At 62.1% G+C, this 56494-nt stretch carries 52 protein-coding genes (2 of these 52 running past the window's edge); 18 read left to right on the top strand and 34 right to left on the bottom strand.

What is annotated here, in order from left to right; all coding sequences use genetic code 11:
* Positions 1–1212, bottom strand: the 5' portion of a protein-coding gene (locus tag AMC99_RS10135; RefSeq protein WP_061926222.1) for an AMP-binding protein. It extends 414 nt beyond the left edge of the window; 1212 of the gene's 1626 nt are visible here — the first part of the coding sequence; its start codon is at positions 1210–1212; the stop codon falls past the left edge of the window.
* 8 nt (positions 1213–1220) lie between these two features.
* Positions 1221–2399, bottom strand: coding sequence for an iron-containing alcohol dehydrogenase (locus tag AMC99_RS10130; protein ID WP_061926220.1), 1179 nt, complete (start codon positions 2397–2399; stop codon positions 1221–1223).
* Positions 2400–2520: 121 nt separating this feature from the next.
* Here AMC99_RS10130 and AMC99_RS10125 point away from each other — a divergent pair, with 121 nt between their 5' ends.
* Positions 2521–3657 (top strand): CaiB/BaiF CoA transferase family protein, encoded by a 1137-nt coding sequence (locus AMC99_RS10125; protein ID WP_061926218.1) that lies wholly within the window; start codon positions 2521–2523, stop codon positions 3655–3657.
* A gap of 111 nt (positions 3658–3768) precedes the next feature.
* Here AMC99_RS10125 and AMC99_RS10120 read toward each other — a convergent pair whose 3' ends face one another.
* Positions 3769–4089, bottom strand: coding sequence for a UrcA family protein (locus AMC99_RS10120; protein WP_061926216.1), 321 nt, complete (start codon positions 4087–4089; stop codon positions 3769–3771).
* Positions 4090–4331: 242 nt separating this feature from the next.
* Between AMC99_RS10120 and AMC99_RS10115 the strand changes: the two genes are divergently transcribed.
* Positions 4332–5222, top strand: coding sequence for a LysR family transcriptional regulator (locus AMC99_RS10115; RefSeq protein ID WP_061926214.1), 891 nt, complete (start codon positions 4332–4334; stop codon positions 5220–5222).
* Between the two features lie 147 nt (positions 5223–5369).
* Here the strand turns inward: AMC99_RS10115 and AMC99_RS10110 are convergent, their stop codons facing one another.
* From AMC99_RS10110 to AMC99_RS10075, 8 genes are all read right to left on the bottom strand, one after another.
* Complete coding sequence (locus AMC99_RS10110; protein WP_061926212.1) at positions 5370–7250, bottom strand: methyl-accepting chemotaxis protein; 1881 nt, start codon at positions 7248–7250, stop codon at positions 5370–5372.
* Positions 7247–8755 carry a putative bifunctional diguanylate cyclase/phosphodiesterase gene (locus AMC99_RS10105; protein ID WP_232301377.1) on the bottom strand — a complete coding sequence of 503 codons (1509 nt, stop codon included), beginning with the start codon at positions 8753–8755 and terminating at the stop codon, positions 7247–7249. The genes AMC99_RS10110 and AMC99_RS10105 overlap by 4 nt, the downstream gene beginning before the upstream one ends.
* Before the next feature lie 159 nt (positions 8756–8914).
* A complete protein-coding gene (locus AMC99_RS10100) occupies positions 8915–9760 on the bottom strand; it encodes a CheR family methyltransferase (RefSeq protein ID WP_061926210.1) in 846 nt (281 codons plus the stop codon).
* Positions 9751–10815: a chemotaxis-specific protein-glutamate methyltransferase CheB gene (gene cheB / locus AMC99_RS10095; protein ID WP_232301375.1), complete on the bottom strand. Its 1065-nt coding sequence runs from the start codon at positions 10813–10815 to the stop codon at positions 9751–9753. The genes AMC99_RS10100 and cheB overlap by 10 nt, the downstream gene beginning before the upstream one ends.
* Before the next feature lie 58 nt (positions 10816–10873).
* Entirely contained in the window at positions 10874–11239 is a 366-nt protein-coding gene (locus tag AMC99_RS10090; protein WP_061926208.1) for a response regulator, read from the bottom strand.
* 53 nt (positions 11240–11292) lie between these two features.
* On the bottom strand, positions 11293–11742 hold the full coding sequence (locus tag AMC99_RS10085; protein ID WP_061926205.1) for a chemotaxis protein CheW: 450 nt from the start codon (positions 11740–11742) through the stop codon (positions 11293–11295).
* Entirely contained in the window at positions 11739–14102 is a 2364-nt protein-coding gene (locus AMC99_RS10080; protein ID WP_061926204.1) for a chemotaxis protein CheA, read from the bottom strand. Before AMC99_RS10080 ends, AMC99_RS10085 begins: the two co-directional genes overlap by 4 nt.
* 84 nt (positions 14103–14186) lie before the next feature.
* Positions 14187–15542 carry an MATE family efflux transporter gene (locus AMC99_RS10075; protein WP_061926202.1) on the bottom strand — a complete coding sequence of 452 codons (1356 nt, stop codon included), beginning with the start codon at positions 15540–15542 and terminating at the stop codon, positions 14187–14189.
* A 168-nt stretch (positions 15543–15710) separates the two neighbouring features.
* Between AMC99_RS10075 and AMC99_RS10070 the strand changes: the two genes are divergently transcribed.
* Together AMC99_RS10070 and AMC99_RS10065 are read left to right on the top strand one after the other, a co-directional pair.
* On the top strand, positions 15711–16475 hold the full coding sequence (locus tag AMC99_RS10070; protein ID WP_061926200.1) for a class II aldolase/adducin family protein: 765 nt from the start codon (positions 15711–15713) through the stop codon (positions 16473–16475).
* A 38-nt stretch (positions 16476–16513) separates the two neighbouring features.
* Positions 16514–17086: a (2Fe-2S)-binding protein gene (locus AMC99_RS10065; RefSeq protein ID WP_061926197.1), complete on the top strand. Its 573-nt coding sequence runs from the start codon at positions 16514–16516 to the stop codon at positions 17084–17086.
* 5 nt (positions 17087–17091) lie between these two features.
* Here AMC99_RS10065 and AMC99_RS10060 read toward each other — a convergent pair whose 3' ends face one another.
* Positions 17092–19176 (bottom strand): TonB-dependent receptor, encoded by a 2085-nt coding sequence (locus AMC99_RS10060; protein ID WP_061926195.1) that lies wholly within the window; start codon positions 19174–19176, stop codon positions 17092–17094.
* Positions 19177–19338: 162 nt separating this feature from the next.
* Between AMC99_RS10060 and AMC99_RS10055 the strand changes: the two genes are divergently transcribed.
* Positions 19339–19683, top strand: a complete 345-nt coding sequence (locus AMC99_RS10055) for an arsenate reductase family protein (protein WP_061926194.1) — start codon at positions 19339–19341, stop codon at positions 19681–19683.
* A 22-nt stretch (positions 19684–19705) separates the two neighbouring features.
* On the opposite strand, the gene AMC99_RS10050 is transcribed toward AMC99_RS10055, so the two are convergent.
* The gene (locus tag AMC99_RS10050; protein ID WP_232301373.1) at positions 19706–21022 is read right to left on the bottom strand and encodes an MFS transporter; all 1317 of its coding nucleotides are present in this window, start codon (positions 21020–21022) and stop codon (positions 19706–19708) included.
* A 172-nt stretch (positions 21023–21194) separates the two neighbouring features.
* Here AMC99_RS10050 and AMC99_RS10045 point away from each other — a divergent pair, with 172 nt between their 5' ends.
* The gene (locus AMC99_RS10045; RefSeq protein WP_157058299.1) at positions 21195–21821 is read left to right on the top strand and encodes a class I SAM-dependent methyltransferase; all 627 of its coding nucleotides are present in this window, start codon (positions 21195–21197) and stop codon (positions 21819–21821) included.
* 3 nt (positions 21822–21824) lie between these two features.
* On the opposite strand, the gene AMC99_RS10040 is transcribed toward AMC99_RS10045, so the two are convergent.
* Positions 21825–22643, bottom strand: coding sequence for a DUF7847 domain-containing protein (locus AMC99_RS10040; protein ID WP_157058298.1), 819 nt, complete (start codon positions 22641–22643; stop codon positions 21825–21827).
* Between the two features lie 74 nt (positions 22644–22717).
* Here AMC99_RS10040 and lipB point away from each other — a divergent pair, with 74 nt between their 5' ends.
* Together lipB and AMC99_RS10030 are read left to right on the top strand one after the other, a co-directional pair.
* Positions 22718–23389 carry a lipoyl(octanoyl) transferase LipB gene (gene lipB / locus AMC99_RS10035; RefSeq protein WP_061926187.1) on the top strand — a complete coding sequence of 224 codons (672 nt, stop codon included), beginning with the start codon at positions 22718–22720 and terminating at the stop codon, positions 23387–23389.
* Positions 23386–23682 carry a hypothetical protein gene (locus AMC99_RS10030; RefSeq protein ID WP_061926184.1) on the top strand — a complete coding sequence of 99 codons (297 nt, stop codon included), beginning with the start codon at positions 23386–23388 and terminating at the stop codon, positions 23680–23682. Before lipB ends, AMC99_RS10030 begins: the two co-directional genes overlap by 4 nt.
* Positions 23683–23703: 21 nt before the next feature.
* Here AMC99_RS10030 and AMC99_RS10025 read toward each other — a convergent pair whose 3' ends face one another.
* Positions 23704–24795, bottom strand: a complete 1092-nt coding sequence (locus tag AMC99_RS10025) for an alkene reductase (RefSeq protein WP_061926182.1) — start codon at positions 24793–24795, stop codon at positions 23704–23706.
* A gap of 69 nt (positions 24796–24864) precedes the next feature.
* On the opposite strand from AMC99_RS10025, the gene AMC99_RS10020 reads away from it, so the two are divergent.
* Both AMC99_RS10020 and AMC99_RS10015 read left to right on the top strand, forming a co-directional pair.
* On the top strand, positions 24865–25824 hold the full coding sequence (locus tag AMC99_RS10020) for a DMT family transporter (RefSeq protein ID WP_061926180.1): 960 nt from the start codon (positions 24865–24867) through the stop codon (positions 25822–25824).
* Positions 25821–27617 carry a DUF885 domain-containing protein gene (locus tag AMC99_RS10015; protein ID WP_061926177.1) on the top strand — a complete coding sequence of 599 codons (1797 nt, stop codon included), beginning with the start codon at positions 25821–25823 and terminating at the stop codon, positions 27615–27617. The genes AMC99_RS10020 and AMC99_RS10015 overlap by 4 nt, the downstream gene beginning before the upstream one ends.
* Here the strand turns inward: AMC99_RS10015 and AMC99_RS10010 are convergent, their stop codons facing one another.
* The 6 genes from AMC99_RS10010 to AMC99_RS09990 all read right to left on the bottom strand — a co-directional run bounded on the left by AMC99_RS10010 (position 27618) and on the right by AMC99_RS09990 (position 32728).
* Positions 27618–28937, bottom strand: a complete 1320-nt coding sequence (locus tag AMC99_RS10010; protein WP_061926175.1) for a DUF2254 domain-containing protein — start codon at positions 28935–28937, stop codon at positions 27618–27620. It abuts the gene before it with no gap.
* Positions 28938–28966: 29 nt separating this feature from the next.
* Positions 28967–29128, bottom strand: coding sequence for a hypothetical protein (locus AMC99_RS14005; RefSeq protein WP_157058297.1), 162 nt, complete (start codon positions 29126–29128; stop codon positions 28967–28969).
* A 104-nt stretch (positions 29129–29232) separates the two neighbouring features.
* On the bottom strand, positions 29233–30234 hold the full coding sequence (nadA, locus tag AMC99_RS10005) for a quinolinate synthase NadA (RefSeq protein WP_061926172.1): 1002 nt from the start codon (positions 30232–30234) through the stop codon (positions 29233–29235).
* A 95-nt stretch (positions 30235–30329) separates the two neighbouring features.
* A complete protein-coding gene (locus AMC99_RS10000) occupies positions 30330–31097 on the bottom strand; it encodes a hypothetical protein (RefSeq protein WP_061926169.1) in 768 nt (255 codons plus the stop codon).
* A 78-nt stretch (positions 31098–31175) separates the two neighbouring features.
* A complete protein-coding gene (locus AMC99_RS09995; protein WP_061926166.1) occupies positions 31176–31874 on the bottom strand; it encodes a DUF4230 domain-containing protein in 699 nt (232 codons plus the stop codon).
* Positions 31859–32728 carry an MBL fold metallo-hydrolase gene (locus AMC99_RS09990; RefSeq protein WP_061926162.1) on the bottom strand — a complete coding sequence of 290 codons (870 nt, stop codon included), beginning with the start codon at positions 32726–32728 and terminating at the stop codon, positions 31859–31861. The genes AMC99_RS09995 and AMC99_RS09990 overlap by 16 nt, the downstream gene beginning before the upstream one ends.
* Positions 32729–32789: 61 nt before the next feature.
* On the opposite strand from AMC99_RS09990, the gene glpK reads away from it, so the two are divergent.
* Positions 32790–34259 (top strand): glycerol kinase GlpK, encoded by a 1470-nt coding sequence (gene glpK, locus AMC99_RS09985; RefSeq protein WP_061926159.1) that lies wholly within the window; start codon positions 32790–32792, stop codon positions 34257–34259.
* 13 nt (positions 34260–34272) lie between these two features.
* On the opposite strand, the gene AMC99_RS09980 is transcribed toward glpK, so the two are convergent.
* Both AMC99_RS09980 and AMC99_RS09975 read right to left on the bottom strand, forming a co-directional pair.
* On the bottom strand, positions 34273–34761 hold the full coding sequence (locus tag AMC99_RS09980) for a DUF1465 family protein (RefSeq protein WP_061926156.1): 489 nt from the start codon (positions 34759–34761) through the stop codon (positions 34273–34275).
* 120 nt (positions 34762–34881) lie between these two features.
* Positions 34882–35079 (bottom strand): YdcH family protein, encoded by a 198-nt coding sequence (locus AMC99_RS09975; RefSeq protein ID WP_061927916.1) that lies wholly within the window; start codon positions 35077–35079, stop codon positions 34882–34884.
* A 175-nt stretch (positions 35080–35254) separates the two neighbouring features.
* Here AMC99_RS09975 and AMC99_RS13890 point away from each other — a divergent pair, with 175 nt between their 5' ends.
* The 5 genes from AMC99_RS13890 to tilS all read left to right on the top strand — a co-directional run bounded on the left by AMC99_RS13890 (position 35255) and on the right by tilS (position 40837).
* Complete coding sequence (locus AMC99_RS13890) at positions 35255–35413, top strand: YdcH family protein (RefSeq protein ID WP_083440140.1); 159 nt, start codon at positions 35255–35257, stop codon at positions 35411–35413.
* 114 nt (positions 35414–35527) lie between these two features.
* Complete coding sequence (gene ptsP, locus AMC99_RS09970) at positions 35528–37798, top strand: phosphoenolpyruvate--protein phosphotransferase (RefSeq protein ID WP_061926153.1); 2271 nt, start codon at positions 35528–35530, stop codon at positions 37796–37798.
* Between the two features lie 161 nt (positions 37799–37959).
* Positions 37960–38790, top strand: a complete 831-nt coding sequence (locus AMC99_RS09965) for a helix-turn-helix domain-containing protein (protein ID WP_061926151.1) — start codon at positions 37960–37962, stop codon at positions 38788–38790.
* 153 nt (positions 38791–38943) lie between these two features.
* Positions 38944–39891: a hypothetical protein gene (locus AMC99_RS09960; protein WP_061926148.1), complete on the top strand. Its 948-nt coding sequence runs from the start codon at positions 38944–38946 to the stop codon at positions 39889–39891.
* A gap of 115 nt (positions 39892–40006) precedes the next feature.
* Complete coding sequence (tilS, locus tag AMC99_RS09955; protein WP_061926145.1) at positions 40007–40837, top strand: tRNA lysidine(34) synthetase TilS; 831 nt, start codon at positions 40007–40009, stop codon at positions 40835–40837.
* A gap of 37 nt (positions 40838–40874) precedes the next feature.
* On the opposite strand, the gene AMC99_RS09950 is transcribed toward tilS, so the two are convergent.
* From AMC99_RS09950 to AMC99_RS09920, 7 genes are all read right to left on the bottom strand, one after another.
* On the bottom strand, positions 40875–41609 hold the full coding sequence (locus tag AMC99_RS09950; RefSeq protein WP_232301371.1) for a L,D-transpeptidase family protein: 735 nt from the start codon (positions 41607–41609) through the stop codon (positions 40875–40877).
* Between the two features lie 111 nt (positions 41610–41720).
* The gene (locus AMC99_RS09945; protein ID WP_061926142.1) at positions 41721–44498 is read right to left on the bottom strand and encodes a phosphoenolpyruvate carboxylase; all 2778 of its coding nucleotides are present in this window, start codon (positions 44496–44498) and stop codon (positions 41721–41723) included.
* Positions 44495–45109, bottom strand: a complete 615-nt coding sequence (gene eda / locus AMC99_RS09940; RefSeq protein WP_061926139.1) for a bifunctional 4-hydroxy-2-oxoglutarate aldolase/2-dehydro-3-deoxy-phosphogluconate aldolase — start codon at positions 45107–45109, stop codon at positions 44495–44497. Before eda ends, AMC99_RS09945 begins: the two co-directional genes overlap by 4 nt.
* On the bottom strand, positions 45110–46102 hold the full coding sequence (gene glk / locus AMC99_RS09935; RefSeq protein ID WP_061926136.1) for a glucokinase: 993 nt from the start codon (positions 46100–46102) through the stop codon (positions 45110–45112). It abuts the gene before it with no gap.
* A complete protein-coding gene (gene edd / locus AMC99_RS09930) occupies positions 46099–47910 on the bottom strand; it encodes a phosphogluconate dehydratase (RefSeq protein WP_061926134.1) in 1812 nt (603 codons plus the stop codon). The genes glk and edd overlap by 4 nt, the downstream gene beginning before the upstream one ends.
* Positions 47903–49345, bottom strand: a complete 1443-nt coding sequence (zwf, locus tag AMC99_RS09925) for a glucose-6-phosphate dehydrogenase (RefSeq protein WP_061926131.1) — start codon at positions 49343–49345, stop codon at positions 47903–47905. The genes edd and zwf overlap by 8 nt, the downstream gene beginning before the upstream one ends.
* 135 nt (positions 49346–49480) lie before the next feature.
* Entirely contained in the window at positions 49481–50284 is an 804-nt protein-coding gene (locus AMC99_RS09920; RefSeq protein ID WP_061926128.1) for a transglutaminase-like domain-containing protein, read from the bottom strand.
* A 176-nt stretch (positions 50285–50460) separates the two neighbouring features.
* Between AMC99_RS09920 and AMC99_RS09915 the strand changes: the two genes are divergently transcribed.
* The gene (locus AMC99_RS09915; RefSeq protein WP_232301369.1) at positions 50461–52500 is read left to right on the top strand and encodes a S46 family peptidase; all 2040 of its coding nucleotides are present in this window, start codon (positions 50461–50463) and stop codon (positions 52498–52500) included.
* A 42-nt stretch (positions 52501–52542) separates the two neighbouring features.
* Here the strand turns inward: AMC99_RS09915 and AMC99_RS09910 are convergent, their stop codons facing one another.
* Complete coding sequence (locus AMC99_RS09910; RefSeq protein WP_061927912.1) at positions 52543–52959, bottom strand: secondary thiamine-phosphate synthase enzyme YjbQ; 417 nt, start codon at positions 52957–52959, stop codon at positions 52543–52545.
* Between the two features lie 17 nt (positions 52960–52976).
* Positions 52977–54362, bottom strand: a complete 1386-nt coding sequence (rimO, locus tag AMC99_RS09905; RefSeq protein WP_061926122.1) for a 30S ribosomal protein S12 methylthiotransferase RimO — start codon at positions 54360–54362, stop codon at positions 52977–52979.
* Between the two features lie 108 nt (positions 54363–54470).
* Here rimO and AMC99_RS09900 point away from each other — a divergent pair, with 108 nt between their 5' ends.
* Positions 54471–54887 (top strand): DUF1761 domain-containing protein, encoded by a 417-nt coding sequence (locus AMC99_RS09900; protein WP_061926120.1) that lies wholly within the window; start codon positions 54471–54473, stop codon positions 54885–54887.
* A gap of 6 nt (positions 54888–54893) precedes the next feature.
* On the opposite strand, the gene AMC99_RS09895 is transcribed toward AMC99_RS09900, so the two are convergent.
* Both AMC99_RS09895 and surE read right to left on the bottom strand, forming a co-directional pair.
* Positions 54894–55943 (bottom strand): potassium channel family protein, encoded by a 1050-nt coding sequence (locus AMC99_RS09895; protein ID WP_061927910.1) that lies wholly within the window; start codon positions 55941–55943, stop codon positions 54894–54896.
* Between the two features lie 34 nt (positions 55944–55977).
* Positions 55978–56494, bottom strand: partial view of a 5'/3'-nucleotidase SurE gene (gene surE, locus AMC99_RS09890; RefSeq protein ID WP_061926117.1) — the 3' portion only. Its footprint extends 248 nt past the window's final position; the window shows 517 of its 765 coding nt (coding positions 249–765); the start codon falls outside the window, past its right edge — the gene reads right to left on this strand; its stop codon occupies positions 55978–55980.

Below are 56494 nucleotides of genomic sequence, written 5' to 3'. Positions count from 1 at the left end.
CGCATCGCCGGTATGGAACCAGCCGTTGCGCCATGCCTCGGCCGTCGCTTCGGGATTGGCGTTGTAGCCGCTGTTCATCGCCCAGGGGCGATCGGTCCGGACGAGCATTTCCCCGATTTCGCCGATCGCGACTTCGCAATCGTTCCTGTCGACCAGCCGCACTTCGACCCCGTCGCGAACCTTGCCGCAGGTGCCGATCTTGGTCGGGTTGGCCTCCGAAACGACCGGGGACGAGATCTCGGTCATGTTGAAGATCGTATAGATATCGACGCCGAAGCGTTCGGTGAAAGCCGGCGCATCGCCCGTCAAGGGCACCATGAAGGCTTTCTTCACGGTGTGGTCGCGATCCCCCGGGCCGGGCTCTGCCTTCAGCAGGAAGGTCGCCATGACACCGAGCAGGAAGACCATCGTCGACTTCGTCGCCTTGGCCACGGACCAGAACTCGTCAGTCGAGAAATTGTCGATCATCGCGACAGAGGCGCCGCGCGCCAGCATCACGAAAGGCGGTCCCATGCCGCCGATATGGAAGATCGGTGCCACGCACATGTAGCGATCATCCTCTCCCACCATGGGCCAGGATTCCGGCCCGGCGTTCGAGAACATATGGAGGTAGGAGGACAGCACGCCCTTTGAAGGGCCGGTGGTGCCCGAAGTATAGATGATCGACTGGATGTCCCACGGTTCGATCGGGTGATCGAGCGGCAGGTAATCGTCTTCAGCGCCCGAAACGCTTTCGAACGGCGTCATGGGAAGCGGGGCCGATGCGGGCTGGGTGCCCGACGTCACGACCAGCCTTTCGAGCGCGGCAAGGTCGACTTCCGAAAGCCGAGGAATGAGGTCCGGGTGCACGAGGAGGAAACGTGCACCCGAATTCGCGATGACATGCTCGAGCAAGTTACCGCGATAAGCTGTGTTGAACGGCACGAAGACTGCGCCGATGTAATTGATTGCGTAGAATGCGATCAGCGCCTCGCGCCCGTTGGGCAGCCAGACGGCGACATGCTCGCCCTGTTTGATGCCCAGTTCACGCAGGCCTGCCGCCTTGGCGCGCACCATCTTCTGCAGTTCACCGAAGGTCCATTCCTCGCCATCGGCAAAAACGATGTGGGCCTTGTCCGTGCGTTCGTCCGCCCACCTGTCGAGGAGGTAGCGAAGGACGCATTCATCGCGATTGGGGATCCGTGGATCGGCGAAATCTCGTTCTCTGGTCATGCGGTGTCTCAGGCTGCCAGTCGCAGGATCTGCATGACGTCTGCGGCCGTGCTGATCGGCCGCGGGTTCGTCCTGCCCCAGATATCGAGCAGGGTGTATTCGGAAACCTGCTGGAAGCGGGATTCGTCGACCCCCACCTCGCTCAAGGTGCGGGGCATTCCAAGGCCGCGGATGAAGGCGTCGAGAGCTTCTGCAGCGGTAGGATGCGTGTTGCCCAGAACGGCCAGCGTGCGCTTCTGTCGGCTGTCGTCATACTCCGCGTTCCATTGGAGGACGTATGGGGCCATGACGCATGAGCAATAGCCGTGGGGGACGTCGCATGTCCCGCCCAGGATGTGGCCGATGGCATGGCTTGCGCCCATGGGGACGCCCCCGATTATGCTGATCATCGATTGCCATGCTCCGACCTGGCATTTCAGCCGCCCTTCGAGGTCGTTGGGATCCGCCTTTACGCGGGGCAGGCCCTCGACAAGCAGTTTCAGCGCGCTCTCGGCGAGGCCGTCAGCGAAATCGTTCGATTTGTCGGAAGATAGCGTTTCGACCGCGTGGTCGACCGAACGAACGCCGGTCGAAAGCCAGAGCCATTCGGGCGTGTGCACCGTGATCGCGGGATCGAGCACAACCATCACCGGCGCCATGTTGCGATGCTCGTAACCCTGCTTGTGCTGGGTTACCTCGTCGGTCGATCCCGAAAGTGCATTGAATTCGCCACCCGATAGTGTGGTCGGCACGCAGATCACCGGGATATCGGGTCCGACCGTGATCGGGTTTATGACCTGGCCATCGTCGGTGACATAGGTCCGCAGCGGCTCGAAATCCTCGACCGTGCGGACGTCGTGCTTGATCAGGAGGCTGATGATCTTGGCCGCATCGGTGGCCGAGCCACCGCCGACCGAGACAATGAGGTCAGCCCCGGCGTCGCGGGCAGCATTGGCAGCTTCGAGCACATCGGCGCGCGGTGCATGGGGGGCAATGCCGCTGTGGGTGCCGGCATGGCGCGAACCCAGCGCTTTTTCGATCTTGGCGATTTCGTCGGTCTTCTCGCGAAGCGTCGTCGACGTGAGCAGGAACACCTTCTTGCAGCCCATCGCCTGTGCCTGGTCCAGCAGGGCGTCGGCGGCGGGCATGCCCATCGTGACGCGCTCGGTTCGCGTAAAACGTAATTCGCTGGCGGGGGCGCTGGCCATTCTCGGTACCTCTCTCATCGCAAATCGTCCGCGTTTTCGCGGATCGTGAATTCGATAGTGACAGGCAAAGCGGCTACTGGCTAGTATATTTTTGAACCAATCAGAATATGGGGCGAGGGATATGGATGAAACGCGAGGCAATTCGGACGAGGATTCCGGAGGTGGCACGATGCCCTTGGCGGGTATCAAGGTGCTCGAATTTTCGGGACTCGGCCCCACGCCGTTTGGCGCAATGATGCTTTGCGATCTCGGGGCCGACGGGCTGCGGATCGAACGAAAGGGCGCGATCAACCCGCTCGGCGGTGACCCGCGATTCGATTTTCTCTTTCGCGGGCGACCGTCGATTGCGATCGACATGAAGTCGCCCGAAGGACTGGAAAAAGTGCTCACCCTCACGGCAAAGGCAGATGTGGTGATCGAGGGATACCGGCCCGGAACGATGGAACGCCTGGGGCTTGGTCCAGACCGTCTTTGCGCCCTAAATGACAGACTGGTCTATGCGCGGATGAGCGGCTGGGGCCAGGATGGGCCGCTGAGCCAGAAGGCCGGCCACGACATCAATTACCTTGCGCTGAGCGGCGGGCTTTATCCCATCGGGCCGTTCGATGGTCCCCCGACGCCCCCGGTCAACTTCGTCGGCAATTTCGGCGGAGGCGGCATGTTCCTCGCAACCGGCGTCCTCGCCGCCTTGCGGGAGCGCGACCGGTCCGGGAAAGGGCAGGTCCTCGACGTTGCCATGATCGACGGGATCAGCGTGCTGATGACACAGCTCGCCGGCTGGATGCAGATGGGCCAGTGGAACGCAGGGCGGGGCGGAAATCTGCTCGACGGAAGCGCCTATTTCTACAGGTGTTACGAGACATCGGATGGCCGGCACATTGCCGTCGGGGCGCTCGAAAAGCCCCTCCACGATGCTTTTGTCACCGGCCTGGGTTTCGAAATTGAAGAATTTCCCGACTACCTCAACCCGGTCCATTGGGCTGCGCGATCAGAGCGCGTAGCTGCGATCGTCAGGCGGCGCACCATGAAGGAATGGACCGAGTTGTTCTCTCCTCTGGATGCCTGCGTTACGCCGGTGCTGTCGCTGGAAGAGGCAGCGCGGGACGAGGGCGGGACTGGGCGCGGATCGATCATCGCGACCGAAACCTCGTTCCAGCCGCGGCCAGCGCCGCGGTTCAGCAAATCAGCGGTGAGGATGCCTGCCGAAACTCTCGATCCAACAGCGCATTCAGGCATCCCGAAGGAATGGATCGATTAAGCCGGAGCGAGACACCGGTTCCGAATAGGTCAATCGCCTCGATCGAACGAGCAAGGGCACGAATGGCGCTTGCTGGTCGAGCGAGGCGATCGAATGGAAAGCAGGATTGGCTTACTTGCGAGCGGTCCTGACGAAGACTTCGCTTTCCTGCTCGGCCAGTATTTGCAGTTCGGGATCACCGATCGCGTCGACGAGCTGGGACTTCAGATCGGACGTGCAATCCTTAACCGCGGAAAGGGGCGCGAACGGCGAACCGCGCTTGCACGCCTTCTTGGAATAGAGCTCGATCCGCTCGAGCAGGGCAGCCTGCGAAGCCGGGGTCGAGAGTTCGCTGGCCTTGTAGCCGAACTCGACAATCTCGGCAGCGTGGCTGACCGAGGGGACGACTGCGACTGCAGCGGCGAGGGCGAGGATGGAAGAAAGCTTTTTCATGATGCACTCCTTATGCTGCATTGCAGTATGAACAGGAGCGGTTCGAGGACCATCGCAAAGACGGTAAATTCGCGTTGCAATATTGGAAACACGAGAAAAACGTAGTAATAACAGTTGAATATAATGGATTTGACCGCTCAAATCGGTACGTCGCAAGGCCATTGTGCATTGCGGCACAATCCGTCATAGCGCTCACCTTTGCGAAGGAATGCGAGATCCGCCGTTTACCCCCAACCGGATCTTTGGAAGCGTTCGTCGCTGCAGCCCGTGCCGGTTCGCTGCGGAAAGCTTCCGAAGAGCTTAGTCTGTCCGTTTCGGCCTTGAGCCGGCGTGTGCTCAAGCTGGAGCAGCACGTCGGGCGGCCGCTGTTCACGCGCGGCGCAAACGAATACCGCTTGAACGAAGACGGGATGCGGCTCTTCGAAGAGCTGAAGCTGCCGATGGACCAGCTGACCGCAGTTTTCGAACGGCGCGCAGCGCCCAGCAGGAAGCAGCTGGTCGTCGGAGTGCCGACGTCATTCGCCACCGCCTGGCTCATCCCGCGGCTCGACCGGTTCCGTCAGAGCAACCCCGATATCGACCTGCGGATCGAAACATCGGGTTCTCCGATCGAAAAGCTCGGAAGCACCTTGGACATGATCATTTTCTTTGCCGAGGAAGGTAAGGGGAAGATCGAATTCCAGCCCTTGAGGCCGCAGGGCGCATATGTCGTTGCCCGCGAAGGGCTGGTCGATCCGCTCGACGGCTTGCGCGCCGCACTGCGGAGCACGCCCTTGCTGGTGCACCGCCACCTGCCGCAGATGCTGGACACCTGGAAAGCCGAAGTCGGGCTGCCGGCGGATTTCCCCCTTAATGTCGACACCTATGACGACGGGCCGCTCCTGATAGCAGCCGCGCAAAGCGGGCTCGGCCTCGCCCTGGTGTTGGAAGACATGGAAAACTTCTACGGATCGTCGACGGGCCTTGTTCGGCCTTTTGGTGAATATGCCCGTACTTCGTTCAGCTATGCCATCGCGACGAAGCCCGCATCGGGCAGCGTTCACGCGATCGAGCGCTTCCGCCAGTGGGTGATCCAGACAACCGATGCCGAAACGCAATCGCGGGTGCCAAGAAAAAAGCTGGAGACGGTTTAACGCCTCCAGCTTGAAGTATGGGAGAGGTTCGGAGGGAATGGTGCCCCCCGGACGGATCCAGATTGCAGAGCCTGCGATTCCGCGCCATCGCTTTGCAGGAAACGGTGCGTTGCCAAACTTGCAACGCGGTGCCGGTTGCTTGCCGGATCAGCTCTTGCGGATCGAACTGAGGAAGTTCTGGACCTGAGAGCGAAGTGTCGATGCCTGACCTTCCAGCTCCGTCGAAGATGACAGGACCTGGGCTGCAGCAGCGCCGGTTGCCAGCGAAAGTTCGCGAACATCCTCGATATGGCTCGACACGCGGTCGGTGCTGCGTGCGGCAAGATCGATGCTGCGGGCAAGATCCTGACCCGCGACCGACTGCTGGTCCACCGCCGAAGCGATGGAAACGGCTGTCGTTTCGAGCTGCTGGACCTGCTCCGCGATCGTACGCAGCGCGCTGACGCTGGCACCGGTCGAATCCTGCATGGCACGGATCTGCTCGGCAACCTGCTCGGTCGCGCGGCTGGTCTGCATGGCCAGTTCCTTGACCTCGCTTGCGACCACGGCGAACCCGCGTCCCGCTTCACCGCCGCGAGCAGCCTCGATCGAGGCATTGAGGGCGAGAAGGTTGGTTCGCTGGGCAATAGTCTGGATCAGTTCCACGATCTCGCCGACCTGTTCGGCCGAAACGGAGAGGGCGGAAATGGTCTCGTCCGCTTCATTGGCAGACAGGGTCGCCGTGCGAGCGAGTTCTGCCGATGATGCAGCCTGGCGGCTGATTTCGCCGATCGACATCGCAAATTCGTCGGATGCGGCAGCTGCTGCAGTTGCGCCGGCATTCGCTTCGTCCATCGAACGTACGACTTCGTTGGTCTGTCGCGTCGATTCCTCGGCAGAGGAAGCCATGCTCGATGCCGTGAGCTGGAGCTGGCTCGAAGCCGCTGCCACGCCGCCGACGACATCGCCGACCGAACGTTCGAATTCATTGGCAAGTTCGATCATCATCTGGACGCGTTCGGCTTCTACTGCCTCGCGTTCCTTTTCGCGTTCGGCCTGTAGCGCCTTTTCCTTGTCGGCACGCAGGGCGCGTTCCTTCGCCCATTTTTCCAGACGGACGTTCGCTTTCTTGAAGGTTTCCATCGCGACCAGCATCGATCCGATTTCGTCGCGGCGTCCAAGCCCTTCGATCTCGAAGTGGCGGTCGCCCTTGGCGAGGCGGTTCATGCCGTCGGTAATTTCGACGATCTTCGAAGAGAAATTCGTCGTGAGATAGCGCAGGCCACCGGCGATCACGAATGCGGCGAACAGCATGAATACGATCGTCACGCTGACCGTGTTGAAGAAATACTGGAGGCCGTTGACGCGATACTGCGTGATCCAGCCGAGCAGGCTCTTTTCGAGCGCCGCGGTCCGGTCGACGAGCGTATCGCCAAGTGCGGAAAGTTCGTAGGCGAGGGCCGTCGAGCGAGGGCCCTGGCCTTCTCTGGCGAGGCTCGCACGGAGTTCGTCGAACTTGGTGTTATACTGCGCCAGCAGATCGCGCATCTCGACCACTTCGGGCGTAATCTCCGGCGAATGCTGGCGGACTGCTGCCTCGATTGTGTCGAGCTGGGTCACGGCAAGCTGGTGCGCCTCGTTCATGCGGACGACGGTCGCTTCTTCGTTGCCGAAGATATAGCGCACCGCGTTGTAGCGCATGTCACCTGTGGTGCTGTGCAGATTGGCCGAAAGCTGCGCGGTATCGCGCATGTCGTCGGATACCAGGAAGCGGTCGTAAAGCTCCGAGAAGCTGTAGCCCAGCACGATCGCGATCGCCGCAATGGCGCCAAGGAAAGTGCCGAAGATCACGCGGATCTTGCGGCCCAGCTGGAGATCGTCGAACCAGTCGATGACGCGGCCCATCCCCTTGCGCGGCGCTGCCGGGGCGACTTCGATCTGTTCGAGGTCCCCGTCACCGCGCATTTCGGCGAGGATTTTCTCGCGAACGTCAGCCTCGACCTCGTGGCCGGCTGCGGTCATTTCATTGGTATCGATCTGGGCACTCATGCCGCGTTCCCCTGGCTCGCCTGCTTGGAGGCGATATTGTCTTGCTGCTGGGCATCGATAAGGCCCTGCACTTCGGTGAAGGGCATGGCCTTGTAATAGAGCCATCCCTGGATCTGGTCGCAGCCCGCCGTCCGCACGAGCGTGGCTTGCTCTTCGGTTTCGACGCCTTCTGCGGTCACGCCCATTTTGAGCGCACGTGCCATCGCGATGCTCGACAGCATCATGGCGCGCGAACCGTCATCTTCGCCTGCTTTCACGACTAGCGAACGGTCGAGCTTGAGCTTTTCGAAGCGGAACTGGCGCAGGAAGCCGATCGAGGCATAACCGGTGCCGAAGTCGTCGAGCGAGACGTTTACGCCGAATTCGCGAATTACGTTGAGGCTGCGCTCTGCGACGACCGGATCGAGGACGAGGCAGGTTTCCGTGACTTCGAGGTCGAGGCGCTCTGCCGGGAACCCGGTTTCTTCGAGAATATAGCCGAGCTGGATCGGGAATTCCGGATTGCGCAGCTGCGCGGCCGAAATATTCACGGACAGGGTGATGTTGCCGAAGGCCAGCGCATCCGTGCAGGCACGGCGCAGGACCCACAGCCCGATCGCGTTGATCAGGCCCGATTCCTCAGCCACCGGGATGAAGATGTTCGGACCGATCTGCTGTCCGTCCGGGCGTTCCCAGCGAAGCAGCGATTCCACCGCCACGATCTTGTGCGAATCCGCGTCGACCAGCGGCTGGTAGAACAGCCGGAATTCTTCGTTGGCCAGCGCCTCGCGGAGTTCGTTGTCTAATTCGCGAACGGCCTCGCGATTGCGATCGAAGTCCGTGCTGAACCAGGTGCAGCGCATCTTGCCGCCGCGTTTCGAGGCATACATGGCCACGTCGCTGCGGCGCAGCAGTTCGGAGGACGTGAGACCGTCCATGCCCGTGCTGCGCGAAATTCCGATGCTGACCCCGACTGCGATCGCGCGGTCTTCCATCTGGATCGGCTTCGCCAGTTCCTCGATGATCTTGCGGCAGATGCTTTCGACGATCGTGCCGGCTACCGGACCCCGCTTCATGACGGCGAATTCGTCACCGCCGAGGCGATAGCAACGCGCTTCGTTGCCGCACAGGCGGGTGAGGATCTCGGATGCCCGCGCGATCAGCTGGTCGCCAAAGATATGGCCGAAATGGTCGTTGACCTGCTTGAACCCGTCGAGATCGAGCAGTGCCAGCGCTACTTCCTCGCCCTGGTTCGTCTCTCCGGCGAAATCGTTGTGCAGTGCACGGCGGTTCGGGAGGCCGGTGAGAATGTCGACGATGCTCGGAGGTACGACGTCAGCGCCGTCGCGGCGGGTGTAAGTGCCAAGCGCGAAGATGGTCGTCGCGTAAAGGAGGACGCCCGAAATGATCAGTGATTGGGGGGAGACGAAGGCATAGTCCTCGCTGAACCAGACGGCGAGCACGATTGTACCGAAAACGATGCTGAGCACCGCGAGCGGGGCAAGTACCAGTAACGGTGTGGTCAATCTAAAAGGTGCGTTGGCCGACTGCACGATATCCCCTGTCATGCGCGCAAATTTCCATTCGAAGGGTTGGGATAACCGCCATTCGCTAAGGAAGCGTAAATACAATCTTTACCTTGATCTTCGGCCTCTTGGCCCGAGCGGCTCCGGCGCGCCGCAATCTCAACCTGCCAGCGCATGCGCAGCGGTGCGGAACGGCGCTGGCTCATAGATGCTGGCGTATGATGTCGGCTCGAAAGTCTTGGTCTGCCCCACGACGGTCTCGCCTGCACCGAGCATCAGGAAGCCGTCTGGGGCCAAAGCCTGATGCAGGCGGTCGAAGGCGCGGTCGCGCGTCGGGCCGTCGAAATAGAGCAGGACATTGCGGCACAGGATCAGGTCGAACGGCTGCCTGCCCGGCGAGACATCGAGGATGTTGTGCTGCTGGAAACGGACGATCGATCGGGTACCCGAATGGATCTGCCACCCCGATGCCGTCTCGTCGAAATGATTGAGCATCTGCGAAACGCTGAGGCCACGCTGGACCTCGAACTGGCTGTAGTGGCCGCTGCGCGCCGCGTTGATCGCCTTGGTCGAGACATCGGTGCCGAGAATGTCGATCGACCAGCCCTGCCAGCGGGCGTGCTGTTCGGCGAACTGGATGGCGAGCGAATGCGCCTCCTGCCCGGTCGAACAGCCTGCACACCAGATCTGCAGGCGGCGTTTTTCCCGCCTGCGTTCCGACAGCAATGGGAAAATCTCGTCCGGCAGCTGATCGAACGTCGGCTTGTCGCGGAAGAAATAGGTTTCGTTGTTGAGCAGCGCTTCGACCACGTCCTGCGCCAGCTGCGCTTCGCCCGGCATGGAAAGCAGGCAAACGAGCTGGTCGACATTGCTGATGCCGCGTTCGCGGAAGATGCTGGCGAGCGAGGTCCCGATGCGCCAGCGGCGCCCCTCGGTCAGCTGCTGTCCGGTTCGCGCGGACAGCAATTCCGCGATGATCTGATAGGATGCTTCGGTTATTTCCACGCGGCGACCCCCGCTTCATTTAATATAGTTTCGACCATCCGGTCGGGCGGCAGGATGGCGCTCGCCAATCCGGCCTTGGCGACTGCGCCGGGCATGCCCCAGACAGCCGAGCTTTCCTGGTCTTGCGCCAGGATCTTGCCTCCGCGTTCCACCATCGCCTTGGCGCCGATCGCCCCGTCACGACCCATTCCCGATAGGATCGCGACGAGCGCATGGCCGTCGAGGCTTTCCGCCAGGCTTTCGATCATCGGATCGACCGACGGGCGGCAGCCGCTGGGGGCGGGCTTTTTAGAAATGCGCGTGACGAGCCTGTCGCCGTCACGTTCGACGATCATGTGGCCTTCGCCGCTCGCCAGCATGATTTCGCCGCGACGAATTTCGCTGCCGTTTTCGGCCACCACCGTCTTGCGTGCCGATGCAAGTTCGAGCTGGCGCGCGAATACCGGCATGAAGGCGGCAGGCAGGTGCTGCGTTACCAGGATCGGCAGCTGGAAGCTGGGGGGCAGGGCGCGCAGCAGGATGTTGAGCGCATGGATGCCGCCGGTCGAAGCACCGATGGCGAGCACCTCGGGGCGCTTGTGCCGTGTTTCGAGCGACCTTGCCGGGCTGGCCTTTGCTTCCTGAGGGGCATTGGCCTTGCGCGCTTCGGGATCACGGCCACCGAGGGCACGGATCTTGTCGAGCAGCGCATTGCGATAGGCGTCGTCGAAGCCGCCCGGTCGCGGCTTAGGCATGGTGTCGGCCGCGCCCATCGACAGCGCCGCCATCGTGTGTTCGGCGCCATCTTCCGTCAGCGAGGATACGACCAGTACCTGCGCGTTGCTGGCAGTCGAAAGTATCTTGGGAAGCGCCTCGAGACCACCCATTCCGGGCATTTCGAGGTCGAGCAGGATGACGTCTGTCGGAAGGTCGGGCAGCTTGGCGAGCGCCCGTTCGGCATTGCTGAGCGAAGCGGCGAGCACCATGTCGGGCTCGGCATCGATCATGCGCGAAAAGACTGCGCGTACCGTAATCGAATCGTCGATAATCATAACGCGGATCGGGCCGTCGGCCATCGATCGCGTCTGGGATCGCCTTATAGTTGAGCCCGGGCGGGGTTCCATCGGACCGCCCTCAGGCGAAGCCGACGAGCTGGAGCTTGATCTGCAGGGTCTCGTGGTCGAACGGTTTCATGACATATTCGTCCGCACCTGCATCGATGGCCTCGCGAATGTGCGCGACATCGTTTTCGGTGGTGCAGAACACGACCTTGGGCTTGTCGCCACCGGGACGCTTGCGAAGCTGGGTGATGAATTCGATCCCGGTCATGACCGGCATGTTCCAGTCCAGCAGGACGACATCGGGCATGGCCTCTTCACAGCGGTCGAGACCGTCCTGGCCGTTCTCTGCTTCGGCGACGGCGAAACCGAGGGTTTCGAGGATATGCCTCGACACCTTTCGGATTACCCGCGAATCATCAACTATCAGGCACGTATTCATATTGACCCCTGTTTTTCACGCATGAGACTTAACGCTGATGCGTAACCAAGCGATTAAGCCGCCTTCGCGCGCGACTGCGAAGGACCTTCCACGATTGTATTTGTCTTGAGCAGCAGGACCGGACCCGAACCGGTTTCCACCATTCCGTGCGCGACCCGCGACCATGCTTTCCCGAAACCGCCGGGAATTGCCTGCGGCTCGCTGGAAGCTTCGGTGACGTCTTCGACCTGGTCGACCAGCAAGGCATAGGAATGCCCGTCGACCGAAACCACGGCGGCCCGCAGGTCGGGTTCGACCCCGTCCTGCGCATCCTTGCAGCCGATCGCCTTGCGGCAATCGATCACGGTCAGCGCCTGGCTCCGCAATGCGGATAGACCTGCGACATGCGAAGGTGCCAGCGGCACCGGCGTGATCGTAGTGGTCTCGATAACCGACTGGACGTCTTCGGCGCGAAAGGCGCAGCGACGACCGGCGACCTTGGCGAGCAATAGCAACTGGCTCATGCAGCCTCTCCCTTGCGAAGACGGCTCAGGGCGCGAAGCACGCCCTCGCGGTCGTAGCGATAAACGGCAACCTCGCGCTCGGTTTCGCCGACCTCTTGGTCGGGCTGGCTGCGCAGGCGCAGGATTTTCGATGCCTTTGCAGTCCCTGCGACCGGCTGGTCGTCGAGAGCGATGGCGATGTCTGCATCTTCTGCTTCCCCGCGGACGACTTCATAGCCGGCCTGGCGCAGCAGCGGCGCAAGGATCGTATCGCTCCATTCGCCTTGCGGCACATGGCAGCGCAGGCTGTGTGACGATTTCGTCGTGCCGTAACGGGCGAACAGCGCGTGCCCGTCGACCAGCTTGACCTGTTTGCCATCGACAAGCGTCACGGCTTCGATCAGCGGCTCCTCGCTCGGGATCAGCTCGTGTTCGAGCGCCACAGTATCGTCGATCTGGGCGACGGCATAGAGCACTTCGCACGATCCGTCCGAAAGTCGCAGCAGGCGTACCTTCTCGTCCTCGATCTCGCCTTGGGGCAGGCCGAAGACAGGCAGCAGCGTGCCGTCGATAACCGCACGGTCGCGATCTTCGCCGCGTTCGATATCGTCGGCCGAAACCGTGTCGATGCGCTGGACGAGTTCGAGCCGGACTGCCTGTCGGCGTCCGTCGTGCCCGATGACCATCATCGCACGCGCTGCTTCTGCCACTGCCTTTTCGGCAGCGTCATCGGCAATCGCGACGCGCTTCCGGGTGGGCGAGGCGAGATTGCGCGCCATCGCCATCTGCGGAATGTCGAGCAACAGGATCGGCGTCCCGTCGTCGAGCAGTGTCGTGCCGCCATAGACGCCGACACCCGTCAGCGCCGGCGGCAGGGGTTTGACCACGATGTCGCCGATGCTCTTGATCCGGTCCACGGCGAGCGCGAACAAGTCGCCCGTGTTGAGGCGGAGCATCACGAGCGATCGGTTCGCTTGAGCCATCTCGTGCTCGAGGCCGAGTTCGTCGGCCAGCGAGATGCACGGAATGCGCTGGTTGCGGAAAGTGATGAGGCTGGTGTCGCCGATCTGCGCGTAATCGACGCTGGTCGATCCGGCGCGGACGATTTCCTCGACATAGGATTGCGGGATCGCATAGCGCTGGCCTGCGGTCTCCACCGTGAGGCCCGAAATGATGCTGAGCGTCAGGGGCAGCTGCAGGAGGAACATCGTTCCTTCGCCGGGGCGCGAATCCACCTCGATCTTGCCGCCGACACGTTCCAGATTGTCGCGCACCACGTCGAGGCCGACGCCGCGACCGGAAACCGCGCTCACCGACTCTGCCGTCGAGAAGCCGGGTTCGAACACGAATTGCAGGATCTGCTCGCGGTCCAGATTGTCACGATCGGATTCGTGCATCAGCCCGCTCGAAATCGCCTTGGCCGCGATCTTGTCGGTATCGAGGCCGCGGCCGTCGTCGCTGACCATGATCGTGATGCGGTTGCCGGACTGGCGCGCAGCGATCGACAGAATACCCATCTCGCGCTTGCCGGACCTGAGGCGGTCTGCCGGGCGCTCGATCCCGTGGTCGATCGCATTGCGGATGATGTGCGTCATCGGATCGCGGATCATCTCGATCATTTCGCGGTCCATTTCGACATCGCCGCCTTCGAGATCGATCAGGACCTGCTTGCCGAGTTCTGCCGAAAGGTCGCGCACCAGCCTGGGCAGGGCGCCGTAAAGGTGTTCGATGCGCTGCATGCGCATCCGCGTGACCGCGTCGCGCACGTCGGTCAGGATTGAGCTCAGACGCTCGAACGGACCGTCGATGCTCGGCTGGGCACCTGCCTGGCTCAGCCGATGGCCGAGGTCGTTGCGGGCTAGAACCATGTCGGAAACACCGCTCATCACGCGGTCGAGCAATTCCACCGGCAGGCGAATCGTGCGCTGGGCTCCTGCCGAACGCTGGCGTGCGCCGCCTTCATCGGCACTGCTGCCGTCTTCTGTCTCGTGAGCGACGAGGGCGATTTCATCGGCACCTTCGGCCAGTGCCTCGATCAGGCGGTCGTCGCCGCCTTCGGGAAAGTCTTCACCGGCTTCGATGGCATCCACCATGGCTGCGATACGGTCGATGATCGCGAGCACTGCACTGACAAGCTGGCTGTCGGGCACGCGGCGATCCGCGCGTACGTCGGACAGCGCGTCTTCGGCAGCGTGGCTGAGCGCCTCGAGGCGCGGGAAATCGAAGAAGCCGCAATTGCCCTTCACGGTGTGCACGAAGCGGAAGATGGCATCGAGGCGTGCGCGGTCGGCAGGATTCGCCTCCCAGGCGATAATCTCACCCTCGCTCGCTTCGAGCATCTCGCGTGTTTCTGCGACGAAATCCGTCAGCAGGTCATCCATCGATCAAAGGCCCCCATGGTTAGGAGAGCCCTTTTGAAGCAAGATGGTTAACGAATGGTCAGCACTCGCTGCAGGATTGGCGATTTACGCCGGAGGCGTTGGCTCGGGCCTTTTCCGCAGCAATCGCCAGACGAGAAAGGCTGAGACGAGACCGCCTGCCAGGTTGGCGGCGAGCTCGGCAGCGAAGATGGCACTCGCGCCCCAGTCCGGTCGCAGGAACCAGGCAATTGGCAGCATGACGAGGAAGACACGGGCGGCAGACTGACCGAGGGCGAAGCTCGCGCGGTCGATGGCATTGAGTGCGCCATTGCCGACGATCAGCAAGCCGAACCCGGCATAGCCCCAAGCGGCAATGCGCAGATAGTCGGTGAAATAGCGCTGGACCTGCGGGTCCTCGCTGAAGAAACCGGCGAACCAGTCACCCTGGAAATAAAGCAGGACTGCGATGGCAAGCCCCCATCCGATGCAGAACAGCCCTGCTTCCAGCATCGCAAGTCTCGACCGGTCGGGGCGTCCGGCACCCCAGTTCTGGCCGACGATCGCGCCGATCGCTCCGGATAGGCCCAGCAATGGAACGACGGCGAAGCTTTGCAAGCGTCCGGCAGCCCCGAACCCGGCGACGGCATCGGCACCTTGCGATGCGATGAGCGCGGTCAGGACCGAGAGGCCGATGGGGTTGATCGCGTTGGAAAAGGCGGCGGGTCCGGCGACCCGCAGGATGGCGAGCAGCGGGTCCTTGACGTGGCAGTTGCGCACAAGCGCCAGGTCGATGCTGATGACGGTGTGTTTCAGCAGGCGGATCGCGACCGCAACGCCGATCGCCCAGCCGATGATCGTGGCATAGGCTGCACCAACCATGCCCAGGCCCTCGTAACCGAAAGCGCCGGTGATCAGCAGCGGGTCGAGCACCCAGTTGGCTGCGGCGTATGAGATCGAGACGATCGATGTCCGCCGCGCTTCGCCCTGGCCGCGAAGCACACCGTTCATTCCCATGATCGTCAGCATCAGCGGGAAACCGAGCGCGTATGGCCGCATGTATGTCTCGATCAGCGGCATCAGATCGTCTGGCGCCTGCATAAGCCGGAACAGCGGATCGAGGAGGAGGTACAGCAGCGCGCCGATGACCAGGCCCGTCGCAATCGCGACCAGGATCCCGAAATTGGCCCTGCGCGCCGCCTTCTCGTCGTCCCCTTCGCCCAAGGCGCGGGCGACGACCGAATTGATGCCGACCATGATGCCGACGCCAAGGCTGGTGATCGCAACCGACACCGGGAAGATGAAGGATATGGCTGCGAGCGCATCCTTCCCCAACTGTCCGATGAAATAGGCGTCGACGAGGCCGATCGACATGATCGCTGCGACGCCGATGATCATGGGCAGGGTTTGCGATACGAGATGCCCGCGGATCGGTCCGCGTATCAGTTTGGCGTTCTCGCTCATCGCTGCGCGCCTAGCCGCGATGGCGAGGTGGAAAAAGTGAAATCTTCTGACGGTGGCGCCGCGATTGACCGGCGGGTCGCCTCCCGGTCGCGTTGTGTCACCTTGTGCACCCCCTAGGTGTCATGCGATAAGGGCGGTCAAATCAAGCGACCTGAGAGGAGAGCGCCCGTGGCGACCCAGCTGAAACAGAATGTCGATTGCAGCCCCGAAGAATGGCAGGCACGTCTCGACCTTGCGGCATGTTACCGTATTTTCGACCACCTCGGTTGGGGTGAATCGATTTACAATCACATCTCGGTAAAGGTGCCGGGAGAGGAAGATACCTTCCTCATCAATCCGTTCGGCCTGCTATACGACGAAGTGACCGCTTCGAACCTCGTCAAGATCGATGTCGAGGGCAACAACGTCGGGCCGTCGCAGTACATGGTCAACAAGGCCGGCTTCACCCAGCACGGCTATTTTCACAAGCACCTCGGCGACCGTGCGGCAGCGATCTGCCATGTTCACACCACGGCGACCATGGCGGTGTGCAGCCACAAGGGTGGCCTGTTGCCGACCAATTTCTATGCCTGCAACTTCCAGAACCAGATCGGCTATCACGATTTCGAAGGCGTCACGGTGCGCGAGGAAGAAGGCCAGCGGCTGGTCGAAAATCTCGGCAAAAATTCGATCCTAATGCTCCGCAATCATGGCCCGGTTGTCATGGACAGGTCGATCCAGGGCATGTTCGTGAAGATGTGGTCGCTCCAGCGCGCCTGTGAAATCCAGGTCGCAACGCTGGGCATGGGCGATCCGATCACGGTTCCGCAGGAAGTCGTCGATGTCCACCAGCGCGACCTGCATATCGTGGGCGACCAGGGCGGAGCAGGCGTGTTCGATTTCGAAGCGTGGAAGCGCCGGATCGACCGTATCGATACGAGCTGGCGCGACTAAACACGCGCCGATCGCACTGACAGGAGAACCGTGCGCCCATGTCGCGCATGACCATCAACGAGCGTCCGGTCCAGTTCGACATGGATCCCGACACGCCGCTGCTGTTTGCGCTGCGTGACGCAGCCAACCTGACCGGCACCAAATACGGTTGCGGCAACGGTGATTGCGGTGCCTGCACCGTGATCGTCGATGGCGCTGCCTTGCGATCGTGCCTGATAACCATCGCCGAGGCTGAGGGGCGCTTCATCACCACGATCGAGGGGCTGTCGGATGACCGCTCGCACCCCGTGCAGCAGGCCATGGTTGCCGAGCAGGCGGTGCAGTGCGGTTTCTGCACCCCCGGGATCGTCATGGCCGCGGCGGCCTTGCTACAAAACAATCCCTCGCCAACCGAAGCCGACATAAAGGCTGCCGTTCCGAACCTTTGCCGCTGCGGTGTTTATCCCCGGCTGGTGCGCGCAATCGAGCGGGCAGGGCGGGTTTCGCGCCGCAGGGAGACGATCAGTGCCGCGCCTGCCCCGGGCATCAGCGCCGAAGACGCTGCCAAGGCTGTGCCGGCGATGCGCCCGCTCCCCCGAAACGAGGAAGCGGGCACTTCGGAAGGTAACTGAACGATTTAGAGTTTGAGTTTCACGCCGACGGTCGCGCTCAGCGGGTTGCCGGGCTGGATGTTGTTGTTGCCGTGCGCGCTGGGATAGTAATTTTCGTCGAGCAGGTTCTCGATGTTTACCTGCATCGAAATGCGGTCGTTTACATCCCAATAGCCAGCGAGGTCGAAGCGCACATAGTCCGGCAGGACGACGTCTCCTGAAATGCTGGCGAACTGTTCGTCCTGGTAAATTGCGCCCAAGCCGATGCCAAAGCTTTCGGTCAGGTCGACCCTGTTCCAAAGGGCGATCTGGTGCTTGGGCAACTGGTGCAGGCGGGTTCCCGCCACTGCACTCTCTGTATCGCTGATGATTTCACCGTCGAGATAGGTGTAGCCGAGGTTCGCCTGCCAGCTGGGCAGGATTTCGCCGGCGATGCTTGCTTCGAAACCGCGAACGCGGCTCTTGCCTGTAAGGACGATGAAGCCGGGGTTGAGCGGATCTTCTGCGGTGGTGTTCGAGCGTTCGAGCTGGAAGACTGCAGCGGTTGCAAACAATTGGGGACGCGGCGCCCACTTGATGCCAGCCTCGATGTTCTCGAACTTTTCGGGCTCGAGCGTTGCATCGAGATCACTCAGGCTCGAAAACTGGTCGCCCGACTGCGGCAGGAAACTGGTCGAGTAGCTGGCGTAGATCGACAGGTTCTGCGCCGGTTTCAGAACTGCCCCGAAACGCGGGCTCCACTTCTCGTCGACCCTGTTGTTCCTGGTCGCGCTGAGAAGGTCTGTCAGGTCGAACCGGTCGTAGCGGATGCCGCCGATGAGTTCGACGAGGCCGAAATCGAGCTGTTCCTGGACATAGGCCGAGAACGTGTCGAGCGTGGAGTTGGAAGCGCGGGTCAACGCTCCGACCGACACGTTCGGTACGTCGAGAACGCGCTGGAGGGTCACCGTCGAGCTACCGTCGAACTCGATGCCGTTGCGCGAGGCCACGGTATCCTGTGTCGAAACCTCCACGCCTGCCAGCGTCGTACTTCCCACGCCGCCAAATTGCGTATCCCACACCAGATTGGCCTGGCCGATCCAGTTCTGGCGGTCGGTATTGCTGGTGTAGCCGCCCAGAGTGACATTGGTCCCGTCGGTACCGGTCGGAACGACATTGCCGTAGTACTTGTCGTAGTCGGCATATTGGCCGGAGACATTGAGCGTCAGTTCGTCGGTGAATTCGTGATCGAGCCGAAGCTTGGCGATGTGGGCGACATTAGTAGCGAGGTTGAAGTCGGCGCTGCCGAAGAAGGTTTTGTCGTACCCTGCCAGAGGTGCCTGGTCGAGCGAGGGAATGCCGCGATCGGTGACGCGGCGATCGTTGTCATAGGTGTAATGGGCGGTCAGCTGGGTCCGATCGCCAAGGCGGAATGTCAGGGTCGGTGAAATACCGAAAAAGCGACCGTCATAGAAATCGCGCGCATTGTCGAATTCCTCGTAAGCGACGTTGATACGGCCCGCGATATTGTCGTTGAGCGGGGTGTTCGCGTCGATCGAAAGATCGAAGGCGCCGAAGCTATCGACCGATGCGCCGAGACCGACGTCGGCATTATCGAATTCCGCCTTCTTGCTGACTCGGTTGATGACGCCGCCGCCACCGCCACGGCCGAAAATCAGCGCATTTGCGCCTTTCAGGATTTCGATGCGCTCGACGTTGTAGAGCGGGCGATAATACTGCGCATCGTCACGCAGGCCGTCGAGATAGAAGTCGGCAGTGCTGGCCTGGCCGCGAATATAGACTTGGTCGCGGTGCCCTTCGCCCGTATCGAGCGAGATACCCGGGACATAGCGCAGGGCATCGGCGAGCTGCGTAATCGCCTGGTCGTCCAGCTGGTCATCGGTGATGAAGGTGATCGTCTGCGGTACTTCGATCAGCGGCGTCGGCGTCTTCGTCCCGGTGGAACCGTCATCCTCGACATAGCCTTCGATTTCACCTGTCACGACGATCGTTGTCGGCAGGTAATCGCGATCTTCCGGGGCAACTGCGACGGTGGCGAGAGCCGGCGAATGCGCGAACACGGTGAGCGCTGCCGAAGTCAGGAAGGTCGAGCGGGAGGAAAGGAATTTCATGTAAAACTTTCTTGCGAATGATTCTCGTTAAACGCCCGCTATTGCGAATAAGTCGCAATTGCAATCATGATCTGGCTATTGCGGAAAAATCAATGATTGTTATCGGGACGAGCGGATCAATCGATCACACTCTGAAGAACCGGATATCGAGAGGCGGCACAGATGCAGGCGACAATTTGGCACAACCCCAAATGCGGGACCTCTCGCAAGACGCTCGCAATCCTCGAAAACCTCTCGTCGGTCGATGTGATCGTCGTGGAATATCTGAAAGAGCCACCGTCCGCCGAGAAGCTCGCGCAACTTTATCGCGATGCCGGGATCACTCCTCAGCAGGGTCTTCGCATCCGGGGAACCGATGCCGAAGAGCGGGGCTTGCCGACGGCGGACGACGCGACTGTCCTGGCTGCAATGGCTGCAGACCCGATCCTGATCGAACGCCCGATCGTAGAGACCGAAAAGGGCACACGACTTTGCCGTCCTCAGGACAAGGTTCTCGAGATCCTCTGAACCGGGTCCCGCCGATACGGCGCTATCTCTTTGGCTCTGTCAGCACTTCGTCGTGATCGAGCTGTTTCCACCCGAGGACGAAGACGGCGAGGCAAAGCAGGCAGATCGTCGCGAAGCCGATGATTTCGTGATGGCCGTATAGCCACACGCCGATGGCTGGCGCGACGACATAGGCTGCGCCGTTGACCGAAGCGACGATGCCGCCCACCTGGCCCTGTTCGATGCGCCGCACGGCCAGCGAAGCACCTGCGGTGAAACCCGGGCGGTAAAGGCCGAAGCCAAGCGATGCGATCGCAAAACCGACGGCAATCGCGTGAAGGTCGTGCGCCACCGCGAAGAAAACCGTACCGATTGCAGCCAGCGCCACACCCCACATCGTCGAAGAGCGCGGACCAAGCTTCAGCATCGGGATAAGGCCCCATTGCGCCAGGAGGGTCGCGATCGCTCCGCACATCAGGACAAGCCCGATGGGGCCGGTACCGGCATCGGGATTTTCGCGCAGTCCGAGCCGGTCGAGAATGAAAAACCCGATGATGCCCATCATCGCGGCCTGGGCATGGCCACCGAGCAGGCCTGCGACAAGCCATGGGCGCAAGCGCTGGTCGCGCCAGCTGAGGTCGGGGATTTCCTGCGTCAGCGAGGCTTCGCTGCTCTGGTCATGTTCCCCGATCTCATCATCATCGTCGTCGTTGCTATCGCGCAGGTTGGAGTTCGAGCTGGCACTGAAAGGCGCAGCGACAACTGCGCCCCGGGCGGCAAAAGTCGGGTCGTCGTTGGGAAGCCTCAGGCGCAGCGCCAGGAGAACGACCGCAGCGATCAGCGCGAAGGCGAAGAACGGGCCGACAAGACCTGTCTCTGGAAATACGAGCAGCGGAGCGAGCGCCGGACCGATGACCGTACCCAGGCCAAAACTTGATGCAATCAGGGCGAGGGCCTGTGTCCGTTCGCTGCGCGGCGTACGGCTGGCAACATAGGCCTGCACGGCGGGCGGAGCGGCAGAGCCGAAACCGCCGTAGAGACTGCGCGCGGCAGCGAAGAACAGCAGCGTCATTACTGCCGACAGGAAGCCATGCAGACCGAACCACAGCACGAGGCCGCACAGCGCCATCGAGGATATGAAGCCGACAAGCCCCATCGCCATCATTGCCTTGCGGCCCCTGCGATCGGACCGACGGGCCCAGATCGGGGCACAGATGACCCACAAAAGCGCTGACCAGGTGTAGGCAAGGCTGATCCATACGTCGGAAACGCCAAGGGCCGTACCGATGGACGGCATGACCGATTGCATCGCCGTGTTTCCGGCTGCAGTCACGAGCATCACGAGGAACAGAAGGATCATCCGCTCGCGCGAAATCGGTCGATGGGCGGGGGGTGCTACCGCCTGGGTACCTTGAGGTTCTCTCGGATCGGCTTCTGACATGACCGGACCGGCGCTAGACCTCCTTTGACGTGCTTGCAATGGATCGACGCATCTGCGAGGCCCGTGGCTTTGGCATCGGGGACAATACCGAATGAATTCAGACGGTCTGGCAATCGGCGAAAGAGGCGGCTGGCGAGATCGTTTCGCACTTTATGCCGCGCAATGTTCGGTGTTCTTCCGGGGGTTCATGGAACACCCACGCATGGTCGGCTCGATCATCCCGTCCTCGCGCTTTACTGTCCGCCGCATGTTGGAGCCGGTCGACTGGCGTAGCTGCAATCTGTTCGTCGAATACGGCCCGGGCATCGGCACGTTCTGTCGCCCCGTCCTCGACCGGCTAAGCGGCGATGCGACCCTGATCGTGATCGACACCAACCCGCTCTATATCGAGTACTTGCAGAAAACGATCCGCGACAAACGTTTCCGCGCGGTGCTCGGCTCGGCAGAAAATGTCGAGCAGATCGTCCGCGATAATGGCTTCGACCATGCGGACTACGTGCTTTCAGGCTTGCCGTTCTCGACCCTTCCGGCAGGCGTCGCTCCCGCCATCGGGGCGGCAACACACCGCGTGATCCGCCCCGGCGGGGCATTTCTGGTGTATCAGTTCACTGCTGCCTGCCTGTCGGTGATGCGCCCCCATTTCGAGCGCATCGATGAAGGCTTCGAATGGCTGAATATCCTGCCGTGCAAACTGTTCTGGGCATGGAAGTCCGAGTAGCCGTTACTCGAAGGTTTCGCTCACTTCCGAAGTCGTCGGCCCGCCAAGCTGGCGATGCACTGCAGTGAGTGCAGCGTAGAAGATCAGCAGGAAGACGGCGTTCACCAGGCTGGAAACCACGCCGTTGCCGATCAGCTCCACTTGTCCGCCGATTGCTGCGAACAGAACACCGAGCACCATGGTCACGACTGCGGTGACGACCATGATCGCGATGAACAGCAGGAGGAAGAAGCCGAAGATGCGCAGGCTGTTGCCCTTGGTCAGCGCCCATGAACGGCGAAGGATAGCGACCGGGTTCATCAATCCTTCGGCAGCGACGACAGGGGCCGCGAGCGAAAACTTCACCATCACATAGACGCCGATCACCGCCGCTATCAGGGCGAGAAGAGCAACGATTGCAGGAGCGCCGGCTGCACTCGCAATCCCGATCGGAATGCCCAGCACGACCATCAGGCCGAAAATTGCCAGCATTTGCGACAGGAAGTAAGGGAGGAACCCCTTGGCACCGCGCGATAGTGCCTCTCCCACGGTCGGGCGAGAGCGGTCCGACATCAGGACGAGGATCGCCAGCATGCCGATGATCTGGGCGACACTGACCAGCAGGAAAGCCCACCAGTATGTCGAATACATGGCAGTGAGCGCCGCCAAGATCTGTTCGGGATCGTCACCCGGCTGCGCTGCCGCCATGGTTTGCGGCAGAAGCAGGCTGAGCGCGAGGTAGGGGAGAAAGAAGAACACGCCTGCCACGACGGCGATCATGCTCTTGTTGGCGGCAAGCATGGCCGTTGCCGAATTCCACGCACGACCCATGTCCAGTTTCATCGATATTCCCCTCGTTTCGCGCATGGCTGATTTGCCTCTTGATAAGCGCGATCAATATCCCCACGCAATCCGGCATGTCCGAATGCACCACAGATGTGATCGAATGGCGCCGCGAAACCGCGCAGGTGCCCTATCGCGTCTCGCTGGAAGAGATGGAGAGGCGCAACGCCGCGATTGCCGCAGGCGAGGAGCGCGAACTCGTCTGGCTGCTGGAGCATCCGCCCGTCTACACGGCCGGGACGAGCGCGGATGTAGCCGAATTGCTCGACCCGAGATTCGAGGTCGTAGAGGCAGGGCGCGGAGGCCGTTATACCTATCACGGTCCCGGACAGCGGGTCGGATATGTCCTTCTCGACCTCACCAAACGGGGCAAGGACGTGCGCTGTTTCGTCCATTCGATCGAGCAATGGGTCATAGCGACGCTGGCCGATTTCGGGGTCGAGAGCTGGGCGGTCGATGGCCGCGTGGGCATCTGGACCCGGGACATCGATGGGCGTGAGGCAAAGATCGGCGCGATTGGCGTCAGGGTCCGCCGCTGGGTCACGATGCACGGCTTTTCGGTTAATATCGACCCCGACCTGTCGCACTTCGGCGGAATCGTGCCATGCGGCATCGAAGAATTCGGGGTCACCAGCCTGGCGCGGCTGGGGATCGACATTTCGCCGCAACAATGGGACGAAGCATTGATCGCGCGTGCGCCGGGCTTTCTGGCCGCACTCGCCAAGGACAAGGGAAGCTGTTCATGAAAAACTTCGCGGCATTCGCCATGCCGGTATTGCTGCTGGTGTCAGCCTGCAATGACGAGTCCGAGATCGCCCGCGAAACCGGCGATGCCAAGGAGGCAGAGGGCGAGGTTCTGGGTGGTTCGATCAGCGACGACATGTTGCCGCTGGGCGAATTGAAGTCGCAGTCCCCGCCGCTCAAGGAAGCCGCGAAACCGGCCGACACTGCGGCGACTGGCAACGCTGATGCGTCGCAATCGGAAGACGAAGCCGCTCCCGAAACGGAAGAGACCGCTGCCGAACCGGAAGAAGGTTGAGCAGCGGCCCCTGACCGCGTCTTATTCGTCCATCGTCGGGTAATCGGTGTATCCGGCAGGGCCGGGGAAATACCAGCTCTTGGGCACGTCCTTGTTGGGCGCCCACTCCGCACCCGCCTTGATCCTTTCGGCGAGGTCAGGGTTGGAAATGTAGGGCCGGCCGAAGCTGATCGCATCGCATTTGCCGGCCTCGACATCGGCGACCGCCTGCGCAGCGTCGTAATCGCTGTTGAGGACGAGCGGCCCTGAATAAAGCGAGCGGATGAGCGGGCTTTGCTTCGGCACATCGGTTGCCCCGAACGTGCCGTCGGGGCCCGGTTCACGCAGTTCGAGGAAGGCCAGGCCCAATTCCTCGATCACCTTGGTCGCAGCGCCAAAGGTTGCAGCCGGATCGCTGTCGTCGCAGCCCTGCGTCTCGCCATTAGGAGACAGGCGGATGCCGACCCGATCGGCTCCCCAGACATCGACCAGTCCTTCGAGGACTTCGCGCATGAAGCGGGTGCGGTTTTCCGGGCTGCCTCCATATTCGTCTTCGCGCAGGTTGGTGCCATCGCGAAGGAACTGGTCGACCAGATAGCCATTCGCGCCGTGCAGCTGGACACCATCGAAGCCAGCCTTCTTCGCGTTTTCGGCTGCCTTGCGATAGTCTTCGACGACGCGCGGGATCTCGTCCTTGTCGAGAGCGCGGGCCTGTTCGTAGGGCTTGCGTCCTTCAGGAGTATGCGCGTGATCGGGCGCAGTGGTGGCGCTGGCCGACACCGGAGGCTTGCCGCCCAGGAAATAGGGATGGACGATGCGGCCCATATGCCAGAGCTGCATCACGATCTTGCCGCCAGCTTCATGGACAGCCTGCGTCACCGGCTTCCAGGCTTCGGTTTGTTCGTCGCTCCAGATGCCGGGGGCCGATGGCCAGCCCAGCCCTTCGCGGCTGATGCCGGTCGCTTCGCTGATGATCAGTCCGGCGCCGGAACGCTGGCGATAGTAGAGAGCCATGAGGTCATTGGGAACGAACGGCGGTTCAGCTGCACGGCCACGCGTCAGCGGTGCCATGAAAATTCGGTTCTTGGCTTCGATCGCCCCCAGGGTGATCGGCTGGAAAAGTGCTTCGTTCAATGAACTGTCCTCTCGCTGTGTCGATGTTTTCGGCTTCGCACTTGGGCATTGCAGGGCTAGGGCGCAACAATGAAAAACTCCGGGGGTGAAAAACCAGCGTTGGCGTCGCCGCGCGCGTGGCTGCTGCTCGCCGCGCTGCTGGCTGGCAATATCGCGCTTGCTCTCGGCCCGCTTTTCGTCCGTCTCGCAGACACAGGTCCCGTTTCCGCTGCATTCTGGAGGCTGTCGCTGGCGCTCCCCTTCCTCGTCCTGTTTGCACGAATCGGCGGCCAACCCTTGCGCGGGATCCCTCGCCGCACATTGATGCTGGTCGCGCTGGGCGCAGTCACCTTCGGGCTCGACCTTGCGAGCTGGCATGTCGGTATCGAGCGCACCCGGGTCGGGAATGCGACGCTGTTCGGAAACGCCGGCAGCATTGTCCTGCTGGTCTGGGGCTTCATCATTGCGCGCAGCCTGCCGCGAAGGCTTGAAATACTCGCGATCGTGAGCGCGCTTGGCGGTGCGGCCATCCTGATGGGGCGCAGCCTCGAAATCTCCGTGACGACACTCATCGGGGATCTGTTCTGCCTGACCGCGGGGTTGCTCTATGCAGTTTACCTGCTGACGCTGCAGAACGCGCGCGGCACGATCGGGGGATGGAGCCTGCTGGTCTGGGTCAGCATTTTCGCAAGCCCACTGCTGCTTGCAATCTCGCTGGCGAATGGCGAGCCGTTCTGGCCGACCGACTGGCGCCCCATCGTGGCGCTCTTCATCAGCAGCCAGCTGATCGGGCAGGGCTTGCTGGTTTTTTCCTTGCGCCATTTTCCGCCGCTGATCATTGGCCTGGCGCTGCTGACGCAGCCGGCCGTCGCCGCGCTGTATGGCTATCTGATCTTCGGCGAAGCGCTCGCCTTCATCGATATTGCCGGGATGGTCATGCTCGGCTCGGCGCTCGTCCTGGCACGCGTTGCCCGGCGTGATGACGCGCCATCGACCGCCGCGACACTGGATGCTACTCCGCCAACTCCCCTAGGAGAGGAAAGACCATGAAACTAGCCGCCCTTGCCCTCGCATCGACCAACCTCGCGCTTGCCGGATGCGCCAGCTATCCGGTTACCGAAGAATTGCGGGCAGAGGCGCAGGGCGAAGTCGCCGATGTGGCATTTGAAGCGCTCGGCAAACGCTACATCGACGGGATGATCGCGCTCAATCCGGTCGCTGCAACGCAGCTTGGCGATCATTCGCGCGATAGCGACCTGCCCGATGTTTCAGCGACAGGCCGGGCGGCGCAAAAGCGCATGTCGCAGGCAATGCTCGAGGCGCTTAAGACGATCGACAAGAGCGCGCTCAGCCGGGAGAACCAGGTCGATTACATGCTTCTCAAGAACGCGCTCGAATACGAGCTTTGGAGCATGGATACAGAGCAGCAATGGGCATGGAATCCCCAGTATTACAACGATCTTGCATCCTATTCGCTCTATGGCCTCGTTGCGCGCGACTATGCACCGTTTCCCGATCGCTTCGATCACATCGTCGACCGGATGGAGAAGCTTCCGGCGATGCTTGCCAGCGCGCGGCGTCAGATCGACGTTGCTCGGGTCCCCAAGATCCACGCCGAAACCGTGTCGAAACAGAATGCCGGCATTCTCGCCATCGTCGAGGGCCTGATCGAACCGCAGATCGAGGCCAATGGTCTCGACCGGACGCGGTATGATGCTGCCAAGGAGGGCCTGGTAAAGGCTATCGGAGAACATCAGGAATGGCTCGACGAGGTGGTCGTCCCGGGAGCCAAGGGCGATTTCCGGCTCGGTTCGGAAAAATACGCCGCCAAGATGGCCTATGCCTTGCAGAGCTCGATGTCGGTTTCACAGCTGAAGGCACGGGCAGAGCAGGCTTATACGGAAACCCGTGCTCACATGCTTTCGGTTGCTTCCAAGATCGGCGATTGCGGATCGATAGAAGCGCGCAATGCGGCGGCGCGGCAGCAGGCCGTGATCGAATGCGGCCTCGAAAAAAGTTACGAAAACCGCGCCCCGCGTGACGGGCTGGAAGAGGCCGCTCGCGCCACGCTGGCCCAAGCGATTGCCTTCACCAACGAAAAAGGCTTCATCGACCCGATGGACGGCGAGGTCGAGATCATCACCATGCCGGAATTCTGGCAGGGCAATGCCGTTGCCTATCTCGATGCGCCGCCACCGCTCCAGCGCGATCTGGCCGCCTATTACGCAGTCTCGCCGATCCCCGACGACTGGAGCGAGGAGCAGGCGACCAGCTTCCTGAAGGAATACAACATTTCGATGTTGCACCTCCTCTCCATCCACGAGGGCGTTCCGGGCCACGCGTTGCAACTCGATCATTCGAACAAGTACGACAACCTGCTGCGTTCGGTCCTGGGCAGCGGCCCCTTCGTCGAAGGCTGGGCTGTCTATTCGGAAAAAGTGATGGCCGATGAAGGTTATCTCGGCGGTATCGAGACCGAGCAGGGCCGCTATTTCCTGCTCAACGGCCTGAAATTCCGTCTGCGCGCGATCATCAACACATTGCTCGACATCGGCATCCACACGGAAGGGATGGACCGGGAAGCAGCGATGACATTGATGATGGAAGGCGGCTTCCAGCAAGAGCGTGAGGCTGCTGGCAAGTGGACCCGCGCCAACCTCGGTTCGACCCAGCTGCTCAGCTACTTCACCGGCTATTCCGAACATGTTGCCTTGCGCGAAGAGGCAGAGAAACGCTTCGGATCACAGTTCGACCAGCGCGCCTATCATAACGAAATCCTCGCCCATGGTTCGCCGCCGGTGAAATACGCCCGCGCCCTGCTGTTCGACCTTCCTATCGAATAGCTACCTTCCAAATCGTGCGTCGAAATCGGCTGCATGACGTTCGAAGCGTTTGAGATCCGCACCGACCAGTACCAGCCGCGCCTGTTCCGCGAGCAGGTGCTTCTGGTCGCGCAGGATTTCGCGTCGCCTTGAATCCTTCATCGGGATCGCTGCGTTGGCGAGCGTATCGAGCATCACTTCGGAGGCGATCGGCGAGCTGGCCACTGCGCTTCGGATGGCACCGAACCCCCGATCGACATAGTGCTGGAAACCGTCGGGAAGCGGGATGACGGGGCAGTTCTCGGCATCTTCGCCGCAGATGTCCTTGCGCAGGTCGCGTCGACCGATTTCCGATGTCGCCGCGCCGAGCCAGTGCAATGACGTGATCGCGGTGAAAGGGTCGTTGATACCGGGAGAAAGGGCTCGCAGGCCGATCTCCACCAGTTCATCGATCAGGAACTGCGGGTCCTGTTCGGGCGTGCGCGAGGGGCCAAGCGTGAAGCAAGCGCGAACGCGGCTTTCGATCTTTTCCGGAGTACAGCCCTTGATCTCCATCAGCGGGAGGTCACGATGGACGAAGTCGCCCGTCCTGACCTTTAGCGAGAATGTGCAGCCACAGTCGCGGGCGATCCGTTCGAGGTCCTCGAAATCGATAAGCTGGACGTAGCCCGTTTCCCACGCGGTCAGCGGTTCTCCGCCGGGTTGCTCGACCGCATCGGAGAAGGTGTCTTCAACCGGGTAGGTCTCACGGATAGCATCCAGCAGGCGCGAGCCGATTCCTTCCAGCACCTTGTTGATGCGGATCGAAGAGGGGATGTGGTTGAGGAAATAGACCAGCACAGCGACGCAGATCGCCATCAACGCATAGGCGACGAGCAGCGATAGCTGGGGCGTGAAACCGGGCAGGGCGGTCGCCGCGGCGTCTGCCCCAGTCGCGGGCGTTTCGTCTTCTGCCCGGACGGCGCGTAACACGACGAGCGCATAAACGAAGCTGCTGATGAAGGTCGCTAGGCTCAGCTGGTTGCCGCGATCTTCCATGAAGTTGGTGAGTAGGCGCGGGCCGTAATTGCCGCTGGCATAGGCAACCGCTGCAATCGTGATGGAAAAGACGGTCGAGGCAACGCCGATCATGCTGCCTGCCATAACGGTCAGCATGTCAGCCGCGCCCTTGGGCCGCGAGGGCACGAGCCAGTTCACTTCGTTCAGGAATTCGGCAAACCCGTTCCGGTCGAGCCAGATCATCACCAGCGCGAGGATCGCAGCCGAAAGCGAAAACAGCGCCGGGTAAAACCAGTAATTGGCGTTGAGGCGCGCCCAGAAGAAACGGATGTCAGCGGTCATCGGTAATGCAAACGCACCACTGCGCGAGTTTATCCGACCCGCTCGAAAACGACGAAGACGCCGTTCGATACTTCTGCGAAGGCAAAACTGTGCCTCTCGCCCCGATGGATGCCGGACCTGACCGAAAACTCGCGGCGATACCCATAGATCGGATCGCGCAGGGTGACCGAGCCCTCGCTATCGCCGCACACAGTCCAGTAATTGCACGGTCAATGCGGCAGCGCTTCTCCCTGATCGGGCGTTCCCGAAAAACGCCATCCCTTGAGGCCGTTGAGAACCCGCGCCGTCAGGCTCATCAATCGGCCTTGAACGGCACCTCGCCCAGGTCTCCCTTGCCGATGGTGCCGCTTGTCATTTCCAGCATGCGATCGAGGCTCTGCTTGGCCTTCAACCGCAGCCCTTCCTCGATCTCGATCCGCGGTTCCAGATCGCGGAGCGCGACATAGAGCTTTTCCATCGTGTTGAGCGCCATGTAGGGGCAGATGTTGCAGCTGCAATTGCCGTCGGCACCCGGCGCGCCGATGAAGGTCTTTTCCGGCAGCGCCTTTTCCATCTGGTGCATGATGTGCGGCTCGGTCGCGACAATCAGCGTGTCACCTTCGAAGGTCTGCGCGAACTGCAGGATGCCGCTGGTCGAACCGACGTAATCGGCGTGATCGATGATTGACGGCGGACATTCGGGATGTGCTGCGATCGGCGCGCCCGGATATTGTTCCTTCAGCTTGAGCAGTTCGGTTTCGCTGAAAGCTTCGTGCACGATGCATACGCCCGGCCACAGCAGCATTTCGCGGTTGAACTTGCGGCTCAGGTACCCGCCGAGGTGGCGGTCCGGTCCGAAGATGATTTTCTGGTCTTCGGGGATCTGCGCGAGGATGGTTTCCGCGCTGGAGCTGGTGACGATGACGTCCGAGAGCGCTTTCACTTCGGTCGAGCAGTTGATGTAGGTCAGCGCGATGTGATCGGGATGCGCCTCGCGGAAAGCCTTGAATTTTTCGGGCGGACAGCTGTCTTCAAGGCTGCAGCCTGCGTCCATGTCGGGAAGGACGACGATTTTTTCAGGGCTCAGGATCTTGGCCGTATCGGCCATGAACTTGACCCCGCAGAAAGCGATAACGTCCGCATCGGTTTCGGCCGCCTTGCGGCTCAATTCAAGGCTGTCACCGACGAAGTCTGCAATGTCCTGAATATCGCTGGTCTGGTAATAGTGCGCCAGGATGACTGCGTTGCGCTCTTTGCGCAGGCGGTCGATCTCCGCGAGAAGGTCCTCGCCGGCAGGCACTTTCGTCTCGATACTCATTCGCTTTTCCCGTCTGCTTCAGGGGGTTTCGTCCCCTCTATAGAGGCAACACACGGCAAGGCGAGTGCGTTCCTTCGAATGTCGGGTGCGCCTGGTTACATACCGGGCGGCAGGAACGCTTCTGCCGGGCGCTCGTCGCCGGGCGTGCCTGCGACATGACCTGCAACCCATGTCCGGGCATAACTGGTCGCGCCGATAACTTCGCCAATTCCCATGGCTGCGAGCGGGACGAGCAGCGCCCACCACCAGGCCTTGTGGACTTTGCCGTGCACGCGCCGGTCCATCATCATCCCTGCAAGGATGAACAGCGACATGACACCGAACAGTACGGGAAAGACCCAGGGGATCACGAAGGGCAGGGGAAGCAATCGCGCAATTCCGGGGGCGCTGACGGTCACCATCGCCCCGAACATCAATCGCTTGTGCCAGTCGCTCTGCTTGCGCATCCGCAGGGCAGCAAAGGCGAGCCCGCCGAAAGCCGCAAGGTGGAACAGGTTCACGACCAGAAATTCGCTTTGGTCGAAGAAAGGCGGTCCGCCCAGAACCTGCAACGTCTTGAACGTGAGCCATGCGCCAGCGGCCAGCATCAGCGGTATCCAGATTACCGAAACCTGGCCCAGCCGCATGTGCAAGGCCTTATTCCCGCGCGCGGCGAGCGTCGCCTGCGTGATGTAGAGCGCCACGAAACCAACGAAAAAGAATGCATGGATGTGATAGACTGCGGGGACATCGAAGCTGGATCGGCCCATCGCTGCGTTGATGGCAAAACCGCCAACGGTCATCACGCCGAGCAGCCAGCTCGCGATCATGAAGAACTTGTGTTCGCCGGCCATACCGGTCGGCTCATGTGCGATTGTTGCCATCGGCTTGTTTCCTCCCCCCGGAAAATTCAAGCGACCACCTGTTTTATCGGGCGAATTTGCCGACCGTATGGGTCGGGGTCAAGTTCCCGACTTTGGATCTTCCCCCTCGAACATCACCGTGACGCTGGCATTTTCATAGCCTGACACCTGCAAGGGGATGGCGAGGTTCTGCCTCACCGCTTCCTTTGCCGCCGTACGGGCGAGGGCGAGCACCTGCGGGTTCTTGGCAAAAACGGATGCGCGCTTTTCCGCCTGCGCCGAATTATTGCGCGACAGGTCGCTGCTGGCGTCGCGCGTGACATAGGCGCCCTCAGTGAAGATCCGCGCCTGCGCCTCGTCGAGGTTGGGCCGCGAAATCCGCAGCGGCGGGAGCGTTACTGAAAGGGTTTCGCTTTCGGCGTCCCAGGCAAACCGGTCTCGGTCCATCTGCGCCAGGTCGAGCCGATATTCGACGGTGGCCGGGATGATTGCCGCCTGCCGCGACTTGAGGAGGTCGAAGCCGGCTATCCCTCGCGTGTCGATGCTTTCCGCGACGACCTCGAAGCGGGAGGAGAAAACGGTCAGCGAATTCTGTTTCTGGAAGGCCAGCATGGCGCTTGCCACTGGGTCGCCTTCTTCCTTTTCGAAGAAAGCTTTCCAACCGAGCCATGCGGTCGCCGCAAGCAGGAGGATCACGATCAGCCATGGAACGGCCTGCACCTGCGCCAGCGGCTTGTCCCGCATCAATGGCAGCGCCACCTGCGGTTCGAGACCGCTCGATTTCAGATCGTCTGCCATATGTCCTCCGAACGGGCGACCATTCCGCGGCGTTCCAGGTCGAGAAGATGCGCTTCGACACTCATCTCGGCCGCCTTGTGGAGTCGCGGGTCCAGCCCCTTGTACATGTCGGGAATGAAGGCCGGGATCGGGCGAGCCTGTTCGCCCAGCAGGCGCAAGATCTGGTTTTCGCGCTGGCGGCGGTGGCCGATCATGCCGCGGACAAGTTGCCTCGGCTTGGTAATCGGTTCGCCGTGCGCGGAGTAATAGATCGTGTCCTCGCGCTCCTGCAGCTTCTCGAGGCTCTTCATGTAGAGGCCCATGTCCCCGTCGGGCGGGATCACGACGCTGGTCGACCAGCCCATCACGTGATCTCCGGTAAAGAGCGCACCGCTCTCCTCGAGCGCGAAACACAGGTGGTTTGACGTATGCCCGGGCGTATGGATCGCGCGCAGCGTCCAGCCCGGTCCGGACATCGCCTCTCCATCTTCCAGAACACGGTCTGGCTCATAGGTCGGGTCGAATGCCTCGTCCGCGCGCGGCCTGTCGGTATCGAGCACAAGCGGAGCGCATCCGACCACCGGAGCGCCCGTCATTGCCGCGATCGGGGCGGCGGCAGGCGAATGGTCGCGGTGCGTGTGGGTGCACATCAGCGCGGCAATCTCGGCATCGCCGACCGCAGCCATGATCGCATCGATATGCGCCTGGTCCGCAGGTCCGGGATCGATCACCGCCACGCGGTCACCGGCGCCGACGATATATGTCTGTGTGCCGGTATAGGTATACGGCGAGGGATTGGGCGCAAGCACGCGGCGAACCAGCGGCTCGAGCTGTTCCGCGACACCGGTCGGCCAGGGTTCTGGTGGAAGGGCCATGGCTTGCATATGGCGACGAAGCTGGCAGAAGTCACGCAACCGCTGCGGTATGGGAGCTCAAATGTCCGAATTCATTCTCGTTCTCGATGAAGGGACAACCTCGACGAGAGCGATGCTGTTCGGCCTGGACGGCAGTTTCCACGGAAGCGCACAGCAGGATATAACGCAGCACTATCCGCGCGCGGGCTGGGTCGAACACGACGCAGACGAGATCTGGTTCCGCACCCTCGACTGCGCTCGGCAGGCGATAGAGAAGGCAGGCGGCGCAGATCGCATTGCCTGCATCGGCATCACCAACCAGCGGGAAACGGTTGTCGCCTGGGACAAGCAAAGCGGCAATCCGCTTTGTCGCGCCATCGTCTGGCAGGATCGCCGGACAGCCGATTTCTGCGAGAGCCTGAGATCAGCAGGGCATGAGGCCGAGGTGCAACGCCAGACCGGCCTGCTGCTCGATCCCTATTTCTCGGGCACCAAGATGCGCTGGATGCTCGACAATTTTGAAGCGGTTCGGGCAGCAAGGGACGCCGGAAGTCTGGCATTCGGCACGATCGAGAGCTGGCTGATGTTCAAGCTGACCGGCGGCGCACATCTGACCGATGCAAGCAATGCGAGCCGCACCTTGTTGATGGGGCTCGGCGACGAGGGTTTCGAGCCCAGGCTGTGCGAACTTTTCGGTGTGCCGACCGCGGCGCTGGGCGAGGTCGTCGATAACGCCGGACCGTTCGGCGAGACCGATGCAGCATTGTTCGGCCAGGCGATTCCGATCACGGGCCTCGCCGGGGACCAGCAATCGGCGACCATCGGGCAGGCCTGCCTCGAACCGGGCGAAACCAAGGCGACATATGGCACGGGAGCATTCGTGCTTACGAACATGGGCGGCGACATTCCGGTCTCTGACCATCGCCTGCTGGGGACTGTCCTGTACCAGTTTGGCGGAAAGCGGACATATGCACTCGAAGGGTCGGTCTTCGTTGCGGGCAGCCTAGTGCAATGGCTGAGGGATTCCCTCGGCATCGTCGATGTTGCCGCGCAGACGGAGGAGCTTGCCCGCTCCATCGAGGACACTGGCGGCGTCACCATAGTCCCGGCCCTTGCCGGGCTGGGTGCTCCGCACTGGCGTGCCGAGGCTCGAGGGGTCATCACCGGTTTGAGTTTTCACAGCGGCAAGGCCGAAGTGGCGCGCGCCGCGCTGGAAGCCATGGCGCATCAGACATTCGACCTGGCAGAAGCCTTTGCCGCCGACGGCGCGTCTTGGGGCAAGCTCAAGATCGACGGCGGGATGAGCGCCAACGACTGGATGGCTCAGGACCTTGCAGATTTTCTCGACCTGACTGTCGAGCGCCCCGAATTCGTCGAGACGACCGCGCTCGGCGCAGCGATGCTCGCTGCAGTCGGTGCGGGTCTCTACGAGGACCTGCCGACGGCGGCCAAGCAGATGCGCGGGACGCTGAGCCGGTTCTCTCCGCATATGGAAGACGGTGTTCGCGCCGAACGACTTGCCCGATGGAGGAAAGCGCTGGCCGCAGCCTGAACGCGCGCCGGCGTCAGCCGTGGCGTTCGTTGCCGGCCTGGATTTCGCGTTTCAGCAGCGCCTGACCCAATCGTTCGTGCAGGCGGCGCACGGTCGGCTGGACTTCGAAATCATCGCGCCAGGCGCTGTCGAGGCGGGCGATCCGGTTGTGCAGCCGCATCGTGTCTTCGATCAGTTCACGGGTCGGCTCTTCCAGCAGGTCCATGTCTTCGTCGCGGGACGGTCGGTCTTCGGGAAGCTTGCTGTGCTTGCGAAGCTGGCTTTCGGTCAGTTCGCCGGAAAAATAGGCTCGCTGGTTCAGCAGCCAGGCCAGCACGTGCATCATGCGGGTGGTCGCCTTCAGCCCCTCGCTCGACAAGGCAAGCCGCAGGTGATCGTTGGTATCGGCGGGAAGGTCGTTCATGCCCAGTGCGAAGACCGCACGTACTTCGTCGGCCAGCAGCAAGGCTTCGCTGTAAAGCGCCTCGATGATCGGACGGGAAAGGTTGCTAGTCTGGGCCATTGATCGGACGGAATCTATTCACCGCGAGACTCGCGCGCCAGTGAATCAACCATAATATCCCTAGGCTTCTCGAAAGCTGTCCCGCCGTGGCACACATTTGGCCCGGCGAAACGACGCAAATCAGGCGATTATGTCGGGAAGCAGGCTGTCCTCGATCAAGGAAATCTGGTCCTTCAGACGCAATTTGCGTTTCTTCAGGCGCGCAATCTGCAACTGGTCCGTCGACCCCGCGTCGGTAAGCGCTGAGATAGCCGCATCGAGATCGCGGTGTTCGGTGCGCAGCAATTCCAGCCGCTTGCGCATCTCTTCGTCGGTCACTCGCAGCACCCTTCGTTTGATCCGGTTTCTGGCACGCTTGTCCGGATGCGCCGGTTTACTATCGGCAAAGTCCTTTACCTCAATAGGCATCATGTGTTTTGATGACAATTCGCGGTTCGTCCGCGCTTGGACGAGTCGCTTCGAAGGGGGTCGCAACCTCTTAAGGAGAACCTAGATGGCATCATCGTCCCACGTCACCGCGCTACAGTCCAAGCACGCCGGTCTCGAGGCCCGGCTGCGCGAGGAAATGAACCGGCCCGCGCCAGACGATGTGATGATCCAGCAACTCAAGAAGCGCAAACTGCAGATCAAGCAGGAAATCGCGCAAGCCTGACGCGGAGATCTTTCCGCCAAATAGCACCTCGCCCGCTTTGAAAGCGCGGGCGAGTGTGCCGAAACATTTGTTGCATTTCGCTTTTACCAACGGGTGCTATAGTCGCATTCCGACATGTCAGCTGTATTCGCCGCCCGCCAGATTCTTACCCGACTTCACGAGGTCATGGCCTCGCGCATGCATGCGCAGGGGAAGCTCGACCGCGTGGTCGAGATCATCGGCGAAAGCCTCGATAGCGAGGTCTGCTCGATCTACCTTCTTCGCGAGGGGATGCTCGAACTCTATGCAACGCAGGGCCTGAACAAGAGCGCTGTCCACGTCACCCGCATGGCCATCGGCGAAGGTCTCACCGGCACGCTGGTGCAGAATGTCGAGACGCTGAACCTCGCAGAGGCGAAGGCTCATCCCGACTTCCAGTACCGGCCGGAAACGGGCGAAGACAAGTTTCACTCCTTCGCCGGCGTTCCGATCGTCTATCGCGAACGCGCAGTCGGCGCGCTGAACGTCCAGCATGTAGAGCCGCGTCGCTATGAAGACGTCGAAATCGAAGCGCTTCAGACGACCGCAATGGTCTTGTCCGAACTGATCGCCAATGCCGGGCTGATCGACGAAGAGGAAACCGGCGGCCTGTCAGAAAGCCTCACCGGTATGCAGACGGTGGCCGGCCTGGCGCTGGTCAAGGGTTTGGGAAGCGGCCATGCGGTGTTTCACCAGCCTCGTATCACCATCGACCAGGTAATGGCCGAAGACATCGAAGCCGAGCGCCAGCGCGTTTACCGAGCGTTCGACAAGATGCGCGAGCAGATCGACAACATGGCGAGCCAGGCCGAATTTGGGGTCGGCGGGGAACATGAAGAGGTCCTCAAGACCTACAAGATGTTCGCCTATGACGAGGGCTGGTCGCGGCGCATCAACGAAGCGATCGACAGCGGACTGACCGCAGAAGCGGCCATCGAACGCGTCCAGCAGCGCACCCGTATGCGCATGCGCGAAATCGACGATCCATTGCTGATGGATCGGATGCACGACCTCGAGGATCTGGCGAACCGCTTGCTGCGCATCGTGTCGGGGCAACTGGGCACGGCTGCGAGCCAGGGTCTTCGACGCGACACGATCCTGCTTGCCAAGAACCTCGGGCCTGCCGAACTGCTCGAATACGACAAGCGGCGGCTGAAGGGTGTCATCCTCGAAGAAGGTTCGCTGACGGCGCACGTCGTGATCGTCGCCCGCGCTATGGGCGTGCCCGTGCTCGGCCGTGCGCGCGGTATCCGCGGGCTGGTGCGCGAGGGTGACGAGATCCTGCTCGATGCCGATCACGCCACCGCGACAATCCGCCCCACGGCGCAGGTCGGCGTTGCATTCGACGACCGTTTCGCCCGTTCGCGCGAGAAGCAGGCCGCCTATGCCAGCCTGCGCGATGTCGAACCTTTCACTCGTTGCGGAACGCGCATCCAGGTAATGCTGAACGCCGGCCTCCGCGACGACATGAGCGCGCTCGCCATGACTGGCGCCGACGGTGTCGGACTGTTCCGCACCGAATTCCAGTTCCTCGTTTCCGCCACCTTGCCCCAGCGCGACCGCCAGACACGACTCTATCGCGATGTGCTGGATGCAGCGGGTGAAAAGCCGGTGATCTTCCGCACCGTCGATATCGGCGGCGACAAGGCGGTGCCCTACCTGCGCGATGAAGTGGCCGAGTTCGATGAAAACCCGGCGATGGGCTGGCGGGCTCTGCGGCTCGCTCTCGAACGCGAGGGCCTGCTCAAGGTACAGGCGCGGGCGTTGCTGGAGGCTTCGGCCGGACGGCAGCTTTACGTGATGTTCCCGATGGTTTCCGAGCCTTGGGAATTCGATGCGGCCAAGCAGGTTTTCGAAGACCAGCTGAGTTACCTGAAAACGCGTAAGAAGATCCTGCCGGAATCAATCCGCTACGGCGCCATGCTCGAAGTGCCCGCGCTGGCAGAGGTGTTGGACGACCTGCTGCCAAGGCTCAGCTTCCTTTCCATCGGTACCAACGACCTGACGCAATTCCTGCTCGCAGCGGACCGCGCCAATCCGAAACTCGCCGAGCGCTACGACTGGCTCAGCCACTCGATCCTGCGCTTCCTGCGGCGGATCCAGCTCGCGACAGTCGGTTACGATGTCGATCTCGGCGTCTGCGGCGAGATGGGCGGGCGCAGGCTCGATGCGCTGGCTTTGCTCGGTATCGGCTACCGACGCCTCTCTATCACGCCTGCCGCGATCGGCCCGATCAAGGAGCTGGTCCGCAAGGTCGATCTGAAAGAGATTAGCGAAGCGATGAACACATGGCTCGCCGATCCTTCCCTCAACCTCAGGGCCGAGCTGGAATCCTGGGCGAGAGAGCGAGACATCGACATCGATTGATTCGCCTGAAACCGGCAGGATTGCGGCATTTTCGCCGCATCTGCCGCGCAATTCGCGCATCTCGTCCGATTGCGGAGACGAACGCACGACGTGCTGCTTGACACTGCGATGCAGCACATCTTTTCTGCGCCGCAATAAAAAATTCGCTATAGGGTCGTGTCATGGACGGGGACAACACTCTGGCAGCCGAAACGCCATCACGCGACGGTGCCGGGACAATTCTACGTAAAACTCGCGAGGCCAAGGGCCTCACTCTGGATCAGGTCGCGTCTGAGACCCGCATCCCGGTTCGCCATCTCGAAGTGATGGAAGAAGGCGATTTTGCCAACCTTCCGGCTCGCACATATGCGACCGGATTCGCCCGCACCTATGCCAAGATGCTGGGCCTCGATGCCGAGGAAATCGTCGCCAAGGTGCGCGAGGAACTGGCTGTCGAGGGTGACGGCTATCGCGAACGGGGCTCCACTTTCGAACCGGGCGATCCGGCAAAGATCCCTTCGGCAGGACTTGCATGGGCTGGCGGTATCGCGGCGATCCTGCTGGTGGCGGGTGCGATCGCGTTCTACTCGACCTATTACGGCGCCGGAACCGGTCCCGATCCATTGCAGGTCGAAGCCCCTGCAGTGACGGAACAGGTGGCCGCAGCGCCAGCCGATGCTGCCCAATCTGACAAGGCTGCCATTCCTTCGAACGGGCAGGTTGTTTTCACCGCCCTGGAAGATGGCATCTGGGTACGCTTCTATGACGAAGGTGGCGACAAGCTGCTCGAAAAGCTGATGGATTCGGGTGAGCGCTACGAAGTGCCGGCCGCAGCGAAACAGCCGCGCATCAATACCGGACGGCCCGATGCACTGGCGATTACCATCGGCGGGCAACAGGTGCCGAAGCTGGCGGAGGAGCCGGTGGTAATCGGTGATGCCCCCGTTTCCGCAGCTGCCTTGCTTGCCCGGGCAGAGGTCCCGGCTGGTGAGGCGACACCTGCACTCAACTGACGATTTCCCACGGATAAGGCGGCGCGCGTTCTCGACTTGGGGCGCGCGCTTCGCCACATATTCCGGGCGCGTTCATCCCGCGCCTTTATCGCTGTCGTTCGGAAAACGCGCCGAATGCGGCCGCAATTGTAAAGTTCTGAGGAGCCAAGAGCGATGTCGAAACGCTTCACTCAATTTTTCGGTCCTGTTCTGGCCGCTGCAGCCATGGCAACCATGGCTGTCCCAGCCGGGGCGCAGGACAAGGAAGAGGAAGCTCGCCTGCGCAAGATCGAGGCCGAAATTCGCGCGATCCAGCGTCAGGTGTTCCCGGGCGGTGACGGGCGCTTCTTCCAGCCCGAAATCACGGCCGGGACGCCAACCAGCAATGTCGCTGCTTCGAATTCGACCACAGCGGTAACGGATATTCTCTCGCGCCTCGACGCGATCGAGGGGCAGTTGCAGCGCCTGACCGCGCGCAGCGAAGAGAATGCGAACTCGATCGCCCAGTTGAACACGCGGCTTGCAGCCCTGGAAGTTACCACCGGCGCCGCGACGACCGAGGCGGCAGGCCCGACGGCACCTTCAGCCAATCTCAGTGCCATGACCGGTGGTGCGTCGCAGCCGGCAGTGTCGAAGCCGGCGACCAAGCCTGCTCCGAAGCCTGCCGAACCGAGCGGTCCCAGCCCGGAACGACTCGCTGCGGTGCAGGCAATCACCAAGCCGCAGACAGACGATCCGGGCGACGATGAATATTCCTATGGCTTCCGTCTCTGGGATGCAGGCTTTTTTCCAGAAGCGCGCCAGCAGCTGACGCTGTTCCTCGAAAAATATCCGAGCCATGCCATGGCGACCTATGGCCGTAACCTGCTCGGCCGCGCCTATCTGGACGACGGGATGCCGCGCGAGGCTGCGCCGTGGTTCCTCAAGAACTACCAGAGCGACAAGGGCGGGCGCCGCGCAGGCGACAGCCTGCTCTATCTTTCGGAAACGATGATCGCTCTCGGCGACACCAACCGCGCCTGCATCGCCTTGGCTGAATTCGGCGAAACCTATCCGGCGCTGGCGACCGGCCGTCTCAAGGACCAGTACGAGGCGAACCGGCGGATAGTGACCTGCAATTGATAGGTCGCTCGCACCCGAACTGATCGAGAGGTTTCGCGCCGATCTGGATGCTGTCTGGAACGGTGAGGGAAGGCTCGGGCTCGCCGTGTCGGGCGGTCCGGACAGTCTTGCGCTGATGCTGCTTATGCATGCGGCGTATCCGGGCGAATTCGAAGTTGCGAGCGTTGACCACGGCCTGAGGGCAGAAAGCGCGGCGGAATGCCGTTTCGTCGCTGGCGTCTGTGATGACCTGGGCATTGCCCACACCACACTCGCCGTCAAAGTCCGCGCAGGAAATATCCAGAGCCAGGCACGCGCGGCACGTTATCGAGCCTTGGCCAGCTGGATGGACGAAAACGGTTTGTCGGTTCTGGCGACGGCTCACCATGCTGACGATCAGGCGGAAACCATTCTGATGCGGCTCAACCGGGGGAGCGGCCTGTCCGGCCTCGCCGGGGTTCGACCGGTGGGTAAAGTTCCCGGATCAGGCCACCGCCTGATCCGTCCGCTGCTCGGTTGGAGAAAAGCCGACCTTGCGCAATTGGTAGCGGATTTCGGGATCGAACCGGTTGCCGATCCGTCCAACAGCGATGACCGTTTCGACCGCGTCCGGATTCGCAAGGCACTGGCGGAAAGCGACTGGATCGACGCAGCGTCATTGGCGCAAAGCGCGAGCAATCTGGCCGATGCGAAAGAAGCTCTCGACTGGATGGTCGAATGTGAATGGGACAGGCAGGTCGAACGGCGCGACGATACCTTGCTATATGTTCCCCAAGCTCCGCGCGCGATCAGGCTGGCGGTGCTCGAACGCGCGATCATCGAGTTTGGTGGAGAGCCGCGTGGCGGCGATGTCGCGAAATTGCTCGATACCCTGGAGCATGGCGGTTCCGGCAATCTGGCCGGAGTTCTTGCGAGCGTGACGAAGGACGGGTGGAGGCTGCGGCGCGAACCCCCGCGACGTCACTGACATCGCCCAACGCGCCGCAGCTTCCAGGAGCGCGGCCCTAGATGATCTTGTCCCCCAGTCCGATCATCTTGCCGCGCGTGATGATTACCTTGTCGCCCTTCTTGGCGATGGCAAAAAGCTTCTCTGCGAAATCGTCAGGCGTTCCGATGCAGCCGTGGCTGGCATAGCCATTGGCGACCGGCGAGCCGTGAATGGCTATGCCATCCCAAGTCAGGCGCAGGGTCCAGGGCATCGGGGCATTGTTGTATTTCTCCGAAACATTGTCCTTCTCCTTGGTCAGGATCGGGAATGTTCCAAGCGGAGTGGGATGCTCATCCGTGCCGAGCAAGACGGCGGTCGCGCCAATCTCGTATCCGTTGCGGAAGACCGAAAGTACGCGGGCATCGAGGTCGACCGTCATGACCAGCGGCCCTGCCGGAACGCCTTCATCGTCCCAGTACCATTCGCCATATTTGATCGGCCCATCGATCGGCAGCACGCGCTTGATGACGAAGGGCGATTCCTTGGCCGGTTTCGCAGCTGGCGCGGGCGGCGTTTCCGGCACATCCTGAACCATGGGTTCGGAAACCATGTCGGGTTCAACGAGCGCAAGGTCGCTGCTGTGGCTCAGCTCGTTGGGAGCGGGCTCGAGCGCAAGCGGGTTCACCGCGATCATGCCGGCATCGACCGATGCTTCAGCCTCGGCGGGCTGTGCGCCAGCCATGCTGACACCCCCTGCGATCATGATGGTCATCGCGAACAGCGTGCGAGTCTTGGTCAGAAACGGGTTCATCTGGGGAATTATACGTAATTTGCGGTGAGTCGCCAGTCGGCTAACGCACCGCGTCCCTGCAAGAGACGCGATCGCGGCAAAAGTTAATGCGCCAGCTTACACGCTCTTTGCCTAGCCGTGCGCGCCGAACTCGTTTGCAATCGCGGTGGAAAGGCGGAGCACCAGCCCATAGGCGCGCTCGATTGGGTCAATATATTCACGCTGGATGGCGGCGTATCCTTCGCCATCGCCATCGGGATAATCGCTCGGCGCATCGACGGCGAAATCGGTGATCTGCGGATAGTTGGTCGGGTAGGCACGGCGCATCTGTGCCAGGGCATCGTCCACCCGCAACGTGAACACCATTTCAAGAACGTCGTCGCGGCTGATGTCGTTGGCGCGGCTGAAGGCCGGGATCGACACCGCCTTGATGAACATGTGCTGCAGCAGGGCGAGGCGCAGCGACTGCGCAGCGCCTATCGTGCGGCGGATATGCTCGCGTTCCTCGAGAGGGTGCTCGTTCGGGATCAGCGACAGCAGGCGATGCAGTTTAAGCGCATCGACTCGCAGGCGCGATGCGAGGCGGCGAAATACACCGGCTCGATCGTCCTTGGTAAGATATTCGGCCAGCACTTCGCAGGCATCCGACAAGTGGCTTTCGGTCCCGCGATAGGGCCTGCTTGCCCAATAGGCGCTGTTGAACAATTCGCCATAGGCCGCGACGGTCTTGATGCTGGCCAGGGCATTCGAGCTGCGGGCGAGGCGCACGAGTTGCCTGCCGCGCTCGCTCTCGATCAAAAGCGAGGCGATTTCCTCGTAATTGCCGTCCGCCGCGCTGCCGATACCGGCGATCACGTTCACCGGGTAGCCGAGCTGCTGCAGGATGGCATTGTGCGGGATCGCGCGGATCTGGCGCAAATTCATCTCGCGGTCGGCCGCAAGGTCGCTCTGGCGGCGGGAAACGCGGCTGCCGGTCGAGTTGAGCAGGCCCAGGCCGAAAGCGGTGACCGCGCGGGCATAGGTTTTCGAGTGCAGATGTTCGCGCTGGTGCGACCTGATTGCCCGATAGAAGTCTAGGCTGAGGTCGGTACGGCGATAGAGGGGATCGGTCGGCGCGGAGGTGTCGGTTTCTGCAGGCCTGATCTGGGCGATGCGCGTCAGCGTTGCGCGTGCCAGTTCGGGGGTCGAGAAAAACAGGTAGCCATCGCCGCCCTGAAAGCTGACTTCGGGTTCGAGCGGGATGCCTGCACGGGCAAAGCGGCGCTTGGCCCAAGGGCTGAGCGGCCAGGTCAGGCGATCCTCGAAACTGTCGGGATGCGCGCCGCGACCCATGCTTTCGCCGTGAGTGTTGAAGATCAGGGCGGCGACATCGGTCAGCCCGTTTGCCTCCATCGCCTCGCTGAGGCGGCCCTGCAGGCGTTCGATTGCGAGGCTGGCAGGAATCTGGCCGACAAACCGGCCGGCATCGGAAAAGCCGGTCTGGATCGCGACCCGTCCACGCAGGCGCGCATATTGCTGGTAGCTTTCCTCTGCCAGCAGCGCGTCGAGGAACCGCCCACCATGTTCGAGGGCGCTTTCGGTTTCGAACAGGGGCGAAACATCGACCTTGTCCTCGATCCCGAACAGCTTGGCAAAATAGAGCGCTGCAAGGATCGTCGAAGGCTGTTCGCATTCGGCGATCAGCATGCGGATCGGCGCGTCGGCGTCGATATGGGCGAGGATCTGCGCCATTGCGAGGAACTGGCGGATCGCGGTCGAGCTTTCGATCGCAAGGGCGGCGAAGTTGGATCGCAGCGGCTTCACCGTTGCGAGCATTTCGCGCAGCGTTGCAATCGCGCCCTTACTGGCGAGGTCCAGCGCATTGTCCGGATCGATCCGGCGGCGGATCGCATTGTGCAGCTGGCTGGAATTTACGCGGAAGTGGATCCAGCCCATTCCCAGACCGTCTGCGCGCATGGCTGCGGCGAGGGTCTTGAGGGCGATGGCGCGATCCTTGTCGGCATCGCACGCCTCCTCTTCCAGCGCATCGATCAGCGGTGCGAGCGACAGCAGCTTGTCCGGATTGTCCGCCGTCAGCCTGTTGGCAGCCGCCGAAAGCGCTTCCGGTTCTGTCAGGTCGCCTGCGAAATCCGCCGAGCGTGCCTGCGCGTAAGCGAGCGCCGGGCGCAAGGTGCCGAGCAGCGGGTGATCGGGATCTATCCGCTCCAGCGATGCGATATAGCGGGAAAGTCGCTGGGTCTTTTCACCGAGGCGGAAACCGATCGAATCGTACCATTTGATGTCGGTCCGACCGTCCATGTCATAGCCGACCCAGCTTGCGAAACGGAACGGCAGCGGCGCAAGGTCCTGCCACTGGTCCGGCCATTTGCCCGCCGCATGATCGAGTAGCTCGCCGACGATGGAATCGCGTGCGTCCTGGGCGTTTGCGATCGCCCGCATGGCACGATCATGCTCGTACTCAAGCGTAACCTGCGGACGCTCTGGCGCCAGCACGCAGACATCGCTGCCGATCTCGCGATCGCTGCTGGCAGCCTGTGCGACCGCCTCGGATTGTTCGGGCGGCAGCAGGAAGGTCGGGTGCGCGGTGAAGACCGCATGCAATTGCGGGCGCTGCCATGCTGCCTGGAAATCTGCGAAGGTCTCTGCTTTCAGCGACTTCTTCAGGCCTTCAGTGTTTTCGGACGGCGTTACTGGTGCGACCAGCCTTCGCAGACGACGCGAACGGCTCTGCATGCTGTCGCATTCGAGTTCGGCAACCAGCGCTTCGAGCGTGTCGAGGTCGATCTCCCCGCCCTCGAGTTCGCGCGAGAGGTCGAGGCCAAGCTGGAAGACCGGGTTGAACAGGGGTGTCTCCTGCGTCCGCAGGTGATGCTGGCTCAATCGGTCTATCAGCTGGTCAACTGTCTTCATTGGCGCAATTCCATGGCTTCTTTTGCTAGTCTGGTGATGGTCGGCTTGTCAGGCGCCCCGCGCGGCGCGACCCAGCTACCGCCAACACAAAGGACCGGGGCGAAAGAAAGCCATTCAGGTGCGTTGGCTGCGCTTATGCCCCCGGTCGGACAAAACAGGCATTGATGAAATGGCGCGGCGAGTGCCTTCAGCGCCGGGAGCCCGCCCGAGGTCGATGCGGGGAAGAATTTGAAGTGCCTCAAGCCGAGGTCGAGCCCGCGCATGATATCGCCCGCGCTGGCGATTCCGGGCAGGAAAGGCACCTGGTTGGCAATGCATGCCCGCCCGAGATTGTCGGTAAGCCCGGGAGAGACCACGAATTCCGAGCCGGCCTCCAGTGCGTCTTCCAGCTCGTCCGGATTGGTCACCGTCCCTGCTCCTACGATCGCGCCCGGCACTTGCTTCATGGCGCGGATCGCATCGAGCGCGGCAGGGGTCCTGAGCGTAACTTCGAGAACGCGCAGTCCGCCTTCGACTAGCGCCTCTGCCAACGGCACGGCGTGTTCGACTTCATCGACCACGATCACCGGGATGACCGGTGCGGTGCGCATTATGGATTCGATATCGCTCATTCAGTTCTTTCCGTGTTCCGAAGCGAATGCGGCAGCGGCCCCGAACAGGCCCGGCTGCGGATGGATGATCAGTTTGACGGGGATGGAAGCCATGAGCTCCTGGAAGCGGCCCTTCGCCTTGAAGCGTTCGGCAAAACCCGATTTCAGCAGGGTTTCGCGGATGCGATAACCTAGCCCGCCAGCAATCACGACGCCGCCGAACCCGCCTTGGGCCAAGGCGATATCTCCTGCGACGCTGCCCAGTGACATGCAGAACCGGTCGACCGCTGCTGCTGCCAGGCTGTCGCTGCCGTCCTGGCCGCGCGTCCAGATGGCAATGTCATCCTCGTCGGCCACAGGCTTGCCCTCCATTGCGGCGAGCGTCTGGTAGATATCGGAAATGGCTGGCCCTGCGACCACGCGTTCGACAGATACGCGGTTGTGCCGCTTGCGCAGTCGCGCAAGGATGGCATCGTCGATCTGGTCGAGCGGAGCGAAATCGATATGTCCGCCTTCGGTGGCGGAAACGCGATAGGTTCCGTCGGGTTCGCGGTAGAGATGCGCCACGCCGAGGCCGGTGCCCGGCCCAAGCACGCTGAGGCGGCCGGTCGGGGCAAGCGGTTTGTCGGGGCCGGTCAGATGAATGAACTCGCTCTCGTCGGCGCGTGCCACGGCATGGGCGACGGCTTCGAAATCATTGACGATGGTATAGCGTTCGACCCCCAGCTTTTCGCGAACGAGGGCAGGGCGGATGATCCACGGATTATTGGTGAAGCGGATGACGTCGCCCCCCACCGGACCGGCAATGGCCATGCTCACCGCATCGGGCAGCGTGCCGCCCTTCTGTTCGCGATAATCCTGCCACGCAGTCTGGAAACTTGCGTGGTCTTCCGTGTGGAGGGTGATCGGCTCGTCCAGCGTGATGGAACCGTCGTCATCGATGGTTGCGATTACGAAACGGGCGTGCGTACCCCCGATGTCCACGCTGACGAGCTGGTTTTGAGTATAGCTCACAGGCCTGCTGCAGCGAGCATGGCGCTGCCTCCCTGTTCCGCCCCGTCTGCGCCATGCCTGAGCATCGCGAAAAGTTCGCGTCCGACGCCGACGGCGGCGCGCGGATCCGCCACCGGCTCGCGCGATGCGAGGTCGGCAGTGGTCGAGAGTTCGCCCGTCACGGCGCAAAGTTTCACCACGTCGCCGTCACGCAGCCGGGCGAGCGGGCCGCCGCCAAGCGCTTCGGGAGTAACATGGATTGCCGCAGGCACCTTGCCAGAGGCACCGGACATGCGCCCGTCGGTGACGAGGGCGACGCGGTATCCACGATCCTGCAGGACGCCGAGCGGCGGGGTCAGCTTGTGCAATTCGGGCATGCCGTTCGCGCGCGGACCCTGGAAGCGCACCACGACAACGACGTCGCGGTCGAGCTCTCCGGCCTTGAAGGCGGCAGCAACGGACGGCTGGTCTTCGAACACGCGGCAGGGGGCCTCGACGGTCCAGCGCTCCTTGTCCACGGCGGACGACTTGAAACAACCACGGCCCAGATTGCCCTGCACCAGCCGCATGCCGCCATCGGGCTGGAAGGGGTCGGAAGCGGGGCGGAGCATGTCCGCATCGCCGCTTTCGCCGATTTCGCGCCACACGATCTCTTCACCATCCCCGAGCCCGGGTTCGAGCGCGTAGTCGCTGAGGTCGCCCTCGCTGACAGTGGCGATATCGCGGTGCGCGAGACCTTCGTCCAGCAGGGTGCCGATGACATAGCCCATGCCGCCGGCATCGTGGAAATGGTTCACGTCGCCCGCACCGTTCGGATAGACGCGTGCGACGAGCGGAACTGCGCTCGATAGCGCGGACAGGTCGTCCCAATCGAAGATCACGCCCGCAGCGCGGGCCATCGCCGGAATATGGATGGCATGGTTGGTCGAGCCGCCGGTGGCGAGGAGGCCGATGGCAGCGTTGATGATCGCTTTTTCATCGACGCACTTCGCCATCGTCTTGTCGCTCGTGCCTGAAAGTTCGGCGAGCCGATGGACGGCCTTGCGATCGAGCGCCTGGCGCAGCTTCGTGCCCGGCTGGATGAAGGCGCTGCCGGGGATGTGGAGCCCCATCATTTCCATCATCATCTGGTTGGAGTTCGCAGTGCCATAAAACGTGCATGTGCCTGGCGAATGGTAACTGCCCATTTCGCTGGCGAGCAGTTCTTCGCGGCCGACCTTGCCCTCTGCGTAAAGCTGGCGGACGCGCTGCTTTTCCTTGTTGGCGATGCCGGTCGGCATGGGGCCCGACGGCACGAATACGCAGGGCAAGTGGCCGAAGCGCAGCGCGCCGATTACGAGGCCGGGGACGATCTTGTCGCAGATGCCGAGGCAGGCGACCCCGTCGTACATCGCATGGCTCAGCGCGACGACGGTCGAAAGGGCGATCACGTCGCGGCTGAAGAGCGACAGCTCCATGCCGTCTTCGCCCTGAGTCACGCCGTCGCACATGGCCGGCGTTGCGCCTGCGACCTGCGCCGTGGCGCCCACTTCGCGGGCGTAAATCTTCATCCGTTCCGGATAGCGGCCATAGGGCTGGTGGGCCGAAAGCATGTCGTTATAGGAGGAAACGATCCCGATATTTGGGCCGCGCGAAGCCTTCAGCGCATCCTGGTCGTCGGTCGCCCCGGCATAGGCGTGGGCGAGGTTGGAACAGGAAACCTGGCTGCGATCAGGTGCCCGATTGGCCTCCCGGTCCATCAGCTCGAGATAGGCGCTGCGGCTGTCGCGAGAGCGCTCGATAACGCGCTGGGTAACCCGGTGGATCGTATCGTGAAGAGGCTTACTCATCGTGCCAGCTCACTCCGTCGCGCTCTGCCAGCGCTATGGCTGCGCTCGGCCCCCATGTGCCGGCCGTGTAGGTCTTTGGCTTGAGATCCTCTGCTGTCCATTCTTCGCGGATCGCATCGATCCAGTGCCATTGGGCTTCCACCTCGTCGCGGCGCACGAACAGCGTCTGGTCGCCTTCGATCAGGTCGAGCAGGAGGCGTTCGTACGCGATCCGGCGCACGGCACCGGAAAACGCATCGGGCATGGCAATGTCTAACGGTACCTGGCGCAGGCGGATGCCCTCGCGGTCGAGCCCCGGGACCTTTGCCATCAGCGACAGGGTGATGTTCTCTTCCGGCTGGATGCCGATCACGAGCCGGTTGGGCTGCATCGTCGCGCCCTTGCCGGCGAAGATCGAGTGCGGAACGCAGCGGAACTGGACGACGATCTCGGTCACGCGTTCGGGCAGGCGCTTCCCGGTGCGCAGGTAGAACGGCACACCCTTCCAGCGCCAGTTGTCGACGTGGCCCTTGATCGCGACGAAGGTCTCGGTGTCGGAATCCTTGCCCAGTTCCTCGTCGTAACCGGGGACCGATTTTCCCGAAATTGCCCCGGCGCGATACTGGCCGGTCACGGTCTCTCCGCGGGTGACCTGGCGCAGGGCACGAAGGACTTTCACCTTTTCATCGCGCACTGCGGTGGAATCGAAGCTGGTCGGCGGTTCCATCGCGACGAGGGCAAGCAGCTGGAGCATGTGGTTCTGCACCATGTCGCGCAGCGCGCCGGCATCGTCATAGAAGGCCACGCGTCCTTCGAGGCCCACGGTTTCAGCGACCGTGATCTGGACATGCTCGATATAGTTCGAATTCCAGATCGGTTCGAACAGGACGTTGGCAAACCGCAGCGCCAGCAGATTCTGGACGGTTTCCTTGCCCAGGTAATGGTCGATCCGGAAAATCCGATCTTCGGGGAAGGCGGCGGCAACCGCGTCGTTGATCTCGCAACTTGTGCCGAGATCGGTGCCGAGCGGCTTTTCGAGGCACATGCGGACATTCGGGCCGTCGAGGCCGGCGTGCTGCAGCCCCTTGATCGTCGGCCCGAACAGACTGGGCGCGGTGGAGAGGAAAATCGCAAGCCCGTTCTTCGGCTCTCCGACTTTCCTCGCCAACTCGTCATACCCCTCCAGCGTGGTCGCATCGAGCTGCTGGTAGGTCAGCCGGTTGAGGAAATGCGCCATTCCGCCGCGGCGATCCTTGGGAAGGAACTTCTCGAGAGCTTCGCGCGCGAAGTTGCGAAATTCGGTATCGCTCATCTCGGAGCGCGCGGTTGCGACGATCTTGAGGTCGTCGTCGATCAGTTCGTCGGCATCGAGCGCGCAGAGCGAAGGGAGCAACATGCGCTGTGACAGGTCCCCGGTCGCGCCGAACAACAACAGGCGGTCAGCGGTAAAACTCATTGCGCGTTGGCCCTTCCCTTTCCAAACAATCGCTCAATTCAGCGGTAGCACGCCTATCATCGACTGCATGCCTATCAGCGCGTGCCCCTGCTAGCTATCCCCGCAGGACACCTGCATAGCTATTCATCGCAGGCGCTATCCGCCCGTTTCCCTTACCGAAACGCTCGACCGCAGGAAGTTGTTGGGTCCGAAACTGGTCAGGAAACTGACATCTGCGGCATCGCGGCCGATACCGATTTTCGCTGTTTTTGCAGGGTCTGCCATGCCGGTCGCGTCGATCAGGTGCCATGCTCCGCCGTCGGGGGTCGACGGATCGTTGAGGAATACCTCGGCAACGGCGTGAAAATCCGGCGGTTCGACGCCGGGCGCATAGCAGGCGACATAGCGCGCGGGGATGGTCGATGCGCGGGCGAGGGTGACCAGCAAATGGGCATAGTCGCGGCAGATTCCGCGGCGCTCGATGAAGGTGTCGATCGCTCCGGTGCGGGCATCCGACGTGCCCGATTGATAGCTGAGGTTGGCCGAAATCCAGTCGCGGATGGCGACGATGCGGGACCCGCCCGAAGTGCCGCCGAATTCGGAATCGACGAAGGGCTGGAACTGGTCGGCCGGGCAATATCGGCTGTCGAACAGGTACTGCACCGCCTCTCCCGGCATGTCGTGCGGCTCGAGCATTTCGAGCGTGGCGATATCCGGCAGCAACCTGTCCGGCTGCACGGTAGCTTCATAGTGGACCTCGAACCGGCCCTTGGCCCGGATCCAGATCCGCTCTCCGATATCGTCCTGTGCCGGCACGCGGGCGCAATGCTCGGCATCGCTCATGCGCGTGGTTGCCGAAAGGATCTTCTGTTCCGGAATGTCCGCCGCTTCGAATTGCAGCAGGACGTCCGTGGGGGAGGGGAGCTCGAAAGCGAAGCTGCTGGTTATGGAAATGGCCATTTCGTTACCAACGGGTGGAGCAGGCTTTGTTCCCGGTATTTTCGACGAAAAGCCGATTCAATGCCGACAAGGGCATTTGGCGGGTCCTTGCCCGCGGTGGATCGAGGGTCTAGCGAGGCGCGGCAAGTATCCATTGCAACCAAAAATCGAACCCGGAGTCGCCTCCCATGATATCCATGACCGCACGCCTCGCAGCCGCGAGCGCTCTCGTTTCGCTCGCTTCCGCGCCAGCCCTTGCCGATGAAGGCATGTGGACGCTGGACAACTTTCCCGCCGAAAAGGTGAAGGAAGATTATGGTTGGGCGCCAGACCAGGCCTGGCTCGACAAGGTTCAGGCCGGTGCCGTCCGCCTGACCGGCGGCTGCTCTGCCAGTTTCGTTTCCTCGTCCGGCCTGATCCTGACGAACCATCACTGCATCGCGACCTGTCTTTACGACAATTCGAACGACCAGAGCGATTACCTGCTCAACGGTTTTGTCGCCGATCGCCGCGAAAACGAACTGATGTGCCCGGGCCAGCAGGCCGAAGTCGTGACCAAGATCACCGATGTCACGGGCGATGTGAAGGCGGCTTTCGCCGGTCTCGCCGGTGATGCGCTGACCAAGGCTCGCGATGCAAAGATCGCCGAAATCGAATCCGCCAATTGCACCGACAAGGCGAAGACCCGTTGCCAGGTGGTGACACTGTTCGGCGGCGGCCAGTACAAGCTCTATCAGTACCGCAAGTATTCGGACGTACGCCTTGCCTGGGCGCCGGAAGATCGTGCTGCGACCTTTGGCGGCGACCCCGACAACTTCAACTTTCCGCGCTATTCGATGGATGCGAGCTTCCTGCGCGCCTACGAAAACGGCAAGCCGGTCAGCACGCCAAACCACCTGCGCTGGAACCCGCGTGCGCCGATCGACGGTGAGATGACCTTCGTCGTCGGCAATCCCGGTTCGACCAGCCGCCTCTATACGCAGAGCCAGCTCGCCTTCGAACGCGAAGTTCGCCTGCCGATGATCCTCGCGACCTATTCCGAACTACGCGGCCGCCTGATCCGCGCGATGGAAGAAAGCCCCGAGCACGAGCGCGAAGGCCTCGACATGCTGGGCGGCATCGAAAACTCGCTCAAGGTCTATATCGGTCGCGTCAAGGCACTGAACGACCCTGCTTTCACCGCCAAGCTGGCCGAAGCAGAGGCTGCGCTCAAGGCAGAGACTGCTGGCAATGACGAAATCGGCGATCCCTGGGCGGATGTCGAAGAAGCAGTCGATGCCTATCGCGCGCTCTACTACCCCAGCCGTTTCACCAGCCCCACGGGCACGCTCTACGGCTATGCCCAGACGCTGGTTTATGCCGCTCAGGAACGAGAAAAGCCGAATGCAGAGCGTCTGCGCGGATTTACCGAAAGCGCGCTGCCGCTAACGGAAAAGCGCCTGACGGACGCCAAGCCGGTCTACCCGTGGCTCGATGAGATGACGATGAGCTGGAGCCTGTCGAAGGCCCGCGAATATCTCGGCGTCGACGACGAAGATTCGAAGCTCCTGCTGGGCAAGGAGAGCCCCGAACAGCTGGCGGAACGCCTAGTCAATGGCACCAAGCTGGCCGATCCGGCCGTACGCAAGGCGCTGTGGGACGGCGGCCTTGCTGCCATCGAAGCGAGCGAGGATCCGATGATCCAGTATGCGCTCAAGCTGGCTCCGCGCCAGCGCGAACTCGATGAGCAGACCAACGAGCTTTACTCGGGGCCGCTCGCTGCTGCCGGCGCAAAACTCGCCGATGCACGCTTCGCTGCATATGGCGACTCGCTCTATCCCGACGCGACCTTCACGCTGCGCATCAGCTATGGTCAGGTGAAGGGCTGGACCGAGCGCGGCAAGGAAGTGCCGACCACGACCACGATGGGCGGAACCTTCGAGCGCGCCACCGGGAATGCCCCGTTCGATCTCGCCCCCGGCTTCGTTAAGGCGAAGGACCAGATCGACATGGATGCGGTCTATGACTTCGTTACCACGAACGACATCATCGGCGGCAACTCGGGTTCGCCGGTAATCGATCGCAATGGCACGGTCATTGGCGCTGCCTTCGACGGCAATATCAACTCGCTCGGCGGCAATTACGGCTACGACGGTTCGATCAACCGTACCGTCGTCGTTTCGACCGAAGCGGTCCAGGAAGCGCTGGAGAAAATCTATCCGGCGCCTGCACTGGTGAAGGAACTGGCCGCCAAGTAAGCGGCAATAGAGGCCCGGCCCCGCCCCAGCGCGGCGGCCGGGTCACTCGCCCAGCAAGTGCAGGGCGATTTCGCGGCGGTGCGGCCGCGCGCGATGTTCGGCAAGGTAGATGCCCTGCCAAGTCCCCAGCCGCATTCGCCCACCCGCGACCGGGATTGTCAGGTTGACGCCGGTGAGTGCGGCCTTGAGATGCGCGGGCATATCGTCCGGCCCCTCGTCATCGTGGACGTAGTGCGCCCCTTCGGGCGCGAGCTTCTGAAGCCAGCGCAACAGGTCCTCCCGTACCTCCGGTGCGGCATTCTCGTTGATCAGCAGGCTTGCACTGGTGTGGCGACAGAGCAGCGTCAGCAATCCGTCGCGAATGCCGCTTTCGGAAATCCAGTGCCCAACCTCCTCGGTAATCTCGGTCAGGCCCGACCCTTGCGTCTGGACGATGATGGTGTGCTGGAACTGGTGCATCATCGTCCTATTTCGGTTCAGGACCCTTCGATCACCCCGTAGAGGTCGTGGGCGTCGGCGTCCTCCACCTCGACAGTCACAAAATCCCCCTGCTGCAGGTCGGCAGGAACATTGCGCAGATAGACTGCACCGTCGATTTCGGGTGCATCGGCCTGGCTACGTCCGGTGGCGCCGATGTCGCCGTCATCGTCGGGCTCGCCAATCTCGTCGATGATCACGGGAATGCGGGTCCCGACCTTCTTCGCAAGCTTCGCCGCGCTGATGCGTTCGGTCACTTCCATGACGCGGGCGTAGCGCTCTTCCTTGACCGCTTCGGGCACCGGATCGGGCAGGGCATTGGCCTGCGCACCTTCGACGGGTTCGAAACGGAACGCGCCCACGCGGTCGAGCTGTGCTTCTTCGAGCCAGTCGAGCAAATATTTGAAATCGTCCTCTGTCTCGCCGGGGAAGCCGACGACGAAGCTGGAACGGATCGCGATGTCAGGACAGATTTCGCGCCATGCCTTCAGCCGTTCGAGCACCTTTGCCTCGTTCGCCGGACGCTTCATGCGCCTCAGCACGGATGGCGCGGCATGCTGGAAAGGTATGTCGAGATAGGGCGTCAGCAGCCCTTCCGCCATCAGCGGGATAACCGCGTCGACGTGCGGATAGGGATAGACGTAGTGGAGGCGCACCCACGGCTGCTCGCCGCCGGGCGTCTTGAGTTGCCCGAGTTCGCGGGCGAGGTCGGTCATGTGCGCGCGGACGGGATGGTCCTTCCACATCCGTTCCTCGTGGCGGATATCGACGCCATAGGCACTGGTGTCCTGGCTGATGACCAGCAGTTCCTTCGTCCCCGCGGCGACAAGCTTCTCAGCCTCGCGAAGCACCGCATCGACGCGCCTGCTGGCGAGCTTTCCGCGCAGCTGGGGGATGATGCAGAAGGCGCAGGAGTGATTGCAGCCCTCGGAAATCTTCAGGTAGCTGTAGTGCCTAGGGGTCAGCTTGATGTCCGCTTCCGAAGGCTGCGGGATCAGGTCGATGAATGGGCCCTGCGACGGCGGCGCGTGCTCGTGAACAGCTTCGACGACCTGCTCGTATTGATGCGCGCCGGTAATCGCTAGCACTTGCGGATGCGCGGCGCGGATTGCCTCAGCCTCGTCGCCCATGCAGCCGGTGACGATGACGCGGCCGTTTTCCGAGATCGCTTCGCCAATCGCGGCGAGGCTTTCCTCCTTGGCGGAATCGAGAAACCCGCAGGTGTTGACGAGGACAACGTCGGCACCGGCGTAATCGGGGCTCATCGCATAGCCATCGGCTCGCAAGCGCGTGAGGATGCGCTCGGAATCGACGAGCGCTTTCGGACAGCCGAGGCTGACCATGCCGACCTTCTTCTGGTCGGGAAGTTTCGTGGTGGTGTTCATGCCATTCAATCCAGGATTGCGCGGCGCTCTACACGTGCGCACGGCTTTGCGCTATCCCCCCAGTCGCGGGGCGACGACATCTCGCTTCGCCGCGAGGGGAGAGAGCAAATGGGCGAGATCAATCTTTTGGCCGTTTTCGTGGGTGCAGCGGCGTTCTTCATGATCGGGGCGTTGTGGTACGGGCCGCTGTTCGGCAAGCAGTGGCGGCAGCTAAACGGTATCACCGACGAGATGATGCAGGCCGGGCCTCGCCCGGGGCAGAACCCGACCTGGCTGATCATGCTGCTGGCGTTCCTGTTCGAACTGCTGGTCGTGCTGATGCTGGGCCACAATATCGCCCGGACCAATCCTTCGCCCCATGTGATCATGATGATGGCAACGGGGTTTGCCGCCACAATCATGGCGCCGGCCATCGGCATCAATTACCTGTTCCAGATGCGTCCGGGTAAACTGTTCGCGATCGATGCCGGCTATTTCGTGGTCGGCATGGCCGCTGCCGGGGCTGCGTTTATCCTGCTGGGATAGGGGCGCTCAGCCGCCACTCTTGGTCTGGACGATCTCGACGACGACATCGCCTTCGCGCAAGGTTTCGCATTCGGCTTCCCAGAATCCGAGCGGATTGCCATCGCGATAGATGCGTAGCCCGCGGCCGCCGCTGGAAAGGTTGGAGATCGACTTGCCTACTTCGTCGGGTGTGACCGGCCGTTCGACCAACTGCACACGCCCCGTCACCGATGCGAGGTCGGCAAGATAGTCGGCGATATGCGCACCCTTGGCACTTCCGGCCAAAAGCAGCCCGGTGAAGCGGACAGGATTGATGACATTGTCGGCACCTGCCTGCCGCGCGAGCAGTTCGTTATCATCGGCGCGCACGACGACGCTGATAGGGACGTTGGGCGCAAGATGGCGGACGGTCAGCACGATCAGGATCGACGTATCGTCTCGCCCGGCGCTGACGAGTACGGTCTGCGCTTCGTTGATGCGCACTGCCTCCAGCGTTTCGTCCCGGGTCGCGTCTGCGGCCATGACGTTGCAACCGAGGGATTCGGCATCCGCGAGGCGGGCCTCGCTCGGATCGATCACGACGATGCAGCTCGGGTCGGTCCCGCGTTCGATCAGTTCCTCGACCGCCTCCGAACCGGAGACGCCATAGCCCAGCACCACGATATGGTCGGTGAGCTTTTCCTGGATGCGGGCCATGCGCCACTTCTCCCAGCTTCGCTTGATTAGAAAGTTATACGCCGTGCCGACGAAGATGAAGAGTACGGCAAAACGAACGGGCGTCACGATGACTGCTTCGACCAGCCGCGCCCGGTCGCTGATCGGGGCAATGTCGCCAAACCCGGTCGTCGTGATCGAGATCATGGTGAAATAGACGACGTCGAGGAAGCTGACATCCCCGTCGAGATTATCGACCAGCCCTTCGCGATCCCACCAGTGGATCATCACCACCAGCGTGATGAGCAGCAGGGCGAGGCCGAGGCGGATACCAAGATCGCCCCAGACGGGCAGCCTCACCGCACGGCGGAGCGGTTTGAACCGGGGCCCGCGGACGCGCCGCCCCCTGCCGCCGGCCGGAATCTGGTCGATCTGCTCTCTCACGGGAGCCTGTGTGTCACCCCTTGAACCGATCGGCAAGCACGCCGAGGCTCGCGTGATGGGTCAGGTCGAGTTGCAGCGGCGTGATCGAGATGTGATCTTCGGCGATCGCTTCCAGGTCGGTCCCGTGGTCGGGTGTGTGCTCGATCGCGTCGAGACCGAACCAGTAATATCGCTGGCCCCGCGGATCGCGAGCTTCGACGATGGATGCGCGGGCATAGTCGTGAAAGCCCTGGCGCACGACGCGCATACCCTGGACCTGTTCGGCGTCGAGGGCGGGGAAGTTGACGCTGACGAGAGTGCGTGGCTCGTGCGGTGCATCGAGCAGAGGCTGGATCACGCGCGCGCCCCAGTTGCGCGCTGCATGGAAGCGATCGCCCGACGCGGGCCGTTCCTGCCGCATGACTTGGCTCATGGCGATCGACCTGACACCGGCCAGCGCACCTTCCATCGCAGCGGAAACCGTGCCCGAATAGGTGATGTCGTCCCCCAGATTGGCGCCGGCGTTCACGCCCGAAAGGATGAGATCGGGT

Origin of the sequence: Altererythrobacter epoxidivorans, from assembly GCF_001281485.1 — a bacterium.
Taxonomy (GTDB): Bacteria; Pseudomonadota; Alphaproteobacteria; order Sphingomonadales; family Sphingomonadaceae; genus Erythrobacter; species Erythrobacter epoxidivorans.
This window is presented reverse-complemented; position numbering and strand designations above follow the sequence as displayed.

What these genes read in the sequence shown, in the direction of transcription:
- AMC99_RS10130 (WP_061926220.1), bottom strand. Translation starts at nt 2,399, where the DNA reads ATGGCCAGCGCCCCCGCCAGCGAATTACGTTTTACGCGAACCGAGCGC.
- AMC99_RS10125 (WP_061926218.1), top strand. Translation starts at nt 2,521, where the DNA reads ATGGATGAAACGCGAGGCAATTCGGACGAGGATTCCGGAGGTGGCACG.
- AMC99_RS10120 (WP_061926216.1), bottom strand. Translation starts at nt 4,089, where the DNA reads ATGAAAAAGCTTTCTTCCATCCTCGCCCTCGCCGCTGCAGTCGCAGTC.
- AMC99_RS10110 (WP_061926212.1), bottom strand. Translation starts at nt 7,250, where the DNA reads ATGAGTGCCCAGATCGATACCAATGAAATGACCGCAGCCGGCCACGAG.
- cheB (WP_232301375.1), bottom strand. Translation starts at nt 10,815, where the DNA reads ATGGCCGACGGCCCGATCCGCGTTATGATTATCGACGATTCGATTACG.
- AMC99_RS10090 (WP_061926208.1), bottom strand. Translation starts at nt 11,239, where the DNA reads ATGAATACGTGCCTGATAGTTGATGATTCGCGGGTAATCCGAAAGGTG.
- AMC99_RS10085 (WP_061926205.1), bottom strand. Translation starts at nt 11,742, where the DNA reads ATGAGCCAGTTGCTATTGCTCGCCAAGGTCGCCGGTCGTCGCTGCGCC.
- AMC99_RS10080 (WP_061926204.1), bottom strand. Translation starts at nt 14,102, where the DNA reads ATGGATGACCTGCTGACGGATTTCGTCGCAGAAACACGCGAGATGCTC.
- AMC99_RS10075 (WP_061926202.1), bottom strand. Translation starts at nt 15,542, where the DNA reads ATGAGCGAGAACGCCAAACTGATACGCGGACCGATCCGCGGGCATCTC.
- AMC99_RS10065 (WP_061926197.1), top strand. Translation starts at nt 16,514, where the DNA reads ATGTCGCGCATGACCATCAACGAGCGTCCGGTCCAGTTCGACATGGAT.
- AMC99_RS10060 (WP_061926195.1), bottom strand. Translation starts at nt 19,176, where the DNA reads ATGAAATTCCTTTCCTCCCGCTCGACCTTCCTGACTTCGGCAGCGCTC.
- AMC99_RS10055 (WP_061926194.1), top strand. Translation starts at nt 19,339, where the DNA reads ATGCAGGCGACAATTTGGCACAACCCCAAATGCGGGACCTCTCGCAAG.
- AMC99_RS10050 (WP_232301373.1), bottom strand. Translation starts at nt 21,022, where the DNA reads ATGATCCTTCTGTTCCTCGTGATGCTCGTGACTGCAGCCGGAAACACG.
- AMC99_RS10045 (WP_157058299.1), top strand. Translation starts at nt 21,195, where the DNA reads ATGAATTCAGACGGTCTGGCAATCGGCGAAAGAGGCGGCTGGCGAGAT.
- AMC99_RS10040 (WP_157058298.1), bottom strand. Translation starts at nt 22,643, where the DNA reads ATGAAACTGGACATGGGTCGTGCGTGGAATTCGGCAACGGCCATGCTT.
- lipB (WP_061926187.1), top strand. Translation starts at nt 22,718, where the DNA reads ATGTCCGAATGCACCACAGATGTGATCGAATGGCGCCGCGAAACCGCG.
- AMC99_RS10030 (WP_061926184.1), top strand. Translation starts at nt 23,386, where the DNA reads ATGAAAAACTTCGCGGCATTCGCCATGCCGGTATTGCTGCTGGTGTCA.
- AMC99_RS10020 (WP_061926180.1), top strand. Translation starts at nt 24,865, where the DNA reads ATGAAAAACTCCGGGGGTGAAAAACCAGCGTTGGCGTCGCCGCGCGCG.
- AMC99_RS10015 (WP_061926177.1), top strand. Translation starts at nt 25,821, where the DNA reads ATGAAACTAGCCGCCCTTGCCCTCGCATCGACCAACCTCGCGCTTGCC.
- AMC99_RS10010 (WP_061926175.1), bottom strand. Translation starts at nt 28,937, where the DNA reads ATGACCGCTGACATCCGTTTCTTCTGGGCGCGCCTCAACGCCAATTAC.
- nadA (WP_061926172.1), bottom strand. Translation starts at nt 30,234, where the DNA reads ATGAGTATCGAGACGAAAGTGCCTGCCGGCGAGGACCTTCTCGCGGAG.
- AMC99_RS10000 (WP_061926169.1), bottom strand. Translation starts at nt 31,097, where the DNA reads ATGGCAACAATCGCACATGAGCCGACCGGTATGGCCGGCGAACACAAG.
- AMC99_RS09995 (WP_061926166.1), bottom strand. Translation starts at nt 31,874, where the DNA reads ATGGCAGACGATCTGAAATCGAGCGGTCTCGAACCGCAGGTGGCGCTG.
- AMC99_RS09990 (WP_061926162.1), bottom strand. Translation starts at nt 32,728, where the DNA reads ATGGCCCTTCCACCAGAACCCTGGCCGACCGGTGTCGCGGAACAGCTC.
- glpK (WP_061926159.1), top strand. Translation starts at nt 32,790, where the DNA reads ATGTCCGAATTCATTCTCGTTCTCGATGAAGGGACAACCTCGACGAGA.
- AMC99_RS09980 (WP_061926156.1), bottom strand. Translation starts at nt 34,761, where the DNA reads ATGGCCCAGACTAGCAACCTTTCCCGTCCGATCATCGAGGCGCTTTAC.
- AMC99_RS13890 (WP_083440140.1), top strand. Translation starts at nt 35,255, where the DNA reads ATGGCATCATCGTCCCACGTCACCGCGCTACAGTCCAAGCACGCCGGT.
- ptsP (WP_061926153.1), top strand. Translation starts at nt 35,528, where the DNA reads ATGTCAGCTGTATTCGCCGCCCGCCAGATTCTTACCCGACTTCACGAG.
- AMC99_RS09965 (WP_061926151.1), top strand. Translation starts at nt 37,960, where the DNA reads ATGGACGGGGACAACACTCTGGCAGCCGAAACGCCATCACGCGACGGT.
- AMC99_RS09960 (WP_061926148.1), top strand. Translation starts at nt 38,944, where the DNA reads ATGTCGAAACGCTTCACTCAATTTTTCGGTCCTGTTCTGGCCGCTGCA.
- tilS (WP_061926145.1), top strand. Translation starts at nt 40,007, where the DNA reads ATGCTGCTTATGCATGCGGCGTATCCGGGCGAATTCGAAGTTGCGAGC.
- AMC99_RS09950 (WP_232301371.1), bottom strand. Translation starts at nt 41,609, where the DNA reads ATGAACCCGTTTCTGACCAAGACTCGCACGCTGTTCGCGATGACCATC.
- AMC99_RS09945 (WP_061926142.1), bottom strand. Translation starts at nt 44,498, where the DNA reads ATGAAGACAGTTGACCAGCTGATAGACCGATTGAGCCAGCATCACCTG.
- eda (WP_061926139.1), bottom strand. Translation starts at nt 45,109, where the DNA reads ATGAGCGATATCGAATCCATAATGCGCACCGCACCGGTCATCCCGGTG.
- edd (WP_061926134.1), bottom strand. Translation starts at nt 47,910, where the DNA reads ATGAGTAAGCCTCTTCACGATACGATCCACCGGGTTACCCAGCGCGTT.
- zwf (WP_061926131.1), bottom strand. Translation starts at nt 49,345, where the DNA reads ATGAGTTTTACCGCTGACCGCCTGTTGTTGTTCGGCGCGACCGGGGAC.
- AMC99_RS09920 (WP_061926128.1), bottom strand. Translation starts at nt 50,284, where the DNA reads ATGGCCATTTCCATAACCAGCAGCTTCGCTTTCGAGCTCCCCTCCCCC.
- AMC99_RS09915 (WP_232301369.1), top strand. Translation starts at nt 50,461, where the DNA reads ATGACCGCACGCCTCGCAGCCGCGAGCGCTCTCGTTTCGCTCGCTTCC.
- AMC99_RS09910 (WP_061927912.1), bottom strand. Translation starts at nt 52,959, where the DNA reads ATGCACCAGTTCCAGCACACCATCATCGTCCAGACGCAAGGGTCGGGC.
- rimO (WP_061926122.1), bottom strand. Translation starts at nt 54,362, where the DNA reads ATGAACACCACCACGAAACTTCCCGACCAGAAGAAGGTCGGCATGGTC.
- AMC99_RS09900 (WP_061926120.1), top strand. Translation starts at nt 54,471, where the DNA reads ATGGGCGAGATCAATCTTTTGGCCGTTTTCGTGGGTGCAGCGGCGTTC.